The following is a 57,671-nucleotide window of genomic DNA, read 5'->3' as shown; positions in this document are numbered from 1 at the left end:
GACCCCCTCCGCGTCGCGGCGACGGCCGCCGCGGAACCGGTGCGGTCTCACCATCCGAACGCGGTTGGACGCCGCGCGTCACCACGGCATACTGGGTCCATGCTCTCGTACACGACCTTCGTCTTTACCTATGGCACCGGGCCCGCCGGATGCCATGGTCGTGCTGCTTGAGCCACTGACAAGCGACTTCCCAGGCGCCCCGGGCCGATTCGGTCCGGGGCGCCTGGTGTTTGCGGACCGTGTCGATCCGGGGCCCCGCCGTCACCGACTTCCGAGGAGCCCCGGGCATGACCGCCATCACCACCGAGCAGACCACCGCCGCCACCGCCGAGCAGGCCGCCACCCCCGCCGCCGGGCAGGCCGCCACCGCCGAGAAGAGCACCGCCGCCGAGAGGACCGGCGCGCACACCCCCGAGGCCGTCGATGTGATCACCGGCGCGCGTGAACGCATCGACGCGCTCGACGACCGCATCATCGGCCTCATCCAGGAGCGCATGGCAGTCTCCGCCGTCATCCAGGAAGCCCGTCTCACCTCCGGTGGCCGCCGGGTGAACCTCTCCCGCGAGATGGAGATCCTCGGCCGCTACCGGGAGGCCCTCGGCAAGCCCGGCACGGGCCTCGCGATGACCCTGCTGGAGCTGTGCCGGGGCCGGGTCTGACATCGAGCACGAATCCCCGTACGAGCGGATACACGTTCACCTGCCGCCTCACCCGTGCGACGCGTGACCGGGTCGTGGGGGGCGTCGTTGGTACCGGTGTCCGCGCCAGCCAGGGGCGGGCCCGAGAGATCCACGCGTGGCTCCGCTGGAGCGATGAGGCGTACGGATCTTGCCGTAGGCCGTGGGACCTCGTTCCAGGAAGGTGACCGGACGGCAGGGGACAGCAGCCCGGTCAGCAGTGAACGGCCGGTTCCGGGGACGCCCGGAACCGGCCGGCGGAATCCGCCCGGAGACGGTCCGCCCCCCCTCGGCGACCGGACAGACGGCCGACACCGGCGGCACTGCACACAGACAGGCGGCGCGACCCCCCGGCGCCGCTCCGGGCACCGGCGCCGCCCTGACGCCGATGCCGACGAGGCAAGGGCCCCGCGGCACGACCGCGGGGCCCTTCGCCTGTGGCGGCGGCGCCCCTCGTCCGGGGCGCGGGACGTCACTCGTTCTTGCTCTTGTTCCTGGGCGGCACCGCCGGCACCCCCAGGAACGGCAGCCGCAGCGCCCCGAACGCCTTCTCGGGAACCGCCGGGTGCCGGGGCTCCACCGGCTTGAGGCGCTCGTAGGCCGCCCCCTGGGCCGGGCGCGGGTCCGCCTCGCCCTTGTTCGGCCAGTACGACATCGCCCGCTCGGCCTGCGCGGTGATCGTCAGCGACGGATTGACGCCCAGGTTCGCCGACACCGCCGCGCCGTCGACCACCGAGATCCCGGGGTAGCCGTACAGCCGGTGGTACGGGTCGAGGACGCCCGTCTCACGCGAGTCCCCGATCGCACAGCCGCCGAGGAAGTGCGCGGTCAGCGGGGTCCCCATCAGCTCGCCGACGTTGCTGCCCGCGAAGCCGTTGATCTCGACGGCGATCGCGTCCGCGGTCTCCGTACCCGCCTTGATCTGCTTGGGGTTGGGCGCGCCATGCCCCTGGCGGGCGGTCAGCAGGCCCCGGCCCGGGCCCTTCGGCCGCAGATACGTCGTCAGGGAGTTGTCCAGCGACTGCATCACCAGGGCGATCAAGGTCCGCTCCGACCAGCGCCGGTACGACAGGGAGCGCAGCATCAGCCACGGGTGGCGCGCCACGTTCGCGAGCCAGGCCAGGACACGGGAGGAGCCCTCCGCGTAGGGGACCTGGAGGGTCGACAGACCGCCCATCGCGTTCGACCCCTTGCCGTAGCGGACCGGCTCGATGTGCGTGTTCTCGTCAGGGTGGATCGAGGACGTGATCGCCACGCCCTTCGTGAAGTCGACCCGGTCCGCGCCGTGCGCCGTGCGGTAGCGACGGTCGTCCGTGCGCGCACCCACCAGCGCCTCGGAGTTGGTCCGGGTCAGCTCGCCCAGCCGGTCGGAGATATGGGGCAGCCGGCCGTGCGCCTTCATCCGGTGCAGCAGCGTCTGCGTGCCGTACGTGCCCGCCGCGAGGACGACCCGCCGCGCCGTGAAGAACCGCCCCTTGCCCTTGCGTTTGTCGTCGGTCGGCAGGGTGGCGACGGCGAAGCCGCCCCGGGAGTCGTCCGTGACCGAGACCACCGTCGTCATCGGGTGGACGGTCGCGCCCGCCTTCTCGGCGAGGTAGAGGTAGTTCTCGTTGAGAGTGTTCTTCGCGCCGTGGCGGCAGCCCGTCATGCACTCGCCGCACTCGGTGCACGCCCGGCGGGCGGGCCCGGCACCGCCGAAGTACGGGTCCGGGACCTCTGCGCCCGGCTCGGCCCTGGCCGCCCCGTCCGCGTCGTCGCCGTCACCGAAGAAGACGCCGACCGGCGCCATGTGGAAGGTGTCCCCCACCCCGATCCGCTCGGCGGCGGCCTTCAGATGGACGTCCACGGGGGTCATGGTGCGGTTGAGCCGGACGCCCAGCATGCGCCGCGCCTGGTCGTAGTACGGCGCCAGCTCCTCCTGCCAGTCGGTGATGTCCTTCCACTGCGGGTCGTCGAAGAACGCCTTCGGCGGTACGTAGAGGGTGTTGGCGTAGTTGAGGGAGCCGCCGCCGACCCCCGCGCCCGCGAGCACCATCACATTGCCGAGCAGATGGATGCGCTGGATGCCGTACAGCCCGAGGGCGGGCGCCCACAGGTAGTTCTTCACGTCCCAGGAGTTCTTCGGCAGCGAGGCGCGGGTGAAGCGGCGGCCCGCCTCCAGCACGCCCACGCGGTAGCCCTTCTCGGTCAGCCGCAGGGCGGTGACGGATCCGCCGAACCCCGATCCCACGACGATGACGTCGTAGTCGTACCCGTCCTCGTCCCGGGTCTGGACAGACTTCTCCTGCGACACGTGCTCTCCTCGTTGAGAACGGGTGGATTCGGGCGGACAGCCGGGGCGGCCGGTGCCCCGGCACTAGCGGAGGCGGAACGCCTTCATCAGACGCAGACTTCGGCTGATGAACGCCGCGTACTGCTCGTCGTCCATGCCGAGCGACGGTGCCATCGGCAGCAGCCGCTGCTGCGCGACGGTCTGGGCCTCGGTGTACTTGAGGATGCCCTCGGAGCCGTGGCGGCGGCCGAGGCCGGAGTCCCCCATGCCGCCCATCGGGGACTGCGCGCTGCCGTACGCCGACGCATAGCCCTCGTTGACGTTGACCGTGCCGGTGCGCAGCCGGGCGGCGATCGCGCGTCCGCGCCGGCCGTCCTTCGTCCAGACGGAGGAGTTGAGGCCGTACGGCGTGGAGTTGGCGCGTTCGACCGCCTCGTCCTCCGACGAGAAGCGGTAGACCGACACCACCGGCCCGAAGGTCTCCTCCGCGCACACCGCCATCGGCGCCTCGACGCCGTCGAGAACGGTGGGCTCGTAGAAGTACGGGCCGATGTCCGGGCGGGCGACGCCGCCGGCCAGGACCTTCGCGCCCTTGGCCACGGCCTCCTGGACATGCCGGGTCACCGTCTGAAGCTGCCGGTCGCCGACCAGCGAGCCCATGTCGGCCCCGTACGCGAGGGATGTGCCGAGCCGCATGGCCTTGGTGCGGGCGACGAAGCGCTCCAGGAAGGCGTCCGCGACCGACTCGTGGACGTACAACCGCTCGATGGAGATGCACAGTTGACCCGCGGACGAGAAGCAGGCGCGGACGGCACCCGCGGCGGCCTTGTCGAGGTCGGCGTCCTCGAGGACCAGCATGGCGTTCTTGCCGCCGAGTTCGAGCGAGACCCCGACGAGACGGGCGGCGGCGCCCTGGGCGACCTCGCGGCCGGTGCGGGTGGAGCCGGTGAAGGAGACATAGTCGGCGTGCCGGACGATCTCCGGGCCGACGACCGGTCCCTCGCCGAGGACGACCTGGAAGACATCGGCGGGCAGCCCGGCCTCGATCAGCAGGTCGCGCGCCCACAGCGCGGTCAGGCACGTCTCGGTGTCGGGCTTCATCACGACGGCGTTGCCCGCGACGAACGCGGGGAGCGCGTCGCCGACCGACAGTTCCAGGGGGTAGTTCCAGGGGGCGATCTGGCCGACGACGCCGCGCGGGTGGCGCAGCTCGGTGACCTTCGTCAGTGTCGGAATGGCGCCGGTGTGCCGCTTGGGCCTCAGATACGAGGGGGCCTTGCGGCCGTAGTGCCGGGCCGCGACGGTGACGGCCTGCACCTCCTCGTGGGCGTGGAGGCGGGCCTTGCCGGTCTCCAGCTGGATCAGGTCGAGGACCTCGGCCTGGCGGGCGAGCACCAGGTCGTGGAAGCGGAGCAGTACGGCGGCGCGCTGCCCTACGGGGGTCGCGCCCCAGGCGGCCCGGGCGACGCGGGCCCGCTCGAACGCGACCGCCACGTCCTCGGGGGTGGACTCGGGCAGGTCGGCCAGCTTCTCGCCGGTGAACGGCGTGTGGTTGGCGGTGCGGCCGGAGCCGACGACACCCTTGGTGAGCTGGGCGACCAGCTCCGGGGTGACCACGTCGGCGGCGGTGCGGGCGCCGACGGGAGCGGGGGCGAGCGGGTTGGTGCCGGCCGCGTCCGTACGGGTCTTGTCGGTGGCCTTCTCCGGGGCCTGCGAGTCCGTCATGAGGCGCAGCGTATGACGGGGTGAGGCGTTTGGGTACCCGTCGGTAATGCGCTTTCACGGGGCGTCCACACCGCGCCAGTGACCGCTGGCAGGAAATGCGCTGATCAGGGCGTTGTCAGGAGCCCAGCAGGGTGTTGCCGACTTTCAGGCGGTCCCGGGCGCCCTTGAACAGCGAGGTGCCGCGTCGCTCGTCGGGGGTGCCTTGAGGCATGTCCACGCGCAGCGCGTAGAACTCGCGGGCAGCCGTGACGACCAGGAGCTGGAGCACCCGGTGCCGCTTCCGGCCCACCTGGTAGGTGGTGTCGGTGAGCATGGCGTCGTCGCCGTGGAAGCTCGTGGGTGTGGAGAGAGTGTGCGCGTCGTCGCCCGGCCAGGCGGCGGTGGCCTGCCGCGCCCATGCCTTCAAAGGGGTGGGGGCCGACTTCTCCCGGGTCAGACGGAGCCGGACGGTGTCGTCGCCGTAGGTGACGGTGCGGTCCGTGGCCGAGTCCCGTGCCGTGCCCGCCGGTACGTACACGATCGCGTCGAGCCGCGGCTCGCGGTGGGCGGTCCAGGTGCCGGCGGCGGGACTCGCGGCGACGGCCCCGGGCGCCGAACGGTAGGTGGCGTGCTGTTCCGTGACGCCACCGTCGCGGGAGCGGCCGGACACGCCGGACTCGCCGAAGTGAGACGCACCGAGCCAGGCGCCGCCCACGAGCAGGATGCCGAGCGCGGCGGCGGGGGCGGGACGGAGCAGGAACCGACGCCTTGGCCGGGCGGCGGACGACGTGGTGACGGTCGGCGGGGAGGCGGGGGGTGCGGGGGACTCCTGTGCGGAGGGGGCAGTGGGTTCCGGGGTGGACGGGGTGGTGGGTTCCGTGGACGGAGTGGTGGTCGTCGACGGGGACTCTGAGGCGTTCTCCGGCGTGGACGGAGCGGTGGCGGCCGACGCGGAAGGCGTGGCGTCCCCCGGCGCGGACGGGGAGGCGCCCTCCGGACGCGGCGGTGCGGTGCGCAGGCGGAACGTTCCCGCGTCCTCCGTGAACTCCCGCAGGCCCGCCGCGTCCTGAGGCTGCGCAGGCTCCTCCCGCGTCGCCCCCGGGGTGGGCCACCCCTCGGCCACCGCCTCCAGGGCCGCGCGCGTCTCCTGCGCGCCGGGCCTTTGCTCGGGCTCCTTCGCCAGCAGCCGCCCGACGAGGGGCGCGAGCGGTCCGGCGCGCTCGGGCTCGGGAGGGTCGGCGGCGAGGACCGCGGCGAGGGTGGACTCCACCGTCGTACGACGGAAGGGGGACCATCCCTCGACGGCCGCGTACAGCAGCACGCCCAGCGACCACAGGTCCGAGGCGGGACCGGCGTTCCGGCCGGACATGCGCTCCGGCGCTATGAACTCCAGCGAGCCGACGAACTCCCCGGTGACGGTGAGGGACTCCTCGCCCTGGACATGGGCGATGCCGAAGTCGGTGAGGACGACCCGGCCGCGCGGTCCGAGCAGCACGTTCGCGGGCTTCACATCGCGGTGCACGATGCCGACGCGGTGCGCCGCGCCGAGCGCGCCGACGACGGCGAGGCCGATGCGCGCGGCCTCGACCGGTGCCAGCGGACCGCGGTGCAGCGCCTCGTCGAGGGACTCCCCGCGGACCAGCTCCATGATGATCCAGGGAGAGCCGTCCTCGACGACCACGTCGTGGACGGACACGGCCGCCGGATGGTCGACACGGGCGGCGGCACGCGCCTCACGGTAGATCCGGTGGGCGGCCCGCCGGTGCGCCGCGTCGTCCGGATCGCCCGGCAGCCGGGGCTGCTTGACGGCGACGTCCCGCTCCATGAGTTCGTCCACGGCGCGCCATACGGTGCCCATGCCGCCGGAGCCGATCCGCTCGGTCAACCGGTAGCGGCCGTCGATCAGGCGTCCCGCATCAGTACGCATGTCCCATCAGTACCGTGCGGGATCACCCGTTGTCGACGCGCTCATCCGCCAACGGCCGTGCCGCGCTCAGGACTTGACGCGGCGCGCGATGGCCTTGCCCAGTTCGGTCCTGGCGACGCGGAGCACGAAGCGGTCGCGCTTGCCGTCGACCTGCTTGGCGTACCAGGGCAGTCCCAGCCGGCGCCACTTGGCCGGGCCGAGGGACGCGGGCAGCGCGGGCAGCGGTGTGGCGAGCGCCGCGGGGTCCCCGAACCGCAGTTCGCCCTGCCACACGCCGGATCCGAGGTCCCGCACGTCCACGCGCGCGGTGAAGCCGTCGGTGTGCGGGGTCCGCTGGGCGGGGAAGACGGCCGTCGTCCCGTCGTCGGAGGTGAGGACGACCTTCAGCCCGTCCGGGAACTCCTCGAGCGCACTGGTCCCGCCGATCAGCAGTTCCGTCGGGTTGCTGGCCGACCAGCGCACCGCGGCGACCTTGATGCGGGAGGCGACGCGGTGCTTCTTCTGGCCGAGGTCGAGGGTGAAGTTGCCGTACGGCTTGGTGGTGTAGAGCGTGACGGCCCGCGGGCCGTCGCCGGCACCGCTCACAACGCGCGTGGCGGGGCCGCCGGAGACGTTGTCGGCGCGCTTGCTGCCGATCCGCACCTGGCGCGTGACGCTCTGCGCGCCGATCGCGAGGGAGATGTCCCACAGCCCGTCGGGGAGCGGCTTGCCGTCGGCGGCGGTGGCGATGTCGACGGCCGCCTCGAACCCGGCCTTCTCGTACGTGAACCGGCCCTCGTCCTCGTCCGCTCCGAGTCCGGACGTCGCGGTGTGCGTGACGGGCAGCCGGTACTCCGTACCGCTCTCCCGTTCCCGCAGCAGCAGTGCGGTGGTCACGTCCAGGGTCTCGACCCGGTGCAGATAGCCGTGTCCCGCCAGGTGCAGGGTGGTGCCGCTCAGCTCGGCACGGCTGACGTGGTGCCGCACGCCGAGCTGGGGGGTGACGTCGTAGACGGAGTCCGGGACGGCGCGGGCCGGGTCACGGAAGAACGGGTAGCGGGCGTAGGCACGGCCGCCCTCGGCGTGCACCGGGGTGGACACCTTGCTCTTGGCCAGCTCCCGTTCGAACTTGAGCAGTTCGAGAACCTCGTCGAGCATCCGGTGCCGCACCAGGTACAGCCGCAGCCGGGCCATCGCGGAGAGATGCTCGTCCATGCCCTCGTGCCACAGCGGGGCGATGGTGTCGGCGAGCCGGGCGAGGGTCTTCTCCGCGTCCTCGCGCGACTCGCGCGCGATATGGGCGAGGAGGTTCTGCACCTCGATGGTCAGGTGGCGGTGGGCGAGGTGGTCGCGGTTCCGGCCCGGCGGCACGTTCTCGATGAGCAGATCGATCATGTACGGCAGGAACCGCAGACGGGGCTCCGACCCCTTGGTGCGGGACGTGGTGTTGCCGCCGTCTTCCCGCAGGGTGCAGAACAGGCAGTCGTAGTCGGCGATCACGGAGATGCCGCCCTCGGCCGCCAGATACGCGAGCGCCGTGAACGGCTGGTCCTCACCGATGGGCAGGCCGGTCGGGAAGCGCAGCCCCTCCCGCTCCAGCAGTTCGCGGCGGAACAGCTTCAGCGGGTTCAGAGCCCAGTAGACCCGGGAGTTGAAGACGTCGGTCTTGGGCTGGGTGCGCTTGAACATCGACGCGGGAAGGCCGCGTCCGTTCACGCCCACCATCTTGCCGAGCACGATGTCGGTGCCGTTCTCCTCGGCCATCGCCACCATGCGTTCCAGGGTCTCGGGCCCCAGATAGTCGTCAGCGTCCAAGAAGAACACGAACCGCCCGCGGGCATGGTCGAGACCGACGTTGCGGGGCGCCGAGGGGCCACCGGAGTTCTCCTGGTGGATGACGCGCATCAGACCCGGATACACCTCGGCGAGGCGCTCCAGTTCCTCACCCGTTCCGTCGGTCGAACCGTCGTTGACGGTGATGACCTCAAGGGCCTCCCGGCCAATGGTCTGTTCGGCGACAGAAGTGATGGAACGCGTCACATACGGCATCGCGTTGTATGCAGCGACAATCACCGAGACAGTGGGGCTGACCATCCTCAAGCTCTCCAGAAACTAGGGCACGCCCCACTTTTCGATTGATCCCGGGCTCGACGCCGCCGCCTCAGTAGCGCCGCCGTTTGCTCGCTCTTAAGGGGCAGGCAAGATGCCGGTAAGAATCATGAAGATATCATGATTCGTCAATGACCCCCCCGTGAAGATTCAATGAATGGCCATCCCTGATGTGATGTCGGTCACTGAGGCGCGTGGGCGGTCCGGCCTCACGGCGCAATCCAGGCATGAGTGGCAGTTGTTCGCATCCGGGAAGGCGATCTGAGGAACCGGGCCGGACGTACGGTCGCTGATCCTGGACGCTCTGGTTCCGGCGGTTGCAGTCCGGAACTCGTCACTCGGGGGCTCGACGGACCGAGATCACCCCGCTACGAACGCGGAGGTCACCCCGCACCGAACGTGTCGACCGCGACGTCGAAGTACTCCTTCGCCTCCTTCTCCTTCCCGACGGGCGCCGACACCCACACGTCGTACAACCGGCCGCCCTCCTCCCAGCACAGGTCGTAGGTGTGCCGGGGGCCCTCGGCGGCCGTGAAGCCGTTCCAGCTGAACTCCCAGAGCGCGGCGGGGCTGCCGCGGTGCGAGGTTTCCGTGACGCTGCCGTCGTGGTACCCCGGGTTCGTGGAGGGGCCGTCCGCCGCGGAGCGCCGCATCACCGCGAGCGGTCCGCCCGCGTCGGGCTCCGCCACCTTGATGCCGAGGCGGAACGTCTGCCCCGGGGACAGATAGAAGATCCGCTCCCCCTGCGGACTGCGGGTGAACCCGTCCGGCACGGCCAGCGAGAAACCGCCCGGGTCGCGCACCTGCCGATAGCCCGAGGGCGCCGTGCGGCCGACGGCCGTGGCTGGGGACGGCGAGCGGGTCACCGTCACCGTGGGCCCGGGCGCGGAGCCGGAGGGCGACGGGCGCGGGGATCCGGAGCCGGCCGACGCGCCCGACGCTCCCGTGCCGGCCGACGGGTGCGACGGTGCCGTGGGCCCGGGCCCGACCCCGCCGCCGCGCATCAGCAGGGCCGCCGCCGACAGGCCCGCGCCCGCCATCGCCGCGACCAGGGCGGCCACGACGACGGCCCGCGCCGACCGCCGGGCGGGCCGCGCCCCGGCCGCCTCCCGGCTCGCCGCCGTCTCGGACTCCTGCCGCGAGGACAAGGACAGGACATGCCGGGGGACGTCCCGTTGTGTCGGCGTGTAGGGCACCGGCACCCGTGGTGTCCGGCCCGTCTCCAGGAACTCCCCCAGCAGCCGCTCCGCCTCGGCCGCGTCCAGGCGCCGCTCCGGGTCGCGTTCCAGCAGTCCCCGTACGACGGGCAGGATCGGCCCGGCCTGCGCGGGCGGACGGATCTCGTCGACGACGACCGCGTGCAGGACCCCGCCCAGCGAGTCGCGGCGGAAGGGCGACTCGCCGCTCAGCACCGCGCACAGCAGCGCACCCAGGGACCACAGGTCCGACTCGGGCCCGGTCCGGTCGCCGGACATCCGCTCGGGGGCGGTGTACTCGGGGGAGCCGACGAAGGAGCCGGTCTCGGTGAGCGTCGTGGCGCCCGTGACCTGCGCGATGCCGAAGTCGGTGAGGACGACGCGATCGGTGCCCGCCTCGATCAGGACGTTCGCCGGCTTCAGATCGCGGTGCAGGACGCCGGCGTCATGGGCACGCCGCAGCGCGCCCAGCAGAGCGATGCCGATCCGGGCGGCCTCGCGGGCGTCGACCGGCCCCTGCCGGGCGATGCGTTCGGCGAGCGAGCCGCCGACGATCAGCTCCATCACGATGTACGGGCGCTCGTCGTGCTCGACGACGTCATGGACGACGACGATGTGCGGATGCCGCAACTGCGCCACCGCCCGCGCCTCGCGCAGGGTGCGCTCGCGCTGAAGCCGGGCCTCGTCGGCGGAGAGCGAGGGATCGACCGTGAGTTCCTTGACGGCCACCTGACGGCCGAGCAGTTCGTCGGACGCCCGCCAGACAACGCCCATGCCACCGCGGCCGATCCGCTGGTGAAGCCGGTAGCGGCCCGCTATGACACGGACGTTCTCCCCCTCGGTCCCCATACGCCCCATCATGCCGCACCTGATGGGAACCCTCCGCGACGCTGTCGCTACGGTGGCCGACAAGCGACGTACACGGGGCGCGCGGATGGGCGGGCAAGGCGCACGAAAGGCGTGCACAGGGCGCGCCGACGGGGGCGCGAGCGCCGTGAAGTGACGCTCCGTCGCAGACAACCGGTCCTCAGGGTCGTGAACGGCGCGAGTCCGGGTGCCGCGCGCCTCACGCGCCGGGCGCTCGCCCCGCGCTCCCTCTTGCCGGTCGCCCGTGGCCTGTCCCCCGGCCCGTCACCCCTCCGGCTGACCCCACCCCCGCAGCACCACGTCGAACTGCTTCCGCGTCGTGTCCCAGTCCGAGGCCGGGCCGGACATGTAGATGGCGTACTCCACGCCGTTGCGGGCGAAGTACGTCTCCTCCACGGCGTGCCGGGGCCCCGGGAACGGCGTGTCCTTCGCCAGCGCGGTCCAGGTGTACTCCCACAGGGACCCGGGCCGGTCACGGTAGATGTTCTCGTGCAGGGTCACCCGCCGGTAGTCGACGAGCCGCTGAAGCTGCTGCTCCAGGTCGAGCTGGTGATCGTGCGCGTCCGCGAAGTCCGGTGAGCTGTCCACGGCGATACGGATGAAGTGCTTGCCGCCGTCGGGCGTGTAGTCGGTCTGGAAGGAGTCGTACGGCATCCGCTTCCACTGCTTGCCGGGCAGGACGAGGCTGAAGCCCGCGGGGTCCTTCTTGCGCACCCAGCCGTCCGGGACGGCACCCGCCGACTGCGCCTGTGTGCTCGTGGACGGCGTCGGGTCGGCGGTACCGGTGTTCGCGGTGCTGCCGGTGTTCGCGGTGCTGCCGCTGTCGGGGTTGCCGAAGGAGTTCACGGCCACCGCGCCCCCCGCGCCGAGGATCGCGGCCACCGCGAGGACGAGCGCGACCGTGCGGCCGCGACGGCGCCCGCGGGGAGCGTGCGCCTGGGCGAGGGCAGGGGCGGGGTGGTCCAGTGTGCTGCCGGCCGTGTGCGCGCCGCGGCTCTCGCGCTGACCCGTCACCGCCGTGGCCGGGTCACCGACGCCGCTCGTGTCCAGGTGCTGCGTCGTCACGTACTCCTGCGCCGCCTTGGGACGCCGTCCCTCCGCGGCCTCGGCCAGCATCTGTTCGAGCTGTTCCGCGTCGGGCCGCTCGGCCGGGTCCTTGCGCAGCAGTGCCGCGATCACCGAGTCCAGGGCGCCCGCGAACGTCGGCTGCGCGGGCTCCTCGTCGACGACGGCCTGCATGGTGGTCAGCGGCGAGGTCCGCCGGAACGGCGACCTGCCCTCCACCGCCGTGTACAGGGTGGCGCCGAGCGCCCACAGGTCGGAGGAGGGGCCCGGATCGTGGCCGCGGACGCGCTCGGGCGCCAGATAGTCCACGGAGCCGACGATCTCTCCCGTGCGCGTGATGGTGGTGTCGCCCTCGACCTGGGCGATCCCGAAGTCGGTGAGCAGCACGCGTCCGTCGGTGGCGAGCAGAACGTTGCCGGGCTTCACATCGCGGTGCAGCACGCCCGCCGAGTGCGCGGCGCGCAGGGCCCGCAGCACCCACAGTCCGATGCGCGCGGTCTCGACGGGCTCCAGCCGGCCGCGCTCCTTCACCGCATCGGCGAGCGAGCCGCCCTCGACCAGTTCCATCACGATCCAGGGCCGGTTGTCGTGCTCCAGGACGTCATGGATGGTGACGACGGCCGAGTGGTTGATGCGCGCGGCGGCGCGTGCCTCGGCGTGGGTCCGGGCGAGAAGGACCGGCCGATCACTCTCCGTGACGTACAGTGCGGCCGTCAGTTCCTTGATGGCGACTGCCCGGTGGAGCACCTCGTCGTGGGCGCGCCACACCCGGCCCATACCCCCGCTGCCGATGGAGTCGACAAGCCGGTAGCGGCCCGCGAGGAGCAGGCCCTGCATCTGATTCACGTTTCCCCGCAATGGTCTTGACGAGGTCAGACTAAAGAGCACCCCTCGCGCTGGGAACGGGTGGGGTCGTAACGGAGACCGCACTGTGACGGTTCTCCCTTCCCCGTAGGGGACGGAACCACCGCACTCTCAGCGCAATCGGACCTCGTCTTCCTGAGCACCGGCGGGCACGCGACGACCCTTCAGCACAGTCATGTCCTGCACCTATGCCCTGTGTGCATGTCTTGTGCGAATGCCTCAACCGGTCGCCTGGTACGTCTGTTCCGCCTGCTCGAACAGCCGGGTCACCTCGTCCACTTCGGCCTCCGGGCCGCGGACCTGCACCACGTGGTAGCGGCCGCCGACGATGAGGGCGAGATTGCGTACGAACAGCTCGCGCCCGGTGCCGTCCGTCCAGGTGAACTGCCCTTCGGTCATGGTCCGTCCGCCGGCATCGATGCGCCGCATCCCGCTGGAGGTGGCCCAGGTCGAGTCGCGGAACGGCTGCAGTTCGGGCTCCGACTCCCGCTGGTACGTCAGCGGATCGCCGCCGTATCTGCTCGTGCTGTCGCGTCCGGGGACGACGATCAGCTCGAAATCGCCCTGGGAGTACACGATCTGACCCCTGTTGTTCTTCGGTGCACGGCTCCAGCCGCTCGCCACGGCGACACGGAAGCCCTCGGGGTCCGTACGCAGGGTGAAGCCCTGGGCAACCTGGGGCTCGTCGGTCTGGGTCTGCGGGGAACCGCCCGACGGCGAAGGGCTCTTGGAGCCCCCACGCCCCGGCTGCTGCGCGCCGCTCGTGGCGGAGTGCCGCGGCGTCGGGGTGGCGTCCTCGGCGGCACCGGTGTTCTCACGCGCGCTGCCGGCACCGGCGGGGTCTCCCGCTTTCGGCATGAAGACCAGGGCGTACGCGACCACGCCGGCCAGCGCGAGCAGGATCAGCAGCAGCAGGATGCGGCCGAGCCTGCGGGGCTTCGGCGGGCGCTCGTCCCGGGCACGCTTGTGGCGGGCACGGGTGGTCGCGGGCAGCCCGGCGCGGCGCCTGCGGACCAGTTCGCCCCGGCGCCGTACGATCGGCAGCCTGCTGGGGTCGACGGGCGGCGCCGCGACCACATGCGTCCCCGCCTCGGGCTCGGGCGCGGACCTCACGAGGGAGCGCAGCCAGCCGCGCAGCTCCTCGAAGTCCAGTCGCTCGGTGGGATCCTGACGGAGCAGCGACTCCACGACCGGGCGCAGCGGGCCGCACTCCTCGGCAAAGGCGGGCGGTTCCGAGCAGACGAGTTGGACCAGTTCGGCGGTGCTCTCCTCGGGATACGGCGCATGCCCCTGCACGGCGCGGAACAGCAGCGCGCCCAGCGCCCACAGGTCGGTGGCGGGGCCGATGGGCGGGGCCAGCTGCCAGTTCTCGTGCACGGGACCGGCCTGTTCGGGCGCCCAGCGCTCGGTGACGGGCCCGACGACTGCCATCCGCGCCTGCCGGGCACGCTCGGCGGCGAGGGCGGTGGCGGGACCGCGGTGGTTCCAGGGCGTGCCGACGGCACCGGGCTCGGTGCCGCGCGCGTCGGGGTCCGCCGGGCCCGTGTCCCCCTCATACGGGCCCGCGTCCTTCTCGTACGGGCCCGTACCGTCGCTCCGGGGCGCGGGGTTGGTGCCGGGCAGTGCGGGCCGGTCGTCGGCGGCGGGTGCCGCGGGGCGGGGCACCGCACCGTGCCAGGACGTCGTACGGCTCACCCCGTACGGGTCGGCGATCTGGCCCGGCGGGGTGCCGGGCCTGGTCTCGGCGCCGTTCTCGGCCTGCCGGGGCGCGGGCAACGCCGCGCGTCCGCCGCGCTGTTCCTCCTGTACGCGCGCCGCGGCCCGGGCCCCGGCGCGGTACGCCGCGATCGCCCCGGCCCGCGCGGCCCGTACGTCCTCGGCGGACTCCAGCGCCCGGGGGACGGCGGCGCCACCGGCGGGCGCGCCCCCGCCCGGAGCCGGGCCGTTCGCCCGCGCCTCGATCGCGGCCCGCCGGGCGGCCTCGGGGTCCACGCCCGACGCGGGCCCGCCCAGGGCCCCGCCCACGGACCGGTCCGCCGGCCCGCCCGGGGCGCCGAACGAGCCACCGTCACCCGCGGGGGGGCCGCCGGGAACGCCGCTGCCCGTACGGCTCCCGGAACCAGCCCCCGGCAGGTCCCCGCCCCGGCCCGGCGGCCCGGCATCGCTCTCGGTCTCCTGCACCGGCACCGGGTCGTACCCGCACAGCGCCTCCTCCGCCGCCCCCACCGCGAGTCCCGTCAGCATCACGCGGCCGTCGTCGCAGACGAGCACCGTGCGTGCCGTGATGTTCCGGTGCACCCAGCCATGGCCGTGCAGCACCCGCAGTGCCATGAGGACGTCGGAGGCGACCTCCGCCGCGCGGTACGGCGTCAGCGGCTTCTCCGCGAGCAGCGCCGCCAGCGACCGTGCGGGTACCAGCTCACTGACGATCCACAGCGAACCGCCCTCGGCGAACACGTCGAAGACCTGGTCGAGCCGGGGGTGGTCGGGTATCCCGGCGGCTGCCTGGGCGGCCTCGATCGCGCGCCGTACGGCGGGCTCGGCGGGCCGGCGCGTGGCCGTCGTACGGCCGGTGCCGCCGCGGCCTTGGCCGTCCCGGGCCACGAATCCCTCGGGCAGTCCGTCCGCGCCGAGCACCTCCGCCTCGACGACCTCGGGCAACGGCACCTGCCGTACGAGGACTTCCTGCCCGCTGTAGGTGTCGAAGGCCCGGGTCTCGGCGAGTTCGAACTCGTCGGCCGGCGGCAGCGGCAGGCGGTAGCGGTCGGCGAGCACCCGTCCCGCATAGTCGTCCACGATGCCTCCCCCGGCCGCCCGGTCGGTCAATTCCGTTCGCCTTGCGCCCCGTTCTGGTTGCCTGCGGTCCGCAATTCCTCACGATACGTGCCGGAGGCAACCTGCAACCCGGGGATGCCATATCTCCCCACGACAGGAGCGCACGGAACGTCAGTCGGCCGTTCGGTACGTCATGACTTCGGCCGGAAGGTCCCGGCCAGCGTCTTCCAGGTGTCCGTGCGCAGATCGCCGTCCCAGTCGTCGGCCTTCGCCGTGTACATCAGCCCGTATCCCTGATGCGCGTTGACGACGAATCCACGGTCGATCACCCGGTACGTGGTACCGCCGTCGACGTAGGTGAACTCCCAGTCGGCCGTGTTCCAGCCCTTGTACTCCACCTTCGCGATACGGATCTTCTTGTACTGGGAGCGCTGCATGTAGCGCTCCTGGTTCTCCCAGTCCGCCACCGGGTCGTCCTTGGGCGTGGACGTCCAGGCGACGAGCAGCCGCTGCCCGTCGGGACCGGTGAACCGGTCACCGGCATCGTCCGACGACTGGTACTTCCAGCCCTTCGGCAGCCCGATGGAGTACCCCTGACCACCCTTGTACGTCTTCACCGAGCCGTCGTCGCCCGAGGAACCGGAGGAGGTGTCGTCGTCGCTCCCGCCGGGGGCGGCCGAACCGCCGGTGGTGTTCTGCGCGTCCGACCCGCTGGTCGCGGTGCCGCTGGTGCTCCCGTTGTCCGTGTGCGTGCTGCCGCCGCTCCGGCCGTTGCCGTTGCCGCTTCCACCGCCGCTGCCGGTGCGGGCCGTCGCGCCGCTGGTCACGGCGGTCTTGGCGCCGCCCTTCTTGCCGTCCTGCTCGTCGCTGTCGCCGCCGTGGAGGGTGAGCGCGAGCACCGTGCCGAGCACGGCCAGTACCACGACGACCGCCACGATCACCAGCGTCCGCTTCGGCACCACGTCGGTGAGCGGCGCCCTCGGCGGCTGCGCCGGCCGCGGGGGCCGGTCCGGGTCCGGCAGTATGGGCCATCCCGAACTCGGCTTCGTCGCACCGGAGTTCGATCCGGCGGTGCCACTTTCGCTCCGCGCACCCGCGGAGGCCGCCCCCGCATCGGACGCGTCCGATGCGCCGGGTGAACCGGCCGGGCTCGACGTCCCGGCGGCGGGCCTCTTGGCACTCGGAGTGCTCGGGGAGGCAGCGTCCTCGGACGCCTGCTCCGGCCCGGCTCCCGAGGACTTGGTCCGCGCGGCGGAGCTCGCGGCGGCCGTGGCCGCACCGAGCGACGCCGCGGACTTGCGTACCGACCGCAGCGCCCCGCGCAGCCGCTCGGCCGCCTCCTCGCCCCGCTTGCCCCCGGAGGCCGGAGCCCCCTCGTCCCCGCTCTTCCCGGGCACCGGCGGCAGCGGCACGACCCGCGTCGCGTCCGCGGCGACCTTCTCCTTCTCGTCCGGCTCGTCCGGCGCGTGGATGACCTCGTTGAGCATCGCCCGGGCGCCCGCGTCGTCGAGGCGCTGCTGGGGATCCTTCGCGAGCAGGCCGTAGATGACGCTTTTCAGCGGGCCCGCGTTCTTCGGCTCCTCCAGAGGTTCGGTCATCACCGCGGTCAGCGTGGCGATCGCCGACCCCTTGTCGTACGGCGGGATGCCCTCGACCGACGCGTACAGCAGTCCGCCGAGCGACCACAGGTCCGCCGCCGGGCCGGGCTTGTGCCCGCGCGCCCGCTCCGGCGAGATGTACGAGGGGGCGCCGACCAGCATGCCGGTGGAGGTGACGGAGGGGTCGCCCTCGACCTGCGCGATGCCGAAGTCCGTGAGCACGACCCGGCCGTCCTCGGCGATCAGCACGTTCGACGGCTTCACATCGCGGTGCAGGATGCCCTCGCGGTGCGCGGCGCGCAGCACGTCGAGCACCACGAGTCCGACCTCGGCGGCGCGCTTGGGCTCCAGCACGCCGTCCTCGCGGATGACCTCGGCGAGCGACTTGCCCTCGATCAGCTCCATCACGATCCAAGGCCGGTCGTCCTCGTGGACCACGTCGAAGACCGTCACCGCGCCGTTGTTGCGGATCCGGGCGATCGCCTTGGCCTCCCGCAACGTGCGTGTGATCAGGCGCCGTTTCTCGTCCTCGTCGATGCTCGACGGGAACCGCAGCTCCTTGACCGCGACCGTACGGCCCAGGGTCTCGTCCTCGGCCCGCCACACCGTGCCCATGCCGCCGCGGCCGAGTACGTCTCCCAGCCGGTACCGCCCGGCGAGGAGACGTTCGCTCTTGTCCTGACGGGATGTCCCCGCCCGCTCCGCCTCCGACATGCGTCCCCTCATGCAACCCGCCCTGACAGAGCCTCCATTGTCCCCCACGCGCGGACCGCCCAACGCCCAGGGTGCCCCTGGTTCGGCGGGTCGTCCCACGCCGGAGGGCGTCCTGAGAGACCCGCCGGAGCATGAACGAGACCCGGACAGGGCGCCCGAGAGCCCGGTCTGCACCGCTGCGTCCGCTGTGCACCCCTGGCGCGCCCATGTCCCGTCGCCGGAACCGGTCACGCGGGAGGCCCGATCCGTCCCTGTCACAGGTTCGTCCCATGATGGGCCGCGGCGAGGAGGGATCGCACTGCCGCCGCGCCGGACAACCCCATCACGCTTCCCCGACCGTATTGCCGCGCCTCGACCGCCGACGGATCCGGCGGCTCCGGCGACTCCGACGTCACAAGGCCCGACCGGCCCGCGGACACGGACGGGGCACGGACTCCGGCCCGGAACCGGCCCCGCTCACGGTCGGATTCCGCCCCCGCACCTCTTGGAACGACCCGGTTCCGAACAGAGATCCCGGATCGCGCCACCCGTTCGAGTGAATCCGGGTACGCCCTGGCGGCTACAGCGGCACTATGTCCGGCGCCCCCAGCCTCGCCGCATCCGCCGTCAGATCGTCGGGCTGACGCTGCGACTCCCGCTCCGCCTCCACCCGCTTCTCGTAGTGCTCCACCTCGCGCTCTATCTGGTCCATGTCCCAGCCGAGTACCGGGGCCATCAGTTCGGCCGCCTCCCGGGCGCTGCGCGTGCCGCGGTCGAACGTCTCGATCGAGATGCGCGTCCGCCGCGTCAGCACGTCGTCCAGATGCCGGGCGCCCTCGTGCGACGCCGCGTACACCACCTCGGCGCGCAGATAGTCGTCGGCCGCGTGGAGCGGTTCGCCCAGTGAGGGATCGGCCGTGATCAGGTCGAGCACCTCGTCCGCCATCGAGCCGTAGCGGTTCAGCAGATGCTCGACCCGGACCACGTGCAGTCCGGTGCGCGCGGCTATGCGGGCCCGTGCGTTCCACATCGCCCGGTATCCCTCGGCGCCCAGCAGGGGGACGTCCTCGGTGACGCATTCGGCCACCCGCCGGTCGAGGCCGTGCACCGCCTCGTCGACGGCGTCCTTGGCCATCACCCGGTACGTCGTGTACTTGCCGCCCGCGACGACCACGAGCCCGGGCGCCGGGTGCGCCACGGTGTGCTCGCGGGACAGTTTGCTGGTGGCGTCGGACTCTCCGGCGAGTAGGGGCCTCAGGCCCGCGTACACCCCCTCGACGTCGTCCCGTGTGAGCGGGACAGCGAGGACCGAGTTCACATGCTCCAGCAGATAGTCGATGTCGGCGCTGGAGGCCGCGGGGTGTGCCTTGTCGAGACTCCAGTCGGTGTCCGTCGTGCCGATGATCCAGTGCCGGCCCCACGGGATGACGAAGAGGACGGACTTCTCGGTCCGCAGGATCAGGCCCGTCGTCGAGTGCACCCGGTCCTTCGGCACGACCAGATGGATCCCCTTGGACGCCCGGACATGGAACTGGCCCCGCTCGCCCACCATCGCCTGGGTGTCGTCGGTCCACACCCCCGTGGCGTTGACGATCTGCTGGGCGCGGACCTCGTACTCCCCGCCTCCCTCCACGTCCTGGACCCGGGCGCCGACGACCCGCTCACCCTCGCGCAGGAAGCCGATCACACGGGCCCGGTTGGCGGCCTTCGCGCCGTACCACACGGCTGTGCGCACCAAGGTCGCCACGAAGCGCGCGTCGTCCATCTGCGCGTCGTAGTACTGCAAGGCGCCGACCAGGGCGTCCTTCTTCAAGCAGGGGGCGACGCGCAGGGCGTGACGGCGGCTCAGGTGACGGTGCAGCGGCAGGCCCCGGCCGTGGCCGCGCGCCATCGACATGGCGTCGTAGAGCGCGACACCCGAGCCCGCGTACAGCCGCTCCCAGCCCCTGTGCTGAAGGGGGTACAGAAACGGGACCGGCTTGACGAGGTGGGGCGCCAGGCGCTCCAGCAGCAGACCGCGCTCCTTCAGCGCCTCGCGCACGAGTGCGAAGTCCAGCATCTCCAGATAGCGCAGGCCGCCGTGTATCAGCTTGCTCGACCTGCTGGAGGTGCCCGACGCCCAGTCACGGGCCTCGACCAGGCCCGTGGACAGGCCGCGGGTGGCGGCGTCCAGCGCCGTGCCCGCGCCGACCACGCCCCCGCCCACGACCAGCACATCCAGCTCGCGCTCGGCCATGCCGGCCAACGACTCGGCACGCTGCGCCGGCCCCAGTGTCCCTGTCCTCACCGCTGCCTCCCGCCATGTCGCGCCGGCCGCACCCGTCAAGCGAGACCCGGCTCACCTCTCCTCATGCCCAAAGTCTGACCGCGATGCCCGACTTCGGCCACCACGCACCGGCAGCCTGTGGACAAACACCTGAGGAAACGCGCGTAGTCAATCACGCAAATCGGTCATATTTACTCCTAGTCTGACATTGCCCTCGTCGCTCGCTCATTCTGTCCACAGCAGTTGCGCACCGCTCCCGCCTCGGCTACTGGGAAGGACGGCCCACGCCATGCCCGCAGATCTCGCCGTCATCGGACTCGGTCATCTCGGCCTGCCCCTGGCCCAAGCCGCCGTCGCGGCCGGCATCCCGACGCTCGGGTACCGGACCGGCCCCGAGGCCGGCTCCCTCACCGCCGCCGAACTGCGCCGGATGCTCGCCCGGGGCTTCCGGCCCACCTCCAGCCCCGCCGAGCTCGGCCGTGTCCGCACCGCCGTCATCTGCGCCCCGGCCCCGCGCGGCACGGACGGCGCACCCGACCTCACCCAGGTGGAGTCCGCCGCCCGCACCCTCGCCGAGCGGCTGCGCCCGCACACCACCGTCATCCTGGAGTCACCGGTTCCGCCCGGCACGACGGAGAATCTCCTGCGTCCGCTCCTCGAAGCGGGCTCCGGGCTGCGCGCGGGCCGCGACTTCCACCTCGCCTACTCGCCGAGCCGCGTCGACCCCGGCAACCGCGACTTCGGGGCCGCCAACACACCCAAGGTCATCGGCGGCCTCACCCCCGCCTGCACGGAGTCCGCCGCCACCTTCTACGGACGCCTGACCGACAAGGTGGTACGCGCGCGTGGGCCGCGCGAGGCGGAGACCGTGCAGGTGCTGGAGACGAACTACCGGCAGGTAAACATCGCCCTCGTCAACGAGATGGCGGTGCTCTGCCACGACTTGGGCGTCGACCTGTGGGACGTCATCCGCTGCGCGGAGACCAAGCCGTTCGGCTTCCAGGCGTTCCGCCCCGGCCCCGGCGTCGGCGGCCACGCCGTCCCCCAGGACCTGGCCGCCGCGACCGGGCGCAGCCTGCGCATGGTCGAACTGGCACAACAGGTCAACAGCCGCATGCCCCCGTATGTCGTACAGCGCGCCGCCGCCCTCCTGAACGAGCACGGCAAGTCGGCCCGCGGTGCCCGGGTCCTGCTGCTCGGCGTGACCTACAAGCCTGACCTCGCCGACCTCCAGGGCTCCCCCGCACACGAGATCGCCCTGCGTCTGATGGAGCTGGGCGCGTCCGTCAGCTACCACGACCCGCACGTCCCGGCATGGAGCGTCCTCGACCGCCCGATCCCGCGCGCGGACTCCCTCTACGAGGCGGCGGCGGGCGCGGACCTGACGATCCTGCTCCAGCAGCACCGCACCTACGACCTGCAAGGCCTGTCGGTGAAGGCCCAGCTGCTCCTGGACACACGGGGCGCCACGCCCACGGGGGCGGCGCATCGGTTGTGAAGAGGGGCGCGTGGGGGTACGGGCCTGTGGGTCAAAGGCGCATGGGATCCGGCGCCGGCAGCGTAGGGAGCACGTGAATCCGCAAGATCCACCTCCTCCGGTACCCGGCCGCCCGACGGCGGATCCGCTAGCGTACAAAAGGCGGAGCCCACCGCAGCGGCCACTGCGGCAGGCTCCAGACGGGTTACGGGTGTCCGCCCCTAGTCTCCTTGGGGGCGGCCGCTCACCATCCGAAAATCCGCAAGATCCACCTCATCCGGCACTTCACCGTCCACAGACGGATCCGGTCCCAGCGGGTGGGCTTGCGGTGACGGCCCATGGGCGCGCCCCCTTCCGCAATGCCGCCCATTGGCCCGGTGGGCGGCTCTGTCGGAACTCGGGCCGGGCCCCGACCGGCCGGGGTCCGGAACCTTGTCCTTGGAAGGGGGCGCCCCGGAGAACGGGGTCGCCGAACGCGGACACTATCGGCTCAACAGGGCCATCCCTCACGCTTTCGCCTCAAAGGCAACCGTGCGCCCCTCCGCAGCAATACACGCCCCCACCTGGGCACTTGGACACACGAAGGGGCCTGGTTCACCCACCGGAGTGATCCAGGCCCCTTCGTCCGCTCAAGCCGAGCGCGGCGTCATGTCACCGCCGGTGCTGCGAGTCCGCCACCGTGACCTCGACCCGCTGGAACTCCTTCAGCTCGCTGTAGCCCGTGGTCGCCATGGCCCGGCGCAGGGCGCCGAAGAAGTTCATCGAGCCGTCCGGGGTGTGCGAGGGGCCGGTGAGAACCTCCTCGATCGTGCCGACCGTGCCGAGGTCGACCTTCTGGCCGCGCGGCAGCTCCTCGTTGACGGCCTCCATGCCCCAGTGGTGGCCCTTGCCGGGCGCGTCCGTGGCGCGGGCCAGCGGGGAGCCCATCATCACGGAGTCGGCGCCGCAGGCGATCGCCTTGGGGAGGTCGCCGGACCAGCCGACGCCGCCGTCCGCGATCACGTGCACATACCGGCCGCCGGACTCGTCCATGTAGTCGCGGCGGGCCGCCGCCACGTCCGCGACCGCCGTGGCCATCGGGACCTGGATGCCGAGCACGTTGCGCGTGGTGTGCGCGGCGCCGCCGCCGAAGCCGACCAGGACGCCGGCCGCGCCGGTGCGCATCAGGTGCAGGGCGGCGGTGTAGGTGGCACAGCCGCCGACGATCACCGGGACGTCGAGCTCGTAGATGAACTGCTTCAGGTTCAGCGGCTCGTGCGAGTGAGAGACGTGCTCCGCCGACACCGTCGTACCGCGGATGACGAAGATGTCCACGCCCGCGTCCACGACGGCCTTGGAGAACTGGGCCGTGCGCTGCGGGGAGAGCGCGGCCGCGGTGACCACGCCCGAGTCGCGCACCTCCTTGATGCGCTGCCCGATCAGCTCCTCCTTGATGGGAGCCGCGTAGATCTCCTGGAGGCGGCGGGTGGCGGCCTCGACCGGCAGCTCGACGATCTCGTCGAGCAGCGGCTGCGGGTCCTCGTGCCGCGTCCACAGGCCCTCGAGGTTCAGCACGCCCAGGCCGCCCAGCTCGCCGATGCGGATCGCGGTGGCCGGGGAGACGACCGAGTCCATGGGGGCGGCCAGGAAGGGCAGCTCGAAGCGGTAGGCGTCGATCTGCCAGGCGATCGAGACCTCCTTCGGGTCCCGCGTACGGCGGCTGGGGACGACGGCGATGTCGTCGAAGGCGTACGCCCGGCGGCCGCGCTTGCCGCGCCCGATCTCGATCTCAGTCACGTCTGTGGCCTTTCCCTGATGCGTTTCAGCGTCTTCCAGTATCGCCGACCGCCGCGACGGGAGCCGCCCCGGACGAGAACGGGGACGATCCCGGCGTACGGCAGAGGGCGGTCCGGACGTACGACGAGGGCGGTCCGGAAGCTTCCGGACCGCCCTCTGAGGTCGTCACCCGCACGACACGCGCGCGGGCGACGGCCCCCGCACGACACGCGCGCGGGGGCCGTCGCCCGCGCTGCACGCGCGCGTGCGTTCACTTGCCGCTGTAGTTCGGCGCCTCGACCGTCATCTGGATGTCGTGCGGGTGGCTCTCCTTGAGACCCGCGGAGGTGATCCGGACGAACTGGCCCTTCGTCTGCAGCTCGGGGACCGTCCTGCCGCCGACGTAGAACATCGACTGGCGCAGACCGCCCACCAGCTGGTGCACCACCGAGGAGAGCGGGCCGCGGTAGGGCACCTGACCCTCGATGCCCTCCGGGATCAGCTCGTCGTCCGAGGCGATGCGCTCCTGGAAGTAGCGGTCCTTGGAGAAGGACTTGCGGTCGCCGCGGGACTGCATGGCGCCCAGGGAGCCCATGCCGCGGTACGACTTGAACTGCTTGCCGTTGATGAAGAGCAGCTCGCCCGGCGACTCCTCGCAGCCGGCGAGCAGCGAGCCCAGCATCACCGTGTCGGCGCCCGCGACCAGGGCCTTGGCGATGTCGCCGGAGTACTGCAGGCCACCGTCGCCGATGACCGGGACACCGGCCTCCTTCGCGGCGAGCGAAGCCTCGTAGATGGCGGTCACCTGGGGTACGCCGATGCCGGCGACCACGCGGGTGGTGCAGATGGAGCCCGGGCCGACACCGACCTTGATGCCGTCCACACCGGCGTCGATCAGGGCCTGCGCGCCGGCGCGGGTGGCGATGTTGCCGCCGATGACGTCGACGCCGGACGAGTTCGACTTGATCTTGGCGACCATGTCGCCGACCAGCCGGGAGTGGCCGTGCGCGGTGTCGACGACGATGAAGTCGACACCCGCCTCGATCAGGGCCTGGGCGCGCTCGAAGGCGTCGCCCGCCACGCCGACCGCGGCACCGACGATGAGCCGGCCCTTGGCGTCCTTGGCGGCGCTCGGGTACTGCTCCGCCTTGACGAAGTCCTTGACCGTGATCAGGCCCTTGAGGACGCCCTCGTCGTCGACCAGCGGAAGCTTCTCGATCTTGTGGCGGCGCAGCAGCTCCATGGCCTCGCCGCCGGTGATGCCGACCCTGCCGGTGACCAGGGGCATCGGGGTCATGACGTCGCGTACCCGACGGGAACGGTCGCTCTCGAAGGCCATGTCACGGTTGGTGACGATGCCGAGCAACTTGCCGGCGGGGTCGGTGACGGGGACACCGCTGATCCGGAACTTGCCGCACAGGGCGTCGGCCTCGGCCAGGGTGGCGTCCGGGTGGATGGTGATGGGGTTGGCCACCATGCCGGACTCGGAGCGCTTGACCAGGTCGACCTGGTTGGCCTGGTCCTCGATGGACAGGTTGCGGTGCAGTACACCGACGCCGCCCTGGCGGGCCATCGCGATCGCCATGCGCGATTCGGTGACCTTGTCCATGGCGGCGGACAGAAGCGGGATGTTGACCCGGACGTTCTTGGAGACGTACGAGGCGGTGTCGATCTCGTCGGGCGCCATGTCCGACGCGCCCGGCAGCAGCAGCACGTCGTCGTAGGTCAGCCCGAGTGTCGCGAATTTCTCGGGCACTCCGTCGACGTTGGCAGTCATGACACCTTCCCCAAATGGCCTTGATCGGTGCGGATGTCCATGCTAACGGGAAGCGTGGGTATCTCATTCCACGGTGGGAAGTGACCCTCGGCTTCGTATGTTCGTACGGAGACGAGGGTCCGCCGGTTCAGACACGGGGTCGGCGGGGCCGTGCCGCGCACCGGCCCGAGCGGGCTCCGGGGCCCCCGGACTGCGCCGTTCTGGCTGGTCGTCGTTGCGGCGGTGAAGAAACCGCGGCCGCGGCACGCACGGACAACGGCAGTGCCGCTACTGCTCGGCGAGCGCGCGCAGCCTGCTCAGCGCCCTGTGTTGCGCCACCCTCACCGCTCCCGGTGACATTCCCAACATCTGACCTGTTTCCTCCGCGGTCAAGCCCACGGCGATCCGCAGCAGGAGCAGCTCGCGCTGGTTCTCGGGGAGATTGGCCAGGAGTTTCTTGGCCCACTCGGCGTCGCTGCTCAACAGCGCCCGCTCCTCGGGACCCAGCGAGTCGTCCGGGCGCTCCGGCATCTCGTCCGACGGGATCGCCGTCGAGCCCGGATGGCGCATCGCCGCGCGCTGCAGGTCCGCGACCTTGTGCGCGGCGATCGCGAAGACAAACGCCTCGAACGGGCGTCCGGTGTCCTTGTAGCGCGGCAGCGCGAGCAGCACGGCCACGCAGACCTCCTGCGCCAGGTCCTCGACGAAGTGCCGCGCGTCACCGGGCAGCCGCGACAGCCGCGTACGGCAGTAGCGCAGGGCCAGCGGGTGAACGCGGGCGAGCAGGTCATGGGTCGCCTGCTCGTCGCCGTCGACGGCGCGATGGACGAGCGCACCGATCACCGTTGTCTCGTCGTCGCGCATCGGTCCATGGTGCCTTGGTGTCGTCCGATCCGTGGCACCGCGTCCGTAGTTGTGCACCGAAGCGTTATGAGCAGGTGCGCCGGAACCCATCACCTGCGCCCTCCCCTCCCGCTCGACCGACTCGTCCCCGAGGAACTCCACACCTCAAGGATGCGGCATCCGCGGCGAAACGAGCAGCGGGCACCCGGCGGGCCCGGTTGCGGGCCCCGCCCACCGTGCGGTAGGCGGGGATCTGCGTACCCCCGCGGTGGTCCACTTAGCGGACCAGACCCCATCGGAAGCCGAGCGCCACAGCGTGCGCGCGGTCCGAGGCGCCGAGCTTCTTGAAGAGCCGGCGGGCGTGCGTCTTGACCGTGTCCTCGGAGAGGAACAGCTCACGGCCGATCTCCGCGTTCGAGCGGCCGTGGCTCATGCCCTCCAGGACCTGGATCTCGCGCGCGGTGAGCGTGGGCGCGGCGCCCATCTCGGCCGAGCGCAGCCGCCGCGGGGCGAGCCGCCAGGTCGGGTCGGCGAGGGCCTGCGTGACGGTCGCGCGCAGTTCCGCGCGCGAGGCGTCCTTGTGCAGATAGCCGCGCGCGCCGGCGGCGACCGCGAGCGCCACCCCGTCCAGGTCCTCCGCGACGGTGAGCATGATGATGCGCGCACCGGGGTCGGCGGACAGCAACCGCCGCACGGTCTCGACGCCGCCCAGACCGGGCATGCGTACGTCCATCAGAATCAGGTCCGAACGGTCGGCACCCCAGCGGCGGAGGACTTCCTCGCCGTTGGCCGCCGTCGTCACGCGCTCGACACCGGGCACGGTCGCCACCGCACGGCGGAGCGCCTCTCGGGCAAGCGGGGAGTCGTCGCAGACGAGGACGGATGTCATGACCGCCCTCCGCAGCTGATGCGCGTCACCTTGAGCCTCCAGGCTGTTACGAATCGTCACCTGAGCGGTCGACGCCCTCGGACGCCTGCCCGAGCGCTTGTTGTTTCAACCGCCTCCGCACTCTCAACGATGGTCACTCGAAAGAGTTACGGTGCAGCCAGTCGTCTTCGGCACTGTACGTGAGGGCACGGACACGGTGCATACATGCGCGGCGGACCCTCGAACTTTCATCACAACCTATGCCCCATTTAGCCGCTTTTCTTCCCGTTTGCTGGTGTCTAGGGCTAGATTCGCAATGAGTCATATTTTCATATCCTTAGATCGTCGATGTACGGTCGGGGGCAGGTATCCGCCCAAAACGGCAACAAGGGGACACGCAATGGCAGATTTCTCCCGCCTTCCCGGTCCGAACGCGGATCTGTGGGACTGGCAGCTCCATGCGGCCTGCCGTGGGGTCGACAGTTCGCTCTTCTTCCATCCCGAGGGAGAACGCGGGGCGGCCCGGAGCGCTCGTGAGAACTCGGCCAAAGAGGTCTGCATGAGGTGCCCCGTACGCGCCGAGTGCGCGGCCCATGCACTGGCGGTGCGCGAGCCGTACGGCGTATGGGGCGGACTGACCGAGGACGAGCGCGAAGAGCTCATGGGGCGAGCACGGAACCGGCTGGTGCCGGCGTCGACCTCCAGCGGGGGCTCCACCGCCTCGAACAACTGAAGGAACGTTTTTGCACGACGGGCACGCACGAGCGTGCCCATTTTTGGGGTACGCCGGACCTTCCCGGGGTACCACCGGGCCGCATGACACACGGCCCCCGTCGCGGATCGGGCTAGCGCACGGCCGCCCGCCCCAGCTCCTCCAGCGTCGCCCCCACCGCCGGCACGTGCGCCAGATCCGGCAACGTCAGGGCGACGATCTCCCGCCGCACCGTCGGTTCCAGCGCCACCGGGCGCACCCCCCTCGGCCGTACCGACTCGATCGCGAGCTGCGGCAGCACGGCCACCCCGAGCCCGGCGCCGACCAGGCCGACCACCGCCGGATAGTCGTCGGTCGCGAAGTCGATACGGGGCGCGAAACCGGCGCTCTCGCACACCTCCACGAGCTGTCCCCGACAGCGCGGACAGCCCGCGATCCACGGTTCCCCGGCCAGTTCGCCGATGGCGACCGACTGTGCGCGCGCCAGCCGGTGCCCCTCGGGGACGAGGGCGACCAACCGGTCGGTGAGCAAGGGGCGTACGAACAGGTCGTCCCATTCCTCCGCGCCCGCCGCACCTTCGTAGCGGAAGGCCAGCGCGACATCGCAGTCGCCCGCGCGCAGCTTCTCGACGGACTCCGGCGGTTCGGCGTCCTCCAGGGAGACCCGGGTTCCCGGGTGCGCGGCGCGCAGGGCGGCCAGCGCGGTGGGGACGAGCGTGGAGCTGCCGCTCGGGAAGGAGACGAGACGGACGCGGCCGGCCCGCAGCCCCGCGATCGCGGCGACCTCTTCCTCGGCGGCCGTCAGCCCGGCGAGGATGCCCGAGGCGTGCCGCAGCAGCGCCTCGCCGGCCTGGGTCAGGCGCATCGCGCGGCCGGTGCGGATGAGCAGGGGTGTGCCGACGGACGTCTCCAGCGCCTTCATCTGCTGGCTGACGGCGGGCTGGGTGCAGCCCAGCTCGCGCCCCGCCCCCGAGAAGGAGCCGGTGGCGGCCACGGCGCGCAGCACACGGAGATGACGGGCCTCGATCACCCTGTGAGCATAAGCGCATCTTGGGTACGGCGGCACAAATCACGTCGACGCTTTGACCACCGCTCCCCTACTGTGCGGGCATGAAGCTTGTTTCTGTAAACCTCGGCCGGCCCAGGTCCGTCGCCTCCACCGACCAGCCCGAAGGGCTCACCGGTATCGACAAGCGGCCCGTGGACGGGCCGGTGCGGGTGGCGGCGCCGGGGCCCCAGGGGGTCGGCGCGAGCGGAGTCGCCGGGGACGCGGTGTGCGACCTGCGGTTCCACGGCGGCGACGACCAGGCGGTGTACGCGTTCGCGCGCGAGGACCTCGATGCCTGGGAGCGGGAGCTGGACCGCCGGCTGCCGAACGGCTCGTTCGGCGAGAACCTCACCACCGAGGGGCTCGACGTGTCCGGCGCCCGGATCGGCGAGCGCTGGCGCATCGGACCCGAGGTCGTGCTGGAGGTGACCTCGGGGCGCATACCGTGCCGTACCTTCCAGGAGCATCTGGGCGAGCGCGGCTGGGTCAGACGGTTCACGCGGCAGGGCGCGCCCGGCGCATATCTGCGGGTGATCGCACCGGGTGAGATACAGGTCGGTGACCCCGTGGAGATCGTGCACCGGCCCGGCCACGACATCACGGTCGCCCTCCAGTTCCGGGCCTCGACGACGGAACGGCACCTGCTGCCCCGTCTGTTGGCGGCGGGCGAGGCACTGCACCCGGGCGTCGCGAGGACGGCACGGGAGTACGCGCGCGAACACGCCTCGGGGAACTGACGCGAGATGTGCGCACGTTGGCGGTGGAGCCGGTGAAATCCCCGGTCGGGCGAGCGGACTCCGTCAGTCCGGGTCACTATCGTTGGCGCATGACAACGGCTCTGATTACGGGATCGACCGCGGGCATCGGCGCCGCGTTCGCACGGCGGCTCGCCGCCGACGGCCATGACCTCGTCCTCGTGGCGCGCGACACCAAGCGGCTGCGCGAGCAGGCGACGGAACTGCACGACCGCCATGGCATCGAGGCGGAGGTGCTCACCGCGGACCTGGCCGCCGACGAGGGCATCGAGGCGGTGGCCGCGCGCCTGTCCGACCTCAGGAACCCGGTCGATCTGCTCGTCAACAACGCGGGCTTCGGGAACAAGGGCCGTTATCTCGATGTGGCGATGGCCGACGAGCTGCGGATGCTGAAGGTGCACTGCGAGGCCGTGCTGCGGCTGACCAGCGCGGCGGCCGAGGCCATGCGCACCCGCGGGCGCGGCGGCATCGTGAACGTGGCCTCGGTCGCGGCGTTCGTCCCGCGCGGCACCTACGGCGCCTCCAAGGCGTGGGTCGTGCAGTTCACCCAGGGCGCGGCCCGGGACATGGCCGGGTCGGGCGTACGGCTGATGGCGCTGGCCCCGGGCTTCGTCCGTACGGAGTTCCACCAGCGGGCCGGGATGGGCACGGACAACATCCCGGGCTGGATGTGGCTGGACGCCGACAAGCTGGTCGCGTCCGCGCTCGCGGACCTGGCGCGGGGCAAGACGCTGTCGATCCCGGACCCGCGGTACAAGGCGCTGATGGGTCTGGCGAAGGTGACGCCGCGCGCGCTGCTCGGCGGGATCAGCTCCCGGACGGGGCGCAAGTACGGGCCGCAGTGACGGGCGCGGGCTCCGTGCGGAGGTGACGGGCGGAGGCTCCGTACGGAGGTGACGGGGGAGGTGGCCTCGCCGCTCCGGTGCGAAAATGGCCTTGACCGAACCGGACGCAGCGCGCCGGAGGCGACGTCATGACCTTCGTACAGCTCATCGAGTGCAGGACGGACCGGTTCGAGGAGATGAACCGGCTGATCGACGCATGGGTCGAACAGACCCGGGGGAAACGGACGGCCACGCACGACCTGGTCGGCAGAGACCGGTCCGACGGGTCGCACTTCGTCGAACTCGTGGAGTTCCCGTCGTACGAGGAGGCGATGCGGAACTCGAACCTGCCCGAGACCGGCAGGATCTTCCAGGAGATGGTCGCCCTGTGCGACGAGATGCCCGTCTTCATGGATCTCGACGTGGTGCGCGACGAGCAGTTGTGGGTCGACGCCGTGCGGCGCTTCTTCGCCACGCTCTCGGCGGCGGACGAACTGCCGCCGCTCAACGACCTGATCACGGAGGACTGCCACAGTCACGACCCCGTCAACCGGCACGCCACCATCGGACTGGACGCGATCCGGCGCGAGTGCCGGATGTGGCGGGACGCCTTCGACTTCGCCTTCACCACCCAGGACCTGATCGCGCAAGGCGAGCGGGTCTGCGCACGGTGGACCTGGAATGCCACGCACAAGGGCGAGTTCCTCGGGATCACCCCCACCGGACGGCAGGTCACCATGACCGGGATGACCCTGTTCCGGTTCGGGCCGGACGCGAAGATCGCCGACATCTGGTGGCAGTACGACCAGCTGGGGCTGATGGACCAGCTCGGCGCGCTCGACGCGCTGGAGGACTGAGGACTGCGGCCTCGCCCCCGGGCTGTCGCGCGCGGCGGAACGCGCCGAGGCCCGGCGCCCCGTTCTCAGGGGGCCGGGCCTCGGTCGGCTCGGAAGGATCAGCCGTCAGTGGGAGTGGCCGTGACCGTGACCCGCGGCGGCCGGCTCCTCCTCTTCCTTCTTCTCGACGACCAGGGTCTCGGTCGTGAGCAGCAGGGAGGCGATGGAGGCGGCGTTCTCCAGAGCGGAGCGGGTGACCTTGACCGGGTCGATGACGCCGGCCTTGACCAGGTCGCCGTACTCGCCGGTGGCGGCGTTGAACCCCTGGCCCTTCTCCAGCTCGGCGACCTTGGAGGTGATGACGTAGCCCTCCAGGCCGGCGTTCTCGGCGATCCAGCGCAGCGGCTCGACGACCGCGCGGCGGACCACGGCGACACCGGTGGCCTCGTCGCCGGTCTTGCCCAGGCCGCCCTCCAGCACCTTCGCGGCGTGGACGAGCGCGGAGCCACCACCGGAGACGATGCCCTCCTCGACCGCGGCGCGGGTCGCGGAGATGGCGTCCTCCAGACGGTGCTTCTTCTCCTTCAGCTCCACCTCGGTGGCGGCGCCGACCTTGATCACGCACACGCCGCCGGCCAGCTTCGCGAGGCGCTCCTGGAGCTTCTCGCGGTCCCAGTCGGAGTCCGTGGTCTCGATCTCGGCCTTGATCTGGGCGACGCGGCCCACGACGTCCTCGGACTTGCCGCCGCCGTCGACGACCGTGGTGTCGTCCTTAGTGACCGTCACGCGGCGGGCGGAGCCCAGCACGTCCAGGCCGACCTGGTCGAGCTTGAGGCCGACCTCCTCGGCGATGACCGTGGCGCCGGTGAGGACCGCCATGTCCTGCAGCATCGCCTTGCGGCGGTCACCGAAGCCGGGGGCCTTGACGGCGACGGCGTTGAAGGTGCCGCGGATCTTGTTCACGACGAGGGTGGACAGGGCCTCGCCCTCGACGTCCTCGGCGATGATCAGCAGCGGCTTGGAGGAGCCGGCCTGGATGACCTTCTCCAGCAGCGGCAGCAGGTCCGCGATGGCGGAGATCTTGCCCTGGGTGATGAGGATGTAGGGGTCGTCGAGGACGGCCTCCATGCGCTCCTGGTCCGTCACGAAGTACGGCGACAGGTAGCCCTTGTCGAAGGCCATGCCCTCGGTGAAGTCCAGCTCCAGACCAAAGGTGTTGGACTCCTCGACGGTGATGACACCGTCCTTGCCGACCTTGTCCATCGCCTCGGCGATGAGCTCGCCGACCTGCTGGTCCTGGGCGGACAGCGCGGCGACGGCGGCGATGTCGGACTTCTCCTCGATCGGACGCGCGGTGGCCAGCAGGTCCTCGGAGACCGCGGCGACGGCAGCGTCGATGCCCTTCTTCAGGGCGGCCGGGGAAGCACCCGCGGCGACGTTCTTGAGGCCCTCGCGCACCAGCGCCTGGGCGAGCACGGTGGCGGTGGTGGTGCCGTCACCCGCGATGTCGTTGGTCTTGGTCGCCACCTCCTTCACCAGCTGGGCGCCGAGGTTCTCGTAGGGGTCCTCGACCTCGACCTCACGGGCGATGGTGACACCGTCGTTGGTGATGGTCGGGGCGCCGAACTTCTTGTCGATGACGACGTTGCGGCCCTTGGGGCCGATCGTCACCTTGACCGTGTCGGCAAGCTTGTTGACGCCGCGCTCGAGGGCGCGACGGGCGTCCTCGTCGAACTTCAGGATCTTCGCCATGGAGCGTTTCAGTCCTCTCGTTGCGATCCCCGGCCGCTCCCCGGGAGCAGCCGCCATCGCGATGAAAAACGAACAGCGCCCCCGACACCCGGCTGATCAACGGTCGCGGGGCCAGGGGCGCAGTTCGAAGCAGTCTGCTTCGGTGAATTACTTCTCGATGATCGCGAGCACGTCGCGAGCCGAGAGAACGAGGTACTCCTCGTTGTTGTACTTCACCTCGGTGCCGCCGTACTTGCTGTAGAGCACCACGTCGCCGACCTTGACGTCGAGCTCGACGCGCTTGCCGTCCTCGATGCGGCCCGGGCCCACGGCGAGGACGACGCCCTCCTGGGGCTTCTCCTTCGCGGTGTCCGGGATGACCAGGCCAGAGGCCGTGGTCTGCTCGGCGTCCAGCGGCTGGACCACAATGCGGTCCTCGAGCGGCTTGATGGCAACCTTGGAGCTGGTGGTCGTCACGATCCGACCTCCCCCTTCGGAGATCTCACGGGGTTAACTGTCTGAGGTGGCGACCAGGTGGATCCGTCGTCGCGGGTGCCGGACCTGCCCGTCGCGTATTGGCACTCTCCAGTGGGGAGTGCCAGAGCCGAGACTATGACCGTGATTAGCACTCGGTCAAGCGGAGTGCCAATTGCCGGTGGCGCGGCGCGTGAACAGGGTGTCCGGGCCCGGCCTACAGGTAGTCCTCCAGGCGCCCCACCGTGAACCCTCTTGCCTGAATACGGCGCAGAAGCCGGGCCGTCTCGACGGCCAGCGAGGCGAGGGGGCGGCCGGCTTCATGGGCGAGGACGATGTCCCCCGAGTGAGGTGGCGCACCCCGGCCCCGGCGGCCGGCCCCCGGGCCCCGGGCGGGACGCCACAGGATCAGGGCCTTGATGCCGCAGTCCGCAGCGGCCTTCAGCGTCGTACGGTCGTATCCGCCCCGCGGGGGCCGCAACAGCCGGGTGGGCGCGCCCAGCCGCGCCTTCAGCCGGTCGCGCTGACCGCAGATCTCCGCGCGCTGCTCGTCGTACGGGCGGCCGCGCAGCGCGGCGTCGTGCAGGGCCCGGTTCTGGATGACCGCGCCGGCGGCCCGCAGCCGTGCGACGCGCGCATAGCCGGGATCCACGGCGCTGTCGGTGAGGAACACGCTGACCGGCAGCCGCAGTTCGCGGACCATGGCGACGAACCGGGGATCGTCCTCGGCACCCTCGTCGTAGGTCAGGAAGACGACCTTGTCATGGGTGGGGACGCGGTCGAGCACCGGCGGCAGGCGCTTCTCCGCCCGGCCCGTGGGGCGGTCGGGCCGGGGCGCGGGCGCGAGCGGGGCGGGCAGACCCCAGCGCCGGTAGGGCCGGCCGTGGGGGGCGTGCGTGGGGTGGACCCGCTGGGCCGCCTTCCTGCCCAGTCGTTCGATGGGGTCGACGGACTGGGCGCAGCCGGACAGCAGCGCGGCGGCGAGTACTCCGGCGACCATCGCCCGCACCGGGCGCCGCCCCCTCACGGTTGGTCCTCCGGATGTGCCGCCGCGCACCCCGCGTCCGCGGCCTCCTCCAGAAGTTTCCTGTCACCGTTCGCACGCTTTTGTTCATTTTGTCGTACGAGCCGCATGGTGTCGGATCCTCGCAGCCGACGCGGGCCACGGCGGGCCGACACCGCGGCCGGACGCACGCCGTCCACCGACTGGCCGACAATGGCCCCGTGAACGACCTCTCCCTCGACTCCCTCCTCGGCCCCGAGGGCCGCGCCCTCCTCGACGAGGTGCGCGGCACCGCCCCGGCCGAGGAGCTGGCCGTCGCCACCCGGCTGCGCCGCGAGCACCCCGCCGAACTGGTGTCGGCGGCCCTCACCCAGGCGCGGCTGCGCGAGCGGGCGGCGGCGAAGTTCGGGGCCGAGGACGCGCAGCGGATGTTCTTCACCCCGAACGGCGTCGAGCAGTCGACCAGGACGACGGTCGCCGCCCATCGCGCGCAGCGGCTGCGGGCGATGGGCGTGACCTCCGTCGCCGACCTGTGCTGCGGCATCGGCGGCGACGCGATCGCCCTCGCCCGGGCCGGCATCCGGGTGCTCGCCGTGGACCGCGACCCGCTGACCGCGGCGGTGGCGCGGGCGAACGCCGAGGCGCTCGGCCTGTCCGCGCTGATCGAGGTGCGCGAGGCCGATGTCACGCGGGTGGACGTCTCGTCGTACGACGCCGTCTTCGTGGATCCGGCACGGCGCGGCGGGCGCGGCCGCATCTTCGACCCGGAGGCGTACTCACCCCCGCTGTCCTGGGCCGTGGCCACCGCCCTGAAGGCGCCGCGCGCCGCGCTGAAGGTCGCGCCCGGCATCCCGCACGAGGCGGTGCCCGCAGACGCGGAGGCCGAGTGGATCTCGGACGGCGGGGACGTGAAGGAGGCGGTGCTGTGGTTCGGCACCGAACCCGGTCTCGTCCGCGCCACCCTGCTGCCCGGGCCCCGCGAAGTGCGCGGCCGCGGCCTGCCCGATCCGCCGGTGCGCCCGCTCGGGCGCTACCTCTACGAGCCCGACGGCGCCGTGATCCGCGCCCATCTGGTGGCGGAGGCGGCCGAGGAACTGGACGGCGGGCTGATCGACGAGACGATCGCGTACGTGACCGCGGACGCGCACCACGACTCCCCCTGGGCCACCGCCTACGAGATCACCGACCACCTCCCCTTCAACGTGAAGAAGCTGAAGGCCCTGCTGCGGGAGCGTCAGGTCGGGGTGCTGACCGTGAAGAAGCGCGGCTCGGCGGTGGAGCCGGAGGAACTGCGCCGCAAGGTCCTGCCCAAGCCGTACGGCCCCCACGCGGTGACCGTGTTCCTGACCCGGGTGGCGGGAGCACCGACGATGCTGCTGGGGCACCCGGTCTGACGGGCTCCCGGCCGCCTACCCGCACTCCCGGGCACGGGCCTGGAGGAGTTCCCGCTCACGTTCGTTGCGGGCCAGGGCGGCGGCGCGGACGAACTCGGCGCGGGCCTCGGCCGGGCGGCCCAGCCGGGCCAGCAGATCGCCGCGCACGCTCGGCAGCAAGTGGTAGCCCCGCAGGGCGGGTTCGGCGGACAGCCGGTCGACGATCTCCAGGGCCGGTCCGGGACCGTCCGCGTGCGACACGGCGACCGCGCGGTTCAGTTCGACGACGGGGGACGGGGACCGGGCGGCGAGCAGACCGTAGAGGGTGGCGATGGCGGTCCAGTCGGTCTCCTCGTAGGTGTAGGCGTGCGCATGGCACGCCGCGATCGCCGCCTGGAGGGTGTACGGGCCGGGCGCGCCGGCGGCGGTCGCCTCGGCGCGGGCCAGCGCGTTGATGCCGCGGGCGACGAGCATGCGGTTCCAGCGGCGGCGGTTCTGGTCCTTGAGAAGGACGGGGGCGCCGTCGGGCCCGGTGCGGGCGGGGGTGCGGGACGCCTGGAACTCCAGGAGCGAGGTCAGCGCGTGCACCTCCGGTTCCTTCGGCATGAGGGAGGACAGGATCCGTGCCAGACGCAGGGCGTCCTCGCACAGGGAGGGCCGCAGCCAGTCGTCGCCGGACGTGGCCGCGTAACCCTCGTTGAAGATCAGGTAGATGACGTCCAGGACGGAGCCGAGACGGGCCTCGCGGTCGGGGCCGTAGGGGACCTCGAAGGCGATGTTCCGCGTCGCCAGCGTGCGCTTGGCGCGGACGATGCGCTGGGCGATCGTCGGCTCCGGGACGAGATACGCGCGGGCGATCTCGGCCGTCGTCAGACCGCCGAGCAGCCGCAGGGTGAGAGCGGTGCGGGCCTCGGCCGACAGCACCGGGTGGCAGGTGGTGAAGACCAGGCGGAGCAGATCGTCGTCGATGTCGTCGGGATGCGCGGGCTCCTCGGGCGCCGCGGTGGTCTCCAGGTCCCGGCCGATCTCCGCCAGCTTGCGGGCGTAGCGCTCCCGGCGGCGGACCAGATCGACGGCGCGGTGCCGGGCGGTGGCCATGAGCCAGGCGCCGGGGTTGTCGGGCACGCCGTCCCGGGGCCACTGCTCCAGGGCCGCGACCAGCGCGTCCTGGGCCAGTTCCTCGGCGATCCCGACGTCACGGACGATACGGGCGACTCCCGCGACGACCCGGGGGGACTCCAGGCGGAAGACGGTCTCGATGGCGTGGCCGACGGGGGCGGCGGCGGGCTGCTGTTCCACAGCCCACCATGCAACACCCCTGCCGGGCGTACGCCAAGGAACGGTCAGGCCTCGGCGATCTCCCGCACCTCGCAGGTCACGGTCCAGTGCTCCTCGTGCACCTTCAGGAACCGGTTGGTCCACTCCAGCGCCTCGGCCATGTCCTTGCACTGCATGATCGCGTAGCCGCCGACGACCTCCTTGGACTCGGTGAACGGCCCGTCGGTGACGGACAGCTTCCCGCCCTCCCAGCGCACGGTGGCGCCCTGGGCGGAGGGGGTGAGCCCGGCGGTGTCGAGCATCACGCCGGCCTTGGTGACCTCCTCGATCAGCTCGCCCATCCGCTGCATCAGCTCGGGGCTGGGGCCCTCGGCGGGGGCGGTGGACTCGTCGATCCGCACGAGCGACAGATAGCGGGGCATGGTGACTCCTTCGGTCCGGAAGCGACGGGGCCTGTCCCCGCCTCTCACCCGTGCGTCGATCGGGCGGCACCCGGATCGACACGGTCTCCGGAATTCTTCGAAGATTTTTTTCTCTGGGGCCGCTCAGCCGCCGTCGACCGTCTCGAAACGCCAGCGGTGCACCGTGCGGGTCACCAGCTCTCCGTCCGGCTCGGGCAGTTCGGGGAGGCCGGCGGCGGGGTCCGCGTCCCACCACGTGATGACGAGAACACGGTCCTGGGGAGCCCGGAGGGTCTCGCGCCGCAGCGGCGCGGGCGTCAGCTCCTGGGCCCGCACCCAGGCCAGCAGGTCCTCGCCCCGCCCGGCCACCGCCCGGGCCTCCCACATCAGCGCGACCGTCACGAGTACAGGTTCTCCTTGCTGATCTCATGGACATGGTCATGGGCGTGCGCCTGGCCGGGCACATGCGGGTCCGTCACCGGCAGCGACGAGTCCGCCGACAGATCCCAGTCCGAGGCGGCCCGCCCGCGGGCGACCATCTCCGCGCCGAGCGCCGCGACCATCGCGCCGTTGTCGGTGCACAGCTTGGGACGGGGCACCCGAAGCCGGATCCCGGCCGCCTCGCAGCGCTCCTGGGCCAGGACGCGCAGACGGGAGTTGGCCGCCACGCCACCGCCGATCATCAGATGGTCGACGCCCTCGTCCTTGCAGGCTCGCACCGCCTTGCGGGTCAGCACGTCCACCACCGCCTCCTGGAAGGAGGCCGCCACGTCGCGCACCGGGACCTCCTCGCCCGCCGCGCGCTTCGCCTCGATCCAGCGGGCCACGGCCGTCTTCAGACCGGAGAAGGAGAAGTCGTACGCGGGATCGCGCGGACCGGTCAGCCCGCGCGGGAACGCGATCGCCTCCGGGTCGCCCTCCCTGGCGTACCGGTCGATGACCGGGCCGCCGGGGAAGCCGAGGTTCAGCACGCGGGCGATCTTGTCGAAGGCCTCGCCCGCCGCGTCGTCGATGGTCGCGCCCATCGGCCGTACGTCCGAGGTGATGTCGGTGGAGAGCAGCAGCGAGGAGTGCCCGCCGCTCACCAGCAGCGCCATCGTCGGCTCGGGCAGCGCGCCGTGCTCCAGCTGGTCCACGCAGATGTGGGAGGCGAGGTGGTTCACCCCGTACAGCGGCTTGCCCAAGGCGTACGCGTACGCCTTCGCCGCCGAGACGCCGACCAGCAGCGCACCGGCGAGCCCGGGCCCGGCGGTGACGGCGATGCCGTCCAGGTCCTTCGCGCTCACCCCCGCTTCCTTCAGCGCCCGGTCGATGGTCGGCACCATCGCCTCCAGGTGTGCGCGGGAGGCGACCTCCGGGACCACGCCGCCGAAGCGCGCGTGCTCGTCGACGCTGGAGGCGACGGCGTCCGCGAGAAGGGTGGTACCGCGGACGATGCCGACGCCGGTCTCGTCGCAGGAGGTCTCGATCCCCAGGACCAGGGGTTCGTCAGCCATTGTTGTCGGTTCCTCGTACTGAAGGGGGGCCCGCAGCGAAGCCGCTGTCGGGCGAGGTGGTCAGGCGCATCACCAGAGCGTCCACGTTCCCCGGCTGGTAGTAGCCGCGTCGGAACCCGATGGGCTCGAAGCCGAAGCGCTCGTAGAGCTTCTGTGCGCGCACGTTGTCGACCCGGCACTCGAGCATCACCTGGGCGCACTCGAACGCGGTGGCGGCCCGCAGCAGCTCGCTCAGCAGCCGCCCGCCGAGTCCCGTGCCCCACAGGCCGCGGGCCACGGCGATGGTCTGGATGTCGGCCAGGTCGCCCTGGGCGGCCAGCCCCGCATAGCCGACGATCCGCCCGTCGTCGACCGCCACGATGTACCGCCGGGTCGCCTCCGCTCCCCTGGCGTGCGCGAGCTCGGACCAGAACATGCCCCGTGACCAGGCGTCCTCGGGGAAGAGCTCCTTCTCCAGCTCCAGGACGGGGTCGATGTCCCACCAGCGCATCTCGCGCAGCACGGGTGTCACGGGCCCGGTCACTTGGGGGTGACCACCTTGTAGTTCTTCGGCACCTGCGCGTCGGGGCGGCGCAGATACAGCGGGCGGGGCGCGGCCAGTTCCTCGCCCGCCGCCAGCCGCTCCGCCGCCAGGGACGCGAGCGCGGCCGCCGAGACATGCTCGGGCTCATGGGCCCGCGGGAACGTGTCCGGGTACAGCAGCGCGCCGGCGCCGACAGCGGGCAGGCCCGCGACCTGCTCCGCGATGTCCGCGGGGCGGTCCACGGCGGGGTCGGTCACCCGGGTGCGGGCGTTGTCGTACCGCGCCCAGTAGACCTCCTTGCGACGTGCGTCGGTGGCCACGACGAAGGGCACCTCCAGGTCGGAGGCGTAGGCGAGACCGTCGAGGGTGCACACGCCGTACACGGGCACCCCGAGCGCGAGACCGAAGGTGTCGGCGGTCATGAGACCGACACGCAGCCCGGTGTAGGGGCCGGGGCCCACGCCCACGACGATGCCGGTGACGGCGTCGAGCCGGGTGTCCGCCTCGGCGAGGACCCGGTCGACGGCGGGCAGCAGCAGTTCCCCGTGCCGTCGCGCGTCGACCTGGGCGGAGGAGGCGACGACGGACGTGCCGTCGTGCAGGGCGACGGTGACGGCGGGGGTGGCGGTATCCAGAGCGAGCAAGAGCACGCAAACAGCGTACGGCGCCCGCGCCCGACGCACGGCCGGGCCGGTCCGGCGCGCGCCTGCTGCTACCGTCACAGCGAAGAAGTACGACGGATCGATCAACGATCGGATACGTCGTACGAGTGGTGAACCGGGCGACGCACTCTTCCGCGTGCGGGGGTCGAGAGGTGGGCACAGGGTGGCTAGGAGCAGCTCGGGAATCGTGGCCGGGCTCACCGTGACAGCCGTCGCCGTGGTCGGTTTCCTCGCCTACCAGGCGTCGGCGCACGTACCCGACACGCTGGGGAAGCCGCAGGTGAAGACTTCGGCCCCGGCCAAGCCGCCCCGGGCCAAGAAGAACCCGGCAGCGCTGCCCGCAGGTTCCGGCACGGGTGAGCGGGTCGTGTACGCGCTCGACGACGACCGCGTGTGGCTGGTCGGCCCGGACAACAAGGTGCAGCGCACCTTCAAGGTCACGCCGGGGACGGTGGACCCGCTGCCGGGCACGTACAAGGTGACCTCCCGGACCGCCGCCGGAACCGGTTCGGACGGTACGACGGTCGAGCACATCGTGCGGTTCGCGGCGAACCAGGGCGTGGTGATCGGCTTCAGTGCAGCCCTGGACGGTGCGACGTCCAAGCCCGACGCCTCGAGGAAGCTGGGCGGAATCCGGGAGTCCCGTGCGGACGGCACGGCGGTGTGGGAGTTCGCGACGACCGACGAGAAGGTCGTCGTCGTCCGGTAGGGACCTTCTTCGGGTACGCCCGGGCGCGCGCGTCTCGCGCTCCGGGGCTCTCGGGCGCTCTACGCGGCCCTGCGGGGCTCCTCGGTCACCTCGGTCCCGGGGGTGGTCTCCGGGGTCGCCTTCGGTGCGGGGTCCGGATCACGCGGCGGGGTCGAGACGGCCTTCGCCGCGGCGCACGACGCCAGCAGATCCCGCATCGGCACTCCGGCCGCGCCGGCTGCAACACTTCGCGGCGCCTTGTCGCGTTCTGAAGCCGGCATGGACGCCTCCTGGACTCGCGGGGGCGGGCGTGGTTAGGCAGACCTAACCACGGACTGATGTCCATGTGACCACGCCCGGCACCTGCGGCGCAACACCTTGCCGACGAGTTGTCGGCATGTTCGACCGAAAATACGAACGCGCGTCCCGCGGCGATGAGCGGCCCCTCAGGGCCTGGGCGAGGGCGCCTCAGGGCTTCAGCGGATGCGGCCCCAGGGCTTCGGCGGATGCGGCCTCAGGCCGACAGCACGGCCAGGTCCACCGTCGCCCAGCGGTGTCCGATGCCCGTGAGGGTGACGTGGCGCACCTCGTCCGTCGTGTCCCCCACCGCCCGGTGGATGACCACGTGCAGCCGGTCGTCCGTCAGCCCCTCGACCTTGCCCTCGCCCCACTCCACGACGACCACGGAGTCCGGCAGCGAGACATCGAGGTCGAGGTCCTCCATCTCGTCGAGCCCGCCGCCCAGGCGGTAGGCGTCCGCATGGACCAGCGGCGGGCCGTCCCCGAGGGACGGGTGCACCCGGGCGATCACGAAGGTCGGCGAGGTGACCGCGCCGCGCACCCCGAGCCCCTCGCCGAGGCCGCGGGTCAGCGTGGTCTTGCCTGCGCCCAGCTCGCCGTTCAGCATCACGAGGTCACCGGCGCGCAGCAGCTTGGCCAGACGGCGCCCCAGTTCCTGCATCTGTTCGGGGGAGGTGACGGTGAACTCGGTGGTGACGCCCGGCAGCGGGGACTCAGCCGGGCTGTGCGGTGCTGGTGCTTCCATAGCCCCCCACGGTAGCCCCTGCGGGAACCGCTCCCGAGCGGGTCAGGAGGTCGGCGAGGCGGTCGGTGACGACCTCGGGGTGCTCCAGCATCACCAGATGTCCGGCGTCCGGCACGAGCACGAGCTCGGCGTCGGGCAGCAGATCGGCGATCGCCTCGCTGTGCTCGCTCGGTGTCACCAGGTCCTGGACACCGGCCAGCACCAGCACCGGAAGCCCGGCGAAACGGGCCAGGGCCGTGGTCTTGTCGTGGTCGGTGAACGCCGGATAGAACTCGGCGACCACGTCGATCGGCGTCGCCTCGATCATCCGCTCGGCGAACCGGGCCACGGCCGGGTCGACGTCACGGGAGGCGAACGAGTACCGCTTGATGATCCCCGCGAACAGGTCGGCGGTGGCCCGGCGCCCCCTCTCCACCAGCTCGGCCTGCTGCCCCAGTGCCTTCAGCACCCCGGGGAGTATGCGACGTATCGCGTTGACGCCCGCGACGGGCAGTCCGAAGTTGACCTCGCCGAGCCGCCCGGACGAGGTGCCCACCAGGGCCACGCCGACGACCCGGTCGCGGATCAGCTCGGGGAACTGGTCGGCGAGGGCCATCACCGTCATGCCGCCCATGGAGTGCCCGACGAGGACGACCGGCCCCTCGGGGACGGCCGCGTCCAGGACGGCCTTGAGGTCGCGCCCCAGCTGGTCGATGGAGACGGGTGTGCCGTCCGCCTGGGCGAGCCCGCGCCCGGAGCGGCCATGGCTGCGCTGGTCCCAGTACACGGTCCGGACGACGCCGCGCAGCGCGGCCCGCTGGAAGTGCCAGGAGTCCTGGTTGAGGCAGTAGCCGTGACTGAAGACGACGGTGACCGGGGCCGGGGCCTTACGGCCGAAGAGCCTCCGGCGGCGCGGCGCGGGGCCGCCCTCCGGCTCCACGTCGTCGGCCTCGTAGTACAACTCGGTGCCGTCGTCGGCGTACGCCTTGCCGGGGGTGCCGCGGAGCGTTCCGTAGGGGCCGGTCGAATCGAGGGCGAGCCGGGCCTTGCGGCGCATGCCGCGGCCGACCGTCATCCGTTCGAGGGCGACACCGGCCGCGGCACCCGCCGCGACCACGCCTATCGCGGCGCCGGCGAGGCCGGCGAGGCGCCAGGTCCCGGTGGTGGCGGCGGTGGCGCCCGCGACGACCTCCACGACCTCCGCGCTCGTCTCGCTCACGTCCCCCTCCTCCTCGCCGGATGCTCCGCCCGTCCTGCCTTGCGCGAAAGCTCCGCTCGTCCTGCCCTACACCTGCCCCGGTTCACCCGTGTGGGTTACCCGTCCTGTTCTGTCTTCACATTTACGTAGACGCGGGGCACGCGGGTTCCGATCCGGGTCACGATTTCGTAAGCGATGGTCCCCGCCGCCTGCGCCCAGTCCTCGGCGGTGGGCTCGCCGTGGTCGCCGGGACCGAACAGGACGGCCTCCGTGCCGGGCGGGGGCTCGTCGCCGCCGAGGTCCACCACGAACTGGTCCATGGCGATCCGGCCCGCCGCCGTACGGAGCTTGCCGTCGACCAGGACCGGGCCCGCGCCGGAGGCATGGCGCGGAATGCCGTCCGCGTAGCCGACCGGGACCAGGCCGAGGGTGGTGGTGCCGGGGGTGGTGTAGAGGTGGCCGTAGCTGACACCGTGGCCGCCGGGGACTTGCTTCACCAGGGCGAGCGAGGCCTTCAGGCTCATCACCGGGCGCAGTCCGAGGTCGGCGGGGGTGCCGAGTTCGGGGCTGGGCGAGAGGCCGTAGACCGCGATCCCCGTCCGGACGAGGTCGAAGTGCGCCTCGGGGAGGGTCAGTGTGGCGGGCGAGTTGGCGATGTGGCGCACCTCCGGACGCACGCCCTGCCCCTCGGCGTACGCCACCATCTCCCGGAAACGGTCCAGTTGCTCCTGGATGGAGGGGTGGCCGGGCTCGTCGGCGCAGGCGAAGTGCGACCACAGGCCCACGACGGTGAGCAGGCCGTCCGCCTGGGCCCGCAGGGCCTCGGCGACGAGTTCGGGCCAGTCCGCGGGCTGGCAGCCGTTGCGCCCGAGGCCGGTGTCGGCCTTGAGGTGGACCCGGGCGGGCACGCCCGCGGCGGCCGCGGCCTCGCGCAGTTCCCCGAGCGCCCACAGACCGCTCACCGAGACGTCCACATCGGCCTCGATCGCCCGGCGCCAAGGGCCGCCGGGGGTCCAGAGCCAGCACAGAACGCGGCCGGGCAGACCGGCCTCACGCAGGGCGAGGGCCTCCTCGGGGGTGGCTGTACCGAGCCACTGGGCGCCGGCCTCCAAGGCCGCACGGGCGCACGGGACCGCCCCGTGGCCGTACGCGTCCGACTTCACGACGGCCATCAGGGCCGCGCCGGGCGCGAGGGCGCGCAGGGCACGCACGTTCGCCCGCAGGGCCGCAAGATCGATCTCGGCGCGGGCACGCAGGGGTGCTGTCTCAGAACTCGTCATCGCGCCACCAGTGTCTCAGAGGCCTCCGACAGCGCTCCGGCACCGGTACGGTCTCGCGCGGCGGCAGGGCGAACACCCCTGTGGGGGACCGACGGAGAAAGTCCCGCCTCAGCTCCGTACGTCCCGCCACGCCTCCGGGATCGCGTCCGCCACGTCATGAGCCCCGGCGGGGGCACCGTCCGCCGCGTAGCGGCCCGCGAGACCGTGCAGATAGGCCGCCACACTGCCCGCGTCCCGCGCCGTGAGACCGGCCGCGAGCAGCGAGCCGGACAGCCCGGACAGCACATCCCCGCTGCCCGCGGTCGCGAGCCACGGCGTGCCCGTGGCGTTCACCCGCACCGGGCCGCCCTCGGGGTTCGCCACCAGTGTGGTGGAGCCCTTGAGCAGGACGGTCGCCCGGTACCGGGCCGCCAGTTCCCGCACCGCCGTGAGCCGGGAGGCCTCCACCTCCTCCCGTGACACACCGAGCAGCGCGGCCGCCTCACCGGCGTGCGGAGTCATCAGCGTCGGTGCGCCACGGCCGCGTACGGCGTCCCGGTCGGCCAGCCGCAGCCCGTCCGCGTCGACGAGCACCGGCACGTCCGCCGCCAGGACCTCCGCCACCGTCGTCGCGTCGTCCCCCGCGCCCGGGCCGACCACCCACGCCTGCACCCGCCCGGCCTTCGCGGGCCCCCGGTCGGACACCAGCGTCTCCGGGAAGCGGGCGATCACCGCGCTCCCGGCGGGCCCCGCATACCGCACGGCCCCGGCCCCGCCCCGCAGCGCGCCCGCCACGGCGAGCACGGCCGCGCCCGGATAGCGCGCGGATCCGGCGGCGATACCGACCACCCCGCGCCGGTACTTGTCGCTCTCCGCCTGCGGCAGCGGCAACAGCGCCGCCACGTCCGCGTGCTGCAACGCCTCGAGTTCCGCCTCCTGCGGCAGGTCGAGCCCGATGTCGACGAGGCGTACGGAACCGGCGTACTCCCGCGCCGGGTCGATCAGCAGGGCCGGCTTGTGGGTACCGAAGGTCACGGTGAGGTCCGCGCGGACTGCCTCGCCCCGCACCTCCCCGCCGTCCGCCTCGACCCCGCTCGGCAGATCGACGGCGACGACGGCCGCGCGTGACTGTTCGACGAGCGCGGCGAGCGCGGCGGCGTCCGGGCGCAGTCCCCCCTTGCCGCCGATGCCGACAATGCCGTCGACGACGAGATCGGCCCGCCGGATCAGCTCCTCGGCGCCACCCGAAGGCTCCGTAACCGAGCCGCCCGCCCTCCGCAGGGCGGCGAGCCCGCCCTGATGGGCGCGTGCGGACGACAGCAGTACGGCCGTGACCCCCGCCCCGCGCCGGGCGAGCCGCGCCCCGGCGTACAGGGCGTCACCACCGTTGTCCCCGCTGCCGACCAGCAGCACCACCCGGCTGCCGTACACCCGTCCGAGCAGGTCCGCACAGGCCGCGGCCAGTCCGGCGGCGGCGCGCTGCATCAGCGCCCCCTCCGGAAGCCGTGCCATGAGGGAACGCTCGGCAGCCCTCACCGTCTCCACGCTGTACGCAGTACGCATACCGTCGAGTCTCCCCCACCGCCCGCGCACCATGACGGAGGCTCTACCCCTCGGCCACGACCACCGCCGACGCCACACCGGCATCGTGACTGAGTGACACGTGCCAGGTCTGAACGCCGAGTTCCGCCGCGCGGGCCGCGACCGTGCCCTTCACCCGCAGCCGGGGCTGCCCGCTGTCCTCGACATAGACCTCGGCATCGGTCCAGTGCAGCCCGGCCGGCGCGCCCAAGGCCTTGGCGACCGCCTCCTTGGCGGCGAAACGCGCGGCCAGCGAGGCGATACCGCGCCGCTCACCGTTCGGAAGCAGCAACTCCTGCGGAAGGAAGACGCGTCGGGCCAGTCCGGGCGTACGCTCAAGCGACGCCCGGAAACGGTCGATCTCGGCAACGTCGATCCCCACTCCGATGATGCTCATCCAGGCACTTTACGACCCGCCCGCCGACCCCGGCCCCGGCTCCTCGGGGTCCTCGGCGAACAGATCCCCGGCAGCAGTGGCTGTCAGGGAACGGTCGAACCAGGGGGCGAGGGTGTCGAGGTCGGTGCACGAGGTGATGCGCTCCCGCGTCTCCTCGGGGACGGGGATACCGTGCTTCTCCAGGACGCGCCGGATCAGCGAGGCACGGTCTTCGGCCCTGCCCTCGGCTTTACCCAGCTCACGCGCATCCTGGAACTCTCCGACGCCGACCACGTCACCGTGCGCATCGTCCCCTTCGACTTGGACGGCTTGGGAACTGGCGGAAGTCGTCCTACTCCGGCGGTGGCGAAGGCAACGCCTGCGTAGAGATCGCCAGCCCCCGTACCCACATAGCCGTCCGCGACTCAAAGACCCCGGCCGTGGGCACCCTCACCATCCCGGCCGGAGCCTTCGCCACCTTCATCGACGCCCTGAAGGGTCACTCCACCGTGACGGACTTCGCCAGATTCCGCGGCTGATCCACCTCGTTCCCCCGCGCCGTCGCCAGCTCGCAGGCGAACACCTGCAACGGCACCGTCGCGACCAGCGGCTGAAGCAGCGTCGGGGTCGCCGGGATGCTGATCAGATGGTCGGCGTACGGCACCACCGCCTCGTCGCCCTCCTCCGCGATCACGATCGTGCGCGCGCCCCTCGCCCGGATCTCCTGGATGTTCGACACGATCTTGTCGTGCAGGACCGAGCGGCCACGCGGTGACGGCGCCACGACCACCACCGGCATGTCCTCCTCGATCAGCGCGATCGGCCCGTGCTTCAGCTCGCCCGCCGCGAAGCCCTCGGCGTGCATGTACGCCAGTTCCTTCAACTTGAGGGCGCCTTCGAGGGCCACCGGATAGCCCACGTGCCGGCCCAGGAACAGCACGGTCTTCTTCCCGCTGAGCGAGCGCGCCAGCTCCCGTACCGGCTCCATGGTCCTGAGGACCCGCTCGACCTCCTGGGAGATCTTCGACAGATCGCGGATCACGGCCCGGATCTCGTCGCCCCACTTGGTGCCGCGCACCTGGCCCAGATACAGGGCCACCAGATAGCAGGCGACGAGTTGCGTCAGGAACGCCTTGGTGGAGGCCACCGCGACCTCCGGGCCCGCATGCGTGTACAGCACCGCGTCCGACTCGCGCGGAATCGTCGAGCCGTTGGTGTTGCAGATCGCCAGCACCTTGGAGCCCTGCTCACGGGCGTGCCGGAGCGCCATCAGGGTGTCCATGGTCTCGCCGGACTGCGAGATGGCGACGACCAGCGTGCGCGGGTCGAGGATGGGGTCCCGGTAGCGGAACTCGCTGGCCAGCTCCACCTCGCACGGGATGCGGGTCCAGTGCTCGATGGCGTACTTGGCGATCAGCCCGGCGTGGAAGGCGGTACCGCAGGCCACGATCACGACCTTGTCGATCTCGCGCAGCTCGGCGGTCGAGATCCGCACCTCGTCCAGCGTGAGCGAGCCGGCCGCGTCGATCCGGCCGAGCAGGGTGTCGGCGACCGCCTTGGGCTGCTCGGCGATCTCCTTGAGCATGAAGTAGTCGTAGCCGCCCTTCTCGGCGGCCGAGGCGTCCCAGTCGACGTGGTACGAACGGACGTCGGCCGGACGGCCGTCGAAACCGGTGACCGTCACCCCGTCCCGGCGCAGCTCCACCACCTGGTCCTGGCCCAGCTCGATCGCGGAGCGGGTGTGGGCGATGAATGCGGCGACATCCGAGGCGAGGAACGCCTCGCCCTCGCCGACGCCCACCACGAGCGGGGAGTTGCGCCGTGCGCCCACGACCACGTCCGGGTCGTCGGCGTGCACCGCGACCAGCGTGAACGCGCCCTCCAGCCGCCGGCACACCAGCCGCATCGCCTCCGCGAGATCCGCGGTGGCCGAGAACTCCTCGGCGAGCAGATGCGCGACGACCTCGGTGTCCGTCTCGGAGGCGAGGGCATGGCCCCGCTCCTCCAGCTCGGCCCGCAGCGTCGCGAAGTTCTCGATGATGCCGTTGTGGACGACGGCGACGCGTCCGGCGTTGTCGAGGTGGGGGTGCGCGTTGGCGTCGGTGGGACCGCCATGAGTCGCCCACCGAGTGTGCCCGATCCCGGTGGTACCGCTCGGCAGCGGCTGTTCGACCAGCGCCTTCTCCAGGTTGACCAGCTTCCCGGCCCGCTTGGCGGCGGCCAGGCCGCCGTCCGCGAGCACGGCGACGCCCGCCGAGTCGTAACCCCGGTACTCCAGCCGCTTCAGCCCCGCCACGACGACATCGAGCGCCGACTGCGGCCCCACGTATCCCACGATTCCGCACATGTGCCGCAGCCTACGGTCCGATCGGCGCCCCGACCTCTCGAATCCTGCCCGAAATCGGAAATTCCCACTGGCGTACGAACGCCACATCAGCCCACGGCCACACCAAGAAAGGGCCGGAATCCGGCCAACCTCGCTCCTGCCGACCCTCGCCGTCCTGGCCACCCTCGTGGCCCGGCCGGACCTGTTGGGCCGGTCGCCGGGGGATGCCGCCCCTGTGGCCGACAGCTATGACGGCTTCGACGGCAAGGGTGCCGAGCAGGTGCGGCAGGACCAGTGCCTGATGGCGGGCGCGCTGCGGCTGGGCGGGCCGGGCATGTACGGCCTTGCGCAGGACGCGCTGAACCAGCCGGCGGACAAGCTGCACGGGGCGGCGAACCCGGACTACTGGACCGACACACCGCTGTCGAAGGCCTACGACCAGGACAAGGCTGCCTCCGACAAGGAGGAATCGGCGCTCTACGCGCATATCGGCGACTGGAAGATCCAGGGGCTGTCGACCCCGGGGGGCTTTGAGTCGAAGGCCGACATCGAGTGGCCCCCCGGTATGGCGGGCGATGACCGGCAGAACTTCTTCGCACAGACCGGCCTCTCCCAGTGGATCCGGGAGCGGTTCGACAAGGGCGAGGGTGACTTCTACCAGGACCCGACTCCCAAGGCCGATGACGCCACGGTCAAGGCCGTCAAGGACCTCGGCACCCCGCTCTACGGCAACACCCCGGACCCCTCGGCGCCCAACTGGGGCCAGGCGTCCGCCGAGCACCAGGCGTGGGACGCGTTCGTCAACTGGTCGATCGAGCCGACCGGCGCCGACAACGCCCGGCTGTTCCTGTCCTCCGGCGGCTTCCCGCACACCGCGCCCGAGCCCGGAAGCCTCGAATTCCGTCTCGCCGTAGAGGACTTGAAGACGCGGTTCGCGTCCTGCGCGGGGCGCAGCCCTGTCGATCCGGACAAGGTCCTGGGCAAGGAGGTCGCCGCCGCGTCCGCCGAGTGGCAGCAGGAGATCGCCTCCCAGGCCGGCCAGCGCAACCAGATCCACGACGCCGACCGCGATGCCACCAAGGCCCTTGCGGCCGGTGCCGAGGCGCTCGGGGAGATGCTCGGACAGTCCTGGATCGCCGACCATCTGACCCGCTGGCAGCAGTACTGGGCCCCGGGCGGCATCGGATGGATCGGTGAGTCCCCCGCGGTCATCCAGCTCGAAGCCGCCCAGGGCAAGTGCCTCGACGTGCAGGGCGGCGGGAAGGCCAACGGCACCCAGGTGCAGATCTACACCTGCAACGGCAGCGCCGCCCAGCAGTGGCAGATCTTCGGCTACCCCCACGGCTACGCCCTGTTCAACGTCAACGCCCAGAAGTGCCTGGACGTGCAGAGCGGCAGTGCCGTCAACGGCACGAAGATCCAGATCTGGACGTGCAACAACACCGCGGCGCAGCAGTGGAAGTTCGACGTCCGCGCCGCGAGCGAACTGCGCAACGCCGCCCCGGACAAGTGCCTGGACCTGCACAAGTTCGACAACGGCTACGACTCGTGGCAGTCGGACTGCAACGGCAGTGACCCGCAGAAGTACCGGCTCGTCGCCAAGGGCCACGAGGGCACCGACAAGCTCGACTACCCGGACAAGGCCCAGTTCGACAAGGCGAAGAAGGGCATCGCCGACGCCCAGGTGCAGGCCAAGCAGCAGCTCGGTGTCCTGCAGGCCCAGTTGGAGATCGCCAAGAAAGCCGCCGCCGGCTCGGACACGGCCACCCAGGCCGCCTACACCATCGCGGACGGCAACGGTGCGGCGGAGTCGCGGGCGTCCTTGGCGTAGCTCGCGGCGTGGCCGGCTGCGGTGTCGGCGGCGGTGGCGTCCTGGGCGGCCTGTTTGTCGTAGTCGAGCGTCCGGCTGTGACGCCCAAAGCCTCGGCAACCTCCCTTCGGAGACGTTGGAAGTGCTGTGGGACGCCGGAGGGCAGTACATGCCGAGCGGGGAGCGGATCGCGGGAGGAGCGGAGTGGACGCGGACGGTCGTCGACCTGTGTGACGCCCGACTGTCGGCGAGGGCAGATGTACGGCCGCTCACCGGGGCCGACGCGGAGGCCGGCACGGCCTGCCTTGACGCGGTCGTCGCCGAGATCGAACAGGCTCGGTTCCTGGAGGCCGAGGTGCGGGCGGCACTCACCGACTGCACCCGCCGCTGCACTCCGGACGTGGCGAATTCGTCGTGGACGTCAGATACCTGGTCGAACAGGACTAGCAAGCGGCCGCTCCAGGACGCGCTCCGCCTGCTGGACTCCCCTCCTGCCCACCGGCACCCTCACCAGCCTGTGGCCGGCTGCCTCGGGCCGAGGCTTCGGTATCGGCCGGCTCGGCATCGACGCGCGGAGTCGGCTCAGGCTGATCGCCGAGGTGCGGGAATGGGGCGTGACGCACCCCACCCCGCCGCTCGTTCAAACTCCGTTAACAATGGACTGTGATCTCTCCGGTCTCCTCGATGCCCCGGAGCGCCCACCGGCCCAAGCCGGAGGCGACTCCCTACGTCGACCGCACCCGTGCCGAGTGGAGCGCGCTGCGTGACAAGACGCCGCTCCCCCTGACCGCCGAGGAGGTGGAGAAGCTCCGCGGCCTCGGCGATGTGATCGACCTCGACGAGGTGCGGGACATCTACCTCCCGCTGTCCAGGCTCCTCAACCTCTACGTGGGCGCCACGGACGGCCTGCGCGGCGCCCTGAACACCTTCCTCGGCGAGCAGGGCTCCCAGTCCGGCACGCCGTTCGTGATAGGCGTGGCGGGCTCCGTGGCCGTCGGCAAGTCCACCGTGGCCCGCCTGCTCCAGGCCCTGCTGTCCCGCTGGCCCGAGCATCCCCGGGTGGAGCTGGTGACCACCGACGGCTTCCTGCTGCCCACCAAGGAACTCCAGGCCCGCGGGCTGATGTCCCGCAAGGGCTTCCCCGAGTCGTACGACCGGCGCGCGCTCACCCGGTTCGTCGCCGACATCAAGGCTGGGAAGGACGAGGTGACGGCCCCCGTCTACTCACATCTGATCTACGACATCGTCCCCGGCCAGAAGCTCACCGTCCGCCGTCCGGACATCCTCATCGTCGAGGGCCTCAACGTGCTCCAGCCCGCCCTCCCCGGCAAGGACGGCCGCACCCGCGTCGGGCTCGCGGACTACTTCGACTTCAGTGTGTACGTCGACGCCCGCCCCGAGGACATCGAACGCTGGTACCTCAACCGGTTCAAGAAGCTCCGTCAGACGGCCTTCCAGAACCCGTCCTCGTACTTCCGCAGGTACACCCAGGTCGCCGAGGAGGAGGCCCTCGACTACGCCCGGACGACCTGGCGGACCATCAACAAGCCGAACCTGCTGGAGAACGTCGCCCCGACCCGTGGACGCGCCACGCTGGTGGTGCGCAAGGGCCCTGACCACAAGGTGCAGCGGCTGAGCCTGCGCAAGCTGTGAGCCTGAGTGTGCCAGGCCGTCAGGAGACGGCGGGCCCACGGAAGTAGACGGCCGCCACACGGAAGATGACGGCCGGCACACGAACGCCGCCCGGTCCGGAGTCACCTCCGGGCCGGGCGGCGTGCACGTGTCAGTGGGCGGGACGTCCTAGCCGAGCGCCGACTTCACGGCGTCCGCGAGACGGCCGGCCACCGACCGGGCCTGCTCGATGTCCGCGGCCTCGACCATGACCCGCACCAGCGGCTCGGTGCCCGACGGACGCAGCAGCACCCGTCCGGTGGACCCCAGTTCCCGCTCGGCCTCGGTCACCGCGGTGGCCAGCTCGGCGGAGGTGGCGACGCGGGACTTGTCGACGTCGGGGACGTTCACGAGGACCTGCGGCAGCCGCTCCATCACGGACGCGAGGTCCTTGAGCGTACGGCCGGTCTCCGCGACCCGCGCGGCCAGCATCAGGCCGGTCAGCGTGCCGTCGCCGGTGGTGGCGTGGTCCAGGATGATGACGTGGCCGGACTGCTCGCCGCCCAGGGCGTAGCCCTTGTCCTTCATCTCCTCCAGCACATACCGGTCGCCGACCGCGGTCTGCACGAGCTGGATGCCCTCGCGCTCCATGGCCAGCTTGAAGCCCAGATTCGACATGACCGTCGCGACAACGGTGTCGGAGCGCAGTGCGGAACGCTCCCGCATCGCCAGCGCGAGCACGGCCAGGATCTGGTCGCCGTCCACCTCCTCACCCGTGTGGTCCACGGCGAGACAGCGGTCGGCGTCGCCGTCGTGCGCGATGCCGAGGTCGGCGCCGTGCTCGACGACGGCGGCCTTCAGCTTGTCCAGGTGGGTGGAGCCGCAGCCGTCGTTGATGTTGAGCCCGTCCGGCTCCGTGCCGATCGTGATGATCTCGGCACCCGCCCGGCTGAACGCCTCGGGCGAGACCCGGGCGGCGGCGCCGTGCGCCTCGTCCAGGACGATGCTGAGCCCGTCGAGCCGGTTCGGCAGGACCCCGATCAGGTGAGCGACATAGCGGTCGAAGCCCTCGCCGTACGACTTCACCCGGCCGACGCCGGCACCGGTGGGCCGGTCCCAGGGCGCGCCGGTGCGGTGCTCCTCGTACACGGTCTCGATCTTGTCCTCCAGCTCGTCGGCCAGCTTGTGGCCGCCCCGGGCGAAGAACTTGACGCCGTTGTCGGGCATGGCGTTGTGACTGGCGGAGAGCATGACACCGAGGTCCGCGCCCAGCGCACCGGTCAGATAGGCGACGGCGGGGGTGGGCAGCACACCGACGCGCAGTACGTCCACACCCGCGCTGGCGAGGCCCGCGACCACGGCGGCCTCCAGGAACTCCCCGGACGCACGCGGATCGCGTCCGACGACCGCCGTCGGCCGGTGGCCCTCGAACGTACCCGACTCGGCCAGTACGTGAGCCGCCGCGACGGACAGGCCGAGTGCCATCTCGGCCGTGAGATCCGCGTTGGCGACACCGCGCACGCCGTCCGTGCCGAAGAGTCGTCCCACTGTGGTGTCCTCCGAACTTGCTGCAAATGTGCGGCTCATGCCGAGTGTCCAGACCGGCGCGGGATACGTACATCCCCCGGGCCTGTCTTGAGGCTTATCCCACGCAGCCGCCCCGGGCCTGTCGGGATTGCTCCATAAGCCCCATAAGCCGGTGATAAGCATCTTTCCGCGTAAACGAACCGCCCCGGCGGCACAGAGCGTGCTGCCGGGGCGATACGAGCGCGCAGCAGGCGGTACGGGCCTGCGCGACCAGCGGCGTGATTAGCGCTTGCTGTACTGCGGAGCCTTGCGGGCCTTCTTCAGACCGGCCTTCTTGCGCTCGACCGCACGGTCGTCGCGGCGCAGGAAGCCGGCCTTCTTCAGCGCGCCACGGTTGTTGTCGACGTCCGCCTCGTTCAGCGCTCGGGCGACACCCAGACGGAGCGCACCGGCCTGACCGGAGACACCGCCACCCGCGATGCGGGCGATGATGTCGTAGCGGCCCTCGAGCTCGAGCACCTTGAAGGGCTCGTTGACTTCCTGCTGGTGCACCTTGTTCGGGAAGTAGTCCTCGAGGGTGCGACCGTTGATCTTCCACTTGCCGGTGCCCGGAACGATCCGGACACGGGCGATGGCGTTCTTGCGGCGACCCAGGCCGGCGGCCGGCTGGGGCTCACCGAAGCGCGAGGCCATGGACTCGGAGGTGTACTCACCCTCGAGCGGAACCTCGGTCTCGGTGGTGTAGCTGTCGATGTCAAGCTCTTCGAGCGGCTGCTCGGCAGTGGTCTCGGCCACGATTCTCCTCAGATTCTCTTCAGCTTTAGGGGGTGGCCGGACTTACTGCGCGACCTGGGTGATCTCGAACGGCACCGGCTGCTGGGCAGCGTGCGGGTGCTGGTCACCCTTGTAGACCTTCAGCTTCGAGAGCATCTGACGGCCCAGGGAGTTCTTGGGGAGCATGCCCTTGACGGCCTTCTCGACGGCCTTCTCCGGGTTGTTCGCCAGCAGGTCGTCGTAGCGGACGGAGCGCAGACCACCCGGGTAGCCGGAGTGGCGGTACGCCATCTTCTGGGTCCGCTTGTTGCCGGACAGGTGGACCTTGTCCGCGTTGATGATGATGACGAAGTCACCGGTGTCCACGTGGGGCGCGTAGATCGGCTTGTGCTTGCCACGCAGCAGGGTGGCGGCAGTGGTGGCGAGACGGCCCAGGACAATGTCCTGGGCGTCGATGACGTGCCACTGGCGCGTCACATCGCCGGGCTTGGGGCTGTACGTACGCACGGTTCGTAGCCTTCGCTTCTTCAGTGAGGATCCTGACAAGGTCACCGAAGACGATCACGACAGCCCAGACCGCACTGCGGTGACGCAAACCGCGTGCTGGTCGCTGGTCATCGGCCCGGTGGACCGGTGTAAGGGCCTCTCACGTGAGAATGAGCAAGCCAATACACATAACGAACAGCCAGGATAACGGGGCCGCCGACATGGGTCAAAACGGGGACACCGCCACCCGGCTGTGCCGTCCGGGTGACCGGAGCTTTGTCTCGCTTGGGCTGCGATGTCGCTGTGGTGCTCGCCGAAGGGGAACAACGCGGTCCGCGGCGCGTCTAAGATGCGCCGCATGAGTTATGGGCAGGGGGAGCCTCAGTGGGATCCCTGGACACCGAGTTCCCAGCAGGGCAGCCGTGGCGGCACCCCCGACTGGGCCGCGCTCGCCGAGCAGTCCGAGGCGCGCAACAAGCGCCGCCGGCTGCTGCTGATCCTCGGCGGGGCCCTGGCCACGATCGGCATCGGCGCCGCCGTCACGGTCGCGGTCGTGAACGCGAACGGCACCGCGAAGGCCTCCAACCAACCGGCCAGCGCGCTGCCCAGCACCGCGAACATCCCCGGTGAGAGCGCCGACCCGATCCCGACCTTCGCCCCGACGTCGGCCCCTCCCCCGCTGAACCCGATGGACTTCATCTCCAGCGCCAAGAAGGACACGGCCCCGATCAGCGCGAACACGCTGTTCCCCGGGACCCAGCTGACCGTGGGCGCGAACGTCTACAAGCGGGGCCCCTCGGCCACCACGGCCAACTGCGCGTCGGCCGTCCAGGGCACCCTGCCCGCGGTGCTCACCAAGAACGACTGCACTCAGCTCTTCCGCGCCACCTACACCAAGGACGGCGTCGCGGTGACGGTCGGTGTGGCCCTGTTCGACACCGCGTCCCAGGCCACGAAGGCGAAGCAGGAGACGGACGGCAAGAGCATCATCACCTCGCTGTTCGGCAAGGGCGTGCCCGCGTTCTGCCGGACGAAGGTCTGCCGCTCCACCACCAACTCCTACGGCCGCTACGCCTACTTCACGCTCGCCGGATTCACCAGCGGCAAGGATGTGACGGCCAAGGACGCGAAGGTCTTCGCGGCCGGCGACGACCTGGCGGAGTTCACCTTCCGCCAGATACGCCGCCGCGGCGAGGCACAGGCGTCCGCGGCCTCCAGCCAGTAGCACCGCGGCGCCACGGACGCTGCCGGGGGCTCAGCAGCAGCCCGCCCCGGGCAGCGTCCGCTTGTTCCGCGCCTCCTTGTTCCGCGCGGCGAGCAGCTCGTCGGCCGGGTAGCCGACCTCCTCCAGGGTGAGCCCGTGCGGCCGTACGACATGGACCGCCGAGTCCCGCACGCCTGCGGCCAGCACCTTCCCGGGCCAGTCGGGCGGGCGGTGCCCGTCCCCCACGAACAGCAGCGCCCCGATCAGCGAGCGCACCATGTTGTGACAGAACGCGTCCGCGCGGACGGTGGCGGTGACGATCCCGTCCTCCCCGCGCACCAGGCTCAGCTCCTGCAGGGTGCGGATGGTGGTCGCACCCTCGCGCCGCTTGCAGTAGGCGGCGAAGTCGTGCTCCCCGAGCAGCCGCCGGGCCGCCTCGTTCATGGCGTCCACGTCCAGCGGCCAGTCGTGCCACAGCACATGGCCCCGCAGAAGTGGGTCGACACCGCCGGGGTTGTCGGTGACCCGGTAGGCGTAGCGCCGCCAGACGGCCGAGAAACGGGCGTTGAAGCCGCTGGGAGCCTCCCGCAGGGCCCACACCCGTACATCCTTGGGCAGACGCCCCGCGAGCCGCTTCAGCAGCTTCCCACGGTGCTCGCCCCAGACCGCCAGGGGCAGATCGACATGGGCCACCTGTCCCCGGGCGTGCACGCCGGCGTCGGTCCGGCCGGCCACGGTCAGCTCGTAGGTGTCCCGGGACCGCGTGACCGTCCGCAGCGCGTCCTCGATCTCTCCCTGCACCGTCCGCCTGCCGCCGGCCTGCTTGGCCCAGCCGTGGAAGTCGGTGCCGTCGTAGGAGAGATCGAGACGGACGCGGACGTGCCCGGTCTGTACGTCGTCACTCACTCCTCGATCCTTTCAGGTACGCGAAAGCGGGCCCGCCCCGCGAAGGGCGGACCCGCTTCAGTGCGAGGGCGGACCTCAGGCGTCCTTCGACTCCTCGGCGGCCTCGTCGGCGGCCGGAGCCGCGTCCTCGACCTGGGTCTCCTCGACCTTGGCGTCGGCCTCCTTGACGGCACGCTTGGTCGCCGCCTCGGCCTCGCCGACCGCCTTCTGCTGCACCGTCAGCGCCTCGACCAGCTCGATCACGGCCATGGGCGCGTTGTCGCCACGGCGGTTACCGATCTTGGTGATACGGGTGTAGCCACCGGGACGGTTCTCGTAGCGCGGGCCGATCTCGGTGAAGAGCGTGTGGACGATGCTCTTGTCCGTGATCACCTGGAGTACCTGACGGCGGTTGTGAAGGTCGCCCTTCTTCGCCTTGGTGACCAGACGCTCGGCGTACGGACGCAGCTTGCGCGCCTTCGCCTCGGTGGTGGTGATACGGCCGTGCTCGAAGAGCGCCTTCGCCAGGTTCGCGAGGAGGAGCTTCTCGTGCGCAGCGCTGCCGCCCATACGGGCGCCCTTGGTGGGCCTCGGCATGGTGATTCTCCTAGATGTCTGCCCCGGCCGTGTCAGGTACCAGGGTCAGTATCCGAGCGAGCGGTTGCCCGTCGGAGATCCGGGGCGGCCCCGAAGGGTGCGCCCCGGAAAGGGCGCGGAGCCGCTCCATTATGCGGCTCCGCAGCGCGGGCGCGGCCAGCGACCACCGGCCCGCGGAAGCAGTACGGCCTCCTCGCGGAGGGCTCAGTACTGCTCGGTCTCGACGAACCCGGCGTCCACGTCGTCGTCGGCGCCGAAGGCGTCGGCGGCGGCGGTGGGGTCGAATCCGGGCGGGCTGTCCTTCAGGGCCAGGCCCATGCCGGCCAGCTTCGCCTTGACCTCGTCGATGGACTTCGCACCGAAGTTGCGGATGTCCAGGAGGTCGGCCTCGGAGCGGGCGACGAGCTCACCCACGGAGTGGATGCCCTCACGCTTGAGGCAGTTGTAGGAGCGGACCGTGAGCTCCAGCTCCTCGATCGGCAGCGCCAGGTCGGCAGCCAGGGCGGCGTCCGTGGGGG

Annotated in this window: 48 protein-coding genes and 1 pseudogene; 12 read left to right on the top strand and 37 right to left on the bottom strand. The window is 71.5% G+C overall.

Annotated features, from left to right (window positions below; translation table 11 throughout):
• Nucleotides 1-287: 287 nt before the first annotated feature.
• A complete protein-coding gene (locus AB0L95_RS29705; RefSeq protein WP_365166664.1) occupies nucleotides 288-659 on the top strand; it encodes a chorismate mutase in 372 nt (123 codons plus the stop codon).
• Nucleotides 660-1,149: 490 nt separating this feature from the next.
• On the opposite strand, the gene AB0L95_RS29700 is transcribed toward AB0L95_RS29705, so the two are convergent.
• From AB0L95_RS29700 to AB0L95_RS29660, 9 genes are all read right to left on the bottom strand, one after another.
• A complete protein-coding gene (locus AB0L95_RS29700) occupies nucleotides 1,150-2,970 on the bottom strand; it encodes a GMC family oxidoreductase (RefSeq protein WP_365166662.1) in 1,821 nt (606 codons plus the stop codon).
• Between the two features lie 63 nt (nucleotides 2,971-3,033).
• Nucleotides 3,034-4,674, bottom strand: a complete 1,641-nt coding sequence (locus AB0L95_RS29695; protein WP_365166659.1) for a succinic semialdehyde dehydrogenase — start codon at nucleotides 4,672-4,674, stop codon at nucleotides 3,034-3,036.
• Nucleotides 4,675-4,789: 115 nt separating this feature from the next.
• On the bottom strand, nucleotides 4,790-6,580 hold the full coding sequence (locus AB0L95_RS29690) for a serine/threonine-protein kinase (RefSeq protein WP_365166657.1): 1,791 nt from the start codon (nucleotides 6,578-6,580) through the stop codon (nucleotides 4,790-4,792).
• 66 nt (nucleotides 6,581-6,646) lie between these two features.
• Nucleotides 6,647-8,632, bottom strand: coding sequence for a glycosyltransferase family 2 protein (locus AB0L95_RS29685; protein WP_365166655.1), 1,986 nt, complete (start codon nucleotides 8,630-8,632; stop codon nucleotides 6,647-6,649).
• A 419-nt stretch (nucleotides 8,633-9,051) separates the two neighbouring features.
• The gene (locus AB0L95_RS29680) at nucleotides 9,052-10,713 is read right to left on the bottom strand and encodes a serine/threonine-protein kinase (protein WP_365166653.1); all 1,662 of its coding nucleotides are present in this window, start codon (nucleotides 10,711-10,713) and stop codon (nucleotides 9,052-9,054) included.
• 282 nt (nucleotides 10,714-10,995) lie between these two features.
• Nucleotides 10,996-12,633, bottom strand: a complete 1,638-nt coding sequence (locus AB0L95_RS29675) for a protein kinase (RefSeq protein WP_365166738.1) — start codon at nucleotides 12,631-12,633, stop codon at nucleotides 10,996-10,998.
• Between the two features lie 246 nt (nucleotides 12,634-12,879).
• Nucleotides 12,880-15,456 carry a protein kinase gene (locus tag AB0L95_RS29670; protein WP_365166651.1) on the bottom strand — a complete coding sequence of 859 codons (2,577 nt, stop codon included), beginning with the start codon at nucleotides 15,454-15,456 and terminating at the stop codon, nucleotides 12,880-12,882.
• Nucleotides 15,457-15,626: 170 nt separating this feature from the next.
• Nucleotides 15,627-17,747, bottom strand: a complete 2,121-nt coding sequence (locus AB0L95_RS29665; RefSeq protein ID WP_365166649.1) for a serine/threonine-protein kinase — start codon at nucleotides 17,745-17,747, stop codon at nucleotides 15,627-15,629.
• 559 nt (nucleotides 17,748-18,306) lie between these two features.
• The gene (locus tag AB0L95_RS29660) at nucleotides 18,307-20,013 is read right to left on the bottom strand and encodes a glycerol-3-phosphate dehydrogenase/oxidase (protein WP_365166647.1); all 1,707 of its coding nucleotides are present in this window, start codon (nucleotides 20,011-20,013) and stop codon (nucleotides 18,307-18,309) included.
• Nucleotides 20,014-20,281: 268 nt separating this feature from the next.
• Here AB0L95_RS29660 and AB0L95_RS29655 point away from each other — a divergent pair, with 268 nt between their 5' ends.
• On the top strand, nucleotides 20,282-21,490 hold the full coding sequence (locus AB0L95_RS29655; protein WP_365166644.1) for a nucleotide sugar dehydrogenase: 1,209 nt from the start codon (nucleotides 20,282-20,284) through the stop codon (nucleotides 21,488-21,490).
• Between the two features lie 630 nt (nucleotides 21,491-22,120).
• On the opposite strand, the gene AB0L95_RS29650 is transcribed toward AB0L95_RS29655, so the two are convergent.
• From AB0L95_RS29650 to AB0L95_RS29635, 4 genes are all read right to left on the bottom strand, one after another.
• Nucleotides 22,121-23,245: a GuaB3 family IMP dehydrogenase-related protein gene (locus AB0L95_RS29650; RefSeq protein WP_365166641.1), complete on the bottom strand. Its 1,125-nt coding sequence runs from the start codon at nucleotides 23,243-23,245 to the stop codon at nucleotides 22,121-22,123.
• Nucleotides 23,246-23,495: 250 nt separating this feature from the next.
• On the bottom strand, nucleotides 23,496-25,001 hold the full coding sequence (gene guaB, locus AB0L95_RS29645) for an IMP dehydrogenase (RefSeq protein WP_365166639.1): 1,506 nt from the start codon (nucleotides 24,999-25,001) through the stop codon (nucleotides 23,496-23,498).
• Between the two features lie 267 nt (nucleotides 25,002-25,268).
• Nucleotides 25,269-25,844, bottom strand: a complete 576-nt coding sequence (locus AB0L95_RS29640; RefSeq protein ID WP_365166637.1) for a sigma-70 family RNA polymerase sigma factor — start codon at nucleotides 25,842-25,844, stop codon at nucleotides 25,269-25,271.
• Nucleotides 25,845-26,100: 256 nt separating this feature from the next.
• Nucleotides 26,101-26,712 carry a response regulator transcription factor gene (locus tag AB0L95_RS29635; RefSeq protein ID WP_003948568.1) on the bottom strand — a complete coding sequence of 204 codons (612 nt, stop codon included), beginning with the start codon at nucleotides 26,710-26,712 and terminating at the stop codon, nucleotides 26,101-26,103.
• Between the two features lie 379 nt (nucleotides 26,713-27,091).
• On the opposite strand from AB0L95_RS29635, the gene AB0L95_RS29630 reads away from it, so the two are divergent.
• Nucleotides 27,092-27,424 carry a WhiB family transcriptional regulator gene (locus tag AB0L95_RS29630; protein WP_361653398.1) on the top strand — a complete coding sequence of 111 codons (333 nt, stop codon included), beginning with the start codon at nucleotides 27,092-27,094 and terminating at the stop codon, nucleotides 27,422-27,424.
• A 112-nt stretch (nucleotides 27,425-27,536) separates the two neighbouring features.
• Here the strand turns inward: AB0L95_RS29630 and AB0L95_RS29625 are convergent, their stop codons facing one another.
• Nucleotides 27,537-28,433: a LysR family transcriptional regulator gene (locus AB0L95_RS29625; RefSeq protein ID WP_365166635.1), complete on the bottom strand. Its 897-nt coding sequence runs from the start codon at nucleotides 28,431-28,433 to the stop codon at nucleotides 27,537-27,539.
• Between the two features lie 80 nt (nucleotides 28,434-28,513).
• Here AB0L95_RS29625 and AB0L95_RS29620 point away from each other — a divergent pair, with 80 nt between their 5' ends.
• The 3 genes from AB0L95_RS29620 to AB0L95_RS29610 all read left to right on the top strand — a co-directional run bounded on the left by AB0L95_RS29620 (nucleotide 28,514) and on the right by AB0L95_RS29610 (nucleotide 30,887).
• Nucleotides 28,514-29,188, top strand: a complete 675-nt coding sequence (locus tag AB0L95_RS29620; protein WP_365166633.1) for an MOSC domain-containing protein — start codon at nucleotides 28,514-28,516, stop codon at nucleotides 29,186-29,188.
• Between the two features lie 89 nt (nucleotides 29,189-29,277).
• Nucleotides 29,278-30,051: an SDR family oxidoreductase gene (locus tag AB0L95_RS29615; RefSeq protein ID WP_365166631.1), complete on the top strand. Its 774-nt coding sequence runs from the start codon at nucleotides 29,278-29,280 to the stop codon at nucleotides 30,049-30,051.
• A 128-nt stretch (nucleotides 30,052-30,179) separates the two neighbouring features.
• Nucleotides 30,180-30,887, top strand: a complete 708-nt coding sequence (locus tag AB0L95_RS29610; protein ID WP_365166628.1) for an ester cyclase — start codon at nucleotides 30,180-30,182, stop codon at nucleotides 30,885-30,887.
• Nucleotides 30,888-30,992: 105 nt separating this feature from the next.
• Here AB0L95_RS29610 and groL read toward each other — a convergent pair whose 3' ends face one another.
• From groL to AB0L95_RS29595, 3 genes are all read right to left on the bottom strand, one after another.
• Nucleotides 30,993-32,618, bottom strand: a complete 1,626-nt coding sequence (gene groL / locus AB0L95_RS29605; protein ID WP_365166626.1) for a chaperonin GroEL — start codon at nucleotides 32,616-32,618, stop codon at nucleotides 30,993-30,995.
• Nucleotides 32,619-32,765: 147 nt separating this feature from the next.
• Nucleotides 32,766-33,074: a co-chaperone GroES gene (gene groES, locus AB0L95_RS29600; RefSeq protein WP_234513400.1), complete on the bottom strand. Its 309-nt coding sequence runs from the start codon at nucleotides 33,072-33,074 to the stop codon at nucleotides 32,766-32,768.
• Nucleotides 33,075-33,288: 214 nt separating this feature from the next.
• Nucleotides 33,289-34,071 carry a polysaccharide deacetylase family protein gene (locus tag AB0L95_RS29595; protein ID WP_365166736.1) on the bottom strand — a complete coding sequence of 261 codons (783 nt, stop codon included), beginning with the start codon at nucleotides 34,069-34,071 and terminating at the stop codon, nucleotides 33,289-33,291.
• Nucleotides 34,072-34,295: 224 nt separating this feature from the next.
• On the opposite strand from AB0L95_RS29595, the gene AB0L95_RS29590 reads away from it, so the two are divergent.
• On the top strand, nucleotides 34,296-35,468 hold the full coding sequence (locus tag AB0L95_RS29590) for a methyltransferase domain-containing protein (protein WP_365166623.1): 1,173 nt from the start codon (nucleotides 34,296-34,298) through the stop codon (nucleotides 35,466-35,468).
• A 15-nt stretch (nucleotides 35,469-35,483) separates the two neighbouring features.
• Here the strand turns inward: AB0L95_RS29590 and AB0L95_RS29585 are convergent, their stop codons facing one another.
• The 6 genes from AB0L95_RS29585 to tsaB all read right to left on the bottom strand — a co-directional run bounded on the left by AB0L95_RS29585 (nucleotide 35,484) and on the right by tsaB (nucleotide 39,795).
• Nucleotides 35,484-36,746 (bottom strand): sigma-70 family RNA polymerase sigma factor, encoded by a 1,263-nt coding sequence (locus AB0L95_RS29585; RefSeq protein WP_365166621.1) that lies wholly within the window; start codon nucleotides 36,744-36,746, stop codon nucleotides 35,484-35,486.
• A gap of 44 nt (nucleotides 36,747-36,790) precedes the next feature.
• The gene (locus AB0L95_RS29580) at nucleotides 36,791-37,147 is read right to left on the bottom strand and encodes a YciI family protein (RefSeq protein ID WP_365166619.1); all 357 of its coding nucleotides are present in this window, start codon (nucleotides 37,145-37,147) and stop codon (nucleotides 36,791-36,793) included.
• 123 nt (nucleotides 37,148-37,270) lie between these two features.
• Nucleotides 37,271-37,528 (bottom strand): hypothetical protein, encoded by a 258-nt coding sequence (locus AB0L95_RS29575; RefSeq protein ID WP_365166616.1) that lies wholly within the window; start codon nucleotides 37,526-37,528, stop codon nucleotides 37,271-37,273.
• Nucleotides 37,525-38,622, bottom strand: coding sequence for a tRNA (adenosine(37)-N6)-threonylcarbamoyltransferase complex transferase subunit TsaD (tsaD, locus tag AB0L95_RS29570; protein ID WP_365166614.1), 1,098 nt, complete (start codon nucleotides 38,620-38,622; stop codon nucleotides 37,525-37,527). The genes AB0L95_RS29575 and tsaD overlap by 4 nt, the downstream gene beginning before the upstream one ends.
• Nucleotides 38,615-39,145: a ribosomal protein S18-alanine N-acetyltransferase gene (gene rimI / locus AB0L95_RS29565; protein WP_365166612.1), complete on the bottom strand. Its 531-nt coding sequence runs from the start codon at nucleotides 39,143-39,145 to the stop codon at nucleotides 38,615-38,617. Before rimI ends, tsaD begins: the two co-directional genes overlap by 8 nt.
• A complete protein-coding gene (gene tsaB, locus AB0L95_RS29560) occupies nucleotides 39,142-39,795 on the bottom strand; it encodes a tRNA (adenosine(37)-N6)-threonylcarbamoyltransferase complex dimerization subunit type 1 TsaB (protein WP_365166609.1) in 654 nt (217 codons plus the stop codon). Before tsaB ends, rimI begins: the two co-directional genes overlap by 4 nt.
• 175 nt (nucleotides 39,796-39,970) lie before the next feature.
• Between tsaB and AB0L95_RS29555 the strand changes: the two genes are divergently transcribed.
• Entirely contained in the window at nucleotides 39,971-40,516 is a 546-nt protein-coding gene (locus AB0L95_RS29555; protein WP_365166607.1) for a hypothetical protein, read from the top strand.
• A gap of 59 nt (nucleotides 40,517-40,575) precedes the next feature.
• Here the strand turns inward: AB0L95_RS29555 and AB0L95_RS29550 are convergent, their stop codons facing one another.
• The 7 genes from AB0L95_RS29550 to AB0L95_RS29520 form a co-directional block, all read right to left on the bottom strand.
• On the bottom strand, nucleotides 40,576-40,776 hold the full coding sequence (locus tag AB0L95_RS29550) for a hypothetical protein (protein WP_365166604.1): 201 nt from the start codon (nucleotides 40,774-40,776) through the stop codon (nucleotides 40,576-40,578).
• Between the two features lie 233 nt (nucleotides 40,777-41,009).
• Nucleotides 41,010-41,540 carry a tRNA (adenosine(37)-N6)-threonylcarbamoyltransferase complex ATPase subunit type 1 TsaE gene (tsaE, locus tag AB0L95_RS29545; protein ID WP_365166602.1) on the bottom strand — a complete coding sequence of 177 codons (531 nt, stop codon included), beginning with the start codon at nucleotides 41,538-41,540 and terminating at the stop codon, nucleotides 41,010-41,012.
• Nucleotides 41,509-42,738, bottom strand: coding sequence for an alpha/beta hydrolase (locus AB0L95_RS29540; protein WP_365166599.1), 1,230 nt, complete (start codon nucleotides 42,736-42,738; stop codon nucleotides 41,509-41,511). The genes tsaE and AB0L95_RS29540 overlap by 32 nt, the downstream gene beginning before the upstream one ends.
• A 95-nt stretch (nucleotides 42,739-42,833) precedes the next feature.
• Nucleotides 42,834-43,997 (bottom strand): alanine racemase, encoded by a 1,164-nt coding sequence (gene alr / locus AB0L95_RS29535; RefSeq protein ID WP_365166597.1) that lies wholly within the window; start codon nucleotides 43,995-43,997, stop codon nucleotides 42,834-42,836.
• A 108-nt stretch (nucleotides 43,998-44,105) separates the two neighbouring features.
• Nucleotides 44,106-45,539 carry an NAD(P)H-hydrate dehydratase gene (locus AB0L95_RS29530; protein ID WP_365166594.1) on the bottom strand — a complete coding sequence of 478 codons (1,434 nt, stop codon included), beginning with the start codon at nucleotides 45,537-45,539 and terminating at the stop codon, nucleotides 44,106-44,108.
• A 43-nt stretch (nucleotides 45,540-45,582) separates the two neighbouring features.
• A complete protein-coding gene (locus AB0L95_RS29525; RefSeq protein ID WP_365166590.1) occupies nucleotides 45,583-45,954 on the bottom strand; it encodes a holo-ACP synthase in 372 nt (123 codons plus the stop codon).
• A 9-nt stretch (nucleotides 45,955-45,963) separates the two neighbouring features.
• Entirely contained in the window at nucleotides 45,964-46,227 is a 264-nt protein-coding gene (locus AB0L95_RS29520; protein WP_365166588.1) for a hypothetical protein, read from the bottom strand.
• Between the two features lie 41 nt (nucleotides 46,228-46,268).
• Between AB0L95_RS29520 and AB0L95_RS29515 the strand changes: the two are divergent.
• A pseudogene (locus AB0L95_RS29515) lies at nucleotides 46,269-46,472 on the top strand (DUF397 domain-containing protein); the annotation flags it as partial.
• Here AB0L95_RS29515 and glmS read toward each other — a convergent pair.
• The gene (gene glmS, locus AB0L95_RS29510; RefSeq protein ID WP_365166586.1) at nucleotides 46,433-48,280 is read right to left on the bottom strand and encodes a glutamine--fructose-6-phosphate transaminase (isomerizing); all 1,848 of its coding nucleotides are present in this window, start codon (nucleotides 48,278-48,280) and stop codon (nucleotides 46,433-46,435) included. The pseudogene AB0L95_RS29515 and the gene glmS sit on opposite strands and share 40 nt — an antisense overlap.
• Before the next feature lie 214 nt (nucleotides 48,281-48,494).
• On the opposite strand from glmS, the gene AB0L95_RS29505 reads away from it, so the two are divergent.
• Together AB0L95_RS29505 and coaA are read left to right on the top strand one after the other, a co-directional pair.
• Complete coding sequence (locus tag AB0L95_RS29505; RefSeq protein WP_365166584.1) at nucleotides 48,495-50,090, top strand: RICIN domain-containing protein; 1,596 nt, start codon at nucleotides 48,495-48,497, stop codon at nucleotides 50,088-50,090.
• Between the two features lie 642 nt (nucleotides 50,091-50,732).
• Nucleotides 50,733-51,722 carry a type I pantothenate kinase gene (gene coaA / locus AB0L95_RS29500; RefSeq protein WP_365166581.1) on the top strand — a complete coding sequence of 330 codons (990 nt, stop codon included), beginning with the start codon at nucleotides 50,733-50,735 and terminating at the stop codon, nucleotides 51,720-51,722.
• A gap of 147 nt (nucleotides 51,723-51,869) precedes the next feature.
• Here coaA and glmM read toward each other — a convergent pair whose 3' ends face one another.
• The 3 genes from glmM to rplM all read right to left on the bottom strand — a co-directional run bounded on the left by glmM (nucleotide 51,870) and on the right by rplM (nucleotide 54,488).
• A complete protein-coding gene (glmM, locus tag AB0L95_RS29495) occupies nucleotides 51,870-53,228 on the bottom strand; it encodes a phosphoglucosamine mutase (RefSeq protein WP_365166578.1) in 1,359 nt (452 codons plus the stop codon).
• Between the two features lie 261 nt (nucleotides 53,229-53,489).
• A complete protein-coding gene (gene rpsI, locus AB0L95_RS29490; RefSeq protein ID WP_311696760.1) occupies nucleotides 53,490-54,002 on the bottom strand; it encodes a 30S ribosomal protein S9 in 513 nt (170 codons plus the stop codon).
• A 42-nt stretch (nucleotides 54,003-54,044) separates the two neighbouring features.
• On the bottom strand, nucleotides 54,045-54,488 hold the full coding sequence (rplM, locus tag AB0L95_RS29485) for a 50S ribosomal protein L13 (RefSeq protein WP_365166575.1): 444 nt from the start codon (nucleotides 54,486-54,488) through the stop codon (nucleotides 54,045-54,047).
• Between the two features lie 337 nt (nucleotides 54,489-54,825).
• On the opposite strand from rplM, the gene AB0L95_RS29480 reads away from it, so the two are divergent.
• Entirely contained in the window at nucleotides 54,826-55,692 is an 867-nt protein-coding gene (locus tag AB0L95_RS29480; protein ID WP_365166573.1) for a hypothetical protein, read from the top strand.
• 30 nt (nucleotides 55,693-55,722) lie between these two features.
• Here AB0L95_RS29480 and truA read toward each other — a convergent pair whose 3' ends face one another.
• The 3 genes from truA to AB0L95_RS29465 form a co-directional block, all read right to left on the bottom strand.
• On the bottom strand, nucleotides 55,723-56,577 hold the full coding sequence (gene truA, locus AB0L95_RS29475; protein WP_365166571.1) for a tRNA pseudouridine(38-40) synthase TruA: 855 nt from the start codon (nucleotides 56,575-56,577) through the stop codon (nucleotides 55,723-55,725).
• 75 nt (nucleotides 56,578-56,652) lie between these two features.
• Nucleotides 56,653-57,153, bottom strand: coding sequence for a 50S ribosomal protein L17 (rplQ, locus tag AB0L95_RS29470; protein WP_365166568.1), 501 nt, complete (start codon nucleotides 57,151-57,153; stop codon nucleotides 56,653-56,655).
• Between the two features lie 204 nt (nucleotides 57,154-57,357).
• On the bottom strand, nucleotides 57,358-57,671 hold a 314-nt coding region (locus tag AB0L95_RS29465; protein ID WP_365166565.1), incomplete at its 5' end, for a DNA-directed RNA polymerase subunit alpha C-terminal domain-containing protein.

It is taken from the genome of Streptomyces sp. NPDC052036 (genome assembly GCF_040680495.1).
In the GTDB taxonomy this organism is placed as follows: Bacteria; Actinomycetota; Actinomycetes; order Streptomycetales; family Streptomycetaceae; genus Streptomyces.
This window is presented reverse-complemented; position numbering and strand designations above follow the sequence as displayed.

Coding starts and splice junctions, on each gene's coding strand:
- AB0L95_RS29705 (WP_365166664.1), top strand. CDS start 288: ATGACCGCCATCACCACCGAGCAGACCACCGCCGCCACCGCCGAGCAG.
- AB0L95_RS29695 (WP_365166659.1), bottom strand. CDS start 4,674: ATGACGGACTCGCAGGCCCCGGAGAAGGCCACCGACAAGACCCGTACG.
- AB0L95_RS29690 (WP_365166657.1), bottom strand. CDS start 6,580: ATGCGTACTGATGCGGGACGCCTGATCGACGGCCGCTACCGGTTGACC.
- AB0L95_RS29680 (WP_365166653.1), bottom strand. CDS start 10,713: ATGGGGACCGAGGGGGAGAACGTCCGTGTCATAGCGGGCCGCTACCGG.
- AB0L95_RS29675 (WP_365166738.1), bottom strand. CDS start 12,633: ATGCAGGGCCTGCTCCTCGCGGGCCGCTACCGGCTTGTCGACTCCATC.
- AB0L95_RS29665 (WP_365166649.1), bottom strand. CDS start 17,747: ATGTCGGAGGCGGAGCGGGCGGGGACATCCCGTCAGGACAAGAGCGAA.
- AB0L95_RS29655 (WP_365166644.1), top strand. CDS start 20,282: ATGCCCGCAGATCTCGCCGTCATCGGACTCGGTCATCTCGGCCTGCCC.
- guaB (WP_365166639.1), bottom strand. CDS start 25,001: ATGACTGCCAACGTCGACGGAGTGCCCGAGAAATTCGCGACACTCGGG.
- AB0L95_RS29640 (WP_365166637.1), bottom strand. CDS start 25,844: ATGCGCGACGACGAGACAACGGTGATCGGTGCGCTCGTCCATCGCGCC.
- AB0L95_RS29635 (WP_003948568.1), bottom strand. CDS start 26,712: ATGACATCCGTCCTCGTCTGCGACGACTCCCCGCTTGCCCGAGAGGCG.
- AB0L95_RS29630 (WP_361653398.1), top strand. CDS start 27,092: ATGGCAGATTTCTCCCGCCTTCCCGGTCCGAACGCGGATCTGTGGGAC.
- AB0L95_RS29620 (WP_365166633.1), top strand. CDS start 28,514: ATGAAGCTTGTTTCTGTAAACCTCGGCCGGCCCAGGTCCGTCGCCTCC.
- AB0L95_RS29615 (WP_365166631.1), top strand. CDS start 29,278: ATGACAACGGCTCTGATTACGGGATCGACCGCGGGCATCGGCGCCGCG.
- AB0L95_RS29610 (WP_365166628.1), top strand. CDS start 30,180: ATGACCTTCGTACAGCTCATCGAGTGCAGGACGGACCGGTTCGAGGAG.
- groL (WP_365166626.1), bottom strand. CDS start 32,618: ATGGCGAAGATCCTGAAGTTCGACGAGGACGCCCGTCGCGCCCTCGAG.
- AB0L95_RS29595 (WP_365166736.1), bottom strand. CDS start 34,071: ATGGTCGCCGGAGTACTCGCCGCCGCGCTGCTGTCCGGCTGCGCCCAG.
- AB0L95_RS29580 (WP_365166619.1), bottom strand. CDS start 37,147: ATGCCCCGCTATCTGTCGCTCGTGCGGATCGACGAGTCCACCGCCCCC.
- tsaD (WP_365166614.1), bottom strand. CDS start 38,622: ATGGCTGACGAACCCCTGGTCCTGGGGATCGAGACCTCCTGCGACGAG.
- AB0L95_RS29550 (WP_365166604.1), bottom strand. CDS start 40,776: ATGCCGGCTTCAGAACGCGACAAGGCGCCGCGAAGTGTTGCAGCCGGC.
- tsaE (WP_365166602.1), bottom strand. CDS start 41,540: ATGGAAGCACCAGCACCGCACAGCCCGGCTGAGTCCCCGCTGCCGGGC.
- alr (WP_365166597.1), bottom strand. CDS start 43,997: ATGACGAGTTCTGAGACAGCACCCCTGCGTGCCCGCGCCGAGATCGAT.
- AB0L95_RS29530 (WP_365166594.1), bottom strand. CDS start 45,539: ATGCGTACTGCGTACAGCGTGGAGACGGTGAGGGCTGCCGAGCGTTCC.
- AB0L95_RS29525 (WP_365166590.1), bottom strand. CDS start 45,954: ATGAGCATCATCGGAGTGGGGATCGACGTTGCCGAGATCGACCGTTTC.
- glmS (WP_365166586.1), bottom strand. CDS start 48,280: ATGTGCGGAATCGTGGGATACGTGGGGCCGCAGTCGGCGCTCGATGTC.
- AB0L95_RS29480 (WP_365166573.1), top strand. CDS start 54,826: ATGAGTTATGGGCAGGGGGAGCCTCAGTGGGATCCCTGGACACCGAGT.
- rplQ (WP_365166568.1), bottom strand. CDS start 57,153: ATGCCGAGGCCCACCAAGGGCGCCCGTATGGGCGGCAGCGCTGCGCAC.